We start from the raw sequence: 54237 nt of genomic DNA on the forward strand, positions 1-54237 counted from the left end.
GAATCTTTCCACGGAGGGACTCTGGATTGCTTCGCTGCGCTCGCAATGACGAGGTTGGGGCTGCGCGCGCGCCACATCCTCGCTGTCATCGTCCGGCTTGACCGGGCGATCCAGTACTCCGAGACGTCCGTGATTCACCGAGAAGCCGCGGCGTACTGGATTCCCCGCCTTCGCGGGGAATGACGGCGGGGGCGAAGCGCCGGCATCGCACTTCTAAAACAAACTGCCCTGATCCACCGGCTTGCCCACGCGCTTCGGCGCGGGCTTTGTCTCCTGCGCCGCGGGCTTCGGCTGCGCTGGCGCGCGCTTGACCGCAGGCGCCGGGACATCGGCATCCGCCGTCGCGTTCACGCGTCCATCCGCAAACTCGATCTCGACGCGTGCGCCGGGTCCGACGCTATCCGCCGAGTGCAGCGGATGCCCTGCGTCATCCCGCACCAGCGCAAAGCCGCGGGCGAGCACGCCGCGATAGGACAGCGCGGAGAGCAGCTTGCCGCTGTTCTCGACGCGGGCATCTAGCCGCTGCAGCAAGGTGACAAGCGCGCGGTTGGCGCGCTCAGCGAGGCGATGCGTGCGCTCGCGCTGGCGGACAATCGCGTTGCGCTGGGCCTGCGCGTTGGAGAGCTTTGAGGCGCGCAGGCGTACCTCAAGCCCGGCGAAGCGGTCGCGCCGTTGCCGCAGCAGCGAGCGCGCGGACAGGCCGAGCCGTTCGCCGCACACGGTGAGGCGGTGGCTGGCTTGCGCGATCTGGCCGTGCAGCACCCGCAGCGTCAGTTTTGAGCTTGCCGCGGTAAACCTGCGGAAATGCGCATGCGTGTTGGCCTTGAGCCCGCGGGGCAGGGAGGCACCCGCTGAATCCAGCCGCTGCCGCGGGATCGCGAGCAGATCGGACGCCGCGGGAAGCGCGCGTGCGGCGGCGCGCAATTCGCTGCGGCGGCTCTCATGGGCACGCTGCCAATAGGCGCGGGTGCGCCGCGCGAGATCGGCGACCTCGACGAACAATTCGCTGCGCACCGGCACCGCCATTTCGGCCGCCGCCGTCGGCGTCGGCGCACGCTTGTCGGCGACGAAATCGATCAGCGTGATGTCGGTCTCGTGGCCGACCGCCGAGATCAGCGGGATCATGCTTTCGGCGGCGGCGCGGACCACGATCTCCTCGTTGAACGACCAGAGATCCTCCAGCGAGCCGCCGCCGCGCGCGACGATGAGAACGTCGGGCCGCGGAATCTTGCCGCCCTCCGGCAGCGCATTGAAGCCGCGGATCGCGGCTGCGACCTGCTCGGCCGAACCGTCGCCCTGAACTTTCACCGGCCACACCAGCACGTGACGCGGGAAGCGGTCCTCGAGCCGGTGCAGGATGTCGCGGATCACGGCGCCGGTCGGCGAGGTCACGACGCCGATCACCTCCGGCAGCCACGGCAGCAACTGCTTGCGCGCCTCGTCGAACAGGCCCTCGGCGGCGAGCTTCTTCTTGCGCTCCTCCATCAGCGCCATCAGCGCGCCGATGCCGGCCGGCTCCAGCGCCTCGATCACGATCTGGTATTTCGAGGAGCCCGGATAGGTCGTGAGCTTGCCGGTGGCGATGACCTCGAGCCCCTCCTGGGGCTTGAAGCGCATCCGGCCGTGCACGCCCTTCCAGATCACCGCCTCGATCTTGGCGCTCTCGTCCTTGAGCGCGAAATAGCAATGGCCGGAGGAATGGGCGCCCCGGAACCCGGAGATCTCGCCGCGGACCCGGACATGGCCATAGGTGTCCTCCACCGTCCGCTTCAGGGACTGCGAGAGCTCGGAGACGGTGAATTCGGGCGTATTGGGCAGAGGTTCCGCAGGCATCGGCAAACGATTCGGCATGTTGGGATCTAGCCCGACGTTAAGGATTTTCGCTGCGCGGCGCCAATCCGGCTGTTGATGTGGAGAGTACTCTGTAATACAGAGTTCTCTATTTTTGGTCTGGTGAGGGAGTTTGGTTCATGGCGATGCGGTTGCTGCGAGGTGCTCTGGGCTTGCTGAAATGGGGTCTGTGGGCGGTCGGCGCAGTGGCGCTGATCTTCATCGCCTTGATCGCCACTCCGTTGCAGCGGCCCGCCGAGATGCGCTCCGTCTCGGATTCCGCCAAGGGCATCGACTGGTCCACTCTCCCGCCGCTCGAACGCTTCCAGGCCCGCGACGGCAGCTGGCTCGGCTTCCGGCACTACGCGCCGAAGGGGGTGGACACCGGCCGCGGTGCGATCTTCATCCATGGCTCGTCCGGCTCCTCCGGCACGGTCAATCACGCGCTGACCGCGGCATTCGCCGCGCACGGCGTCGAGACCTGGGCGCTCGACACGCGTGGCCACGGTGCCTCAGGCACGCGCGGCGACATCGGCTATGTCGGCCAGCTCGAGGACGACCTCGTCGACTTCGTCGCCCATGTCCGCAAGAGCGCGCCGGACCTGCCGCTCACTTTGGTCGGCCATTCCGCCGGAGGCGGCTTCTCGCTGCGCGTCGCCGCAACGCCGATCGTGCAGGACCTGTTCGTGCGCACCGTGCTGGTCGCGCCCTATCTCGGCTATGACGCGCCGACCAACAAGCCGCACTCCGGCGGCTGGGCCAATGCCGACATTCCGCGCTTCCTCGGCCTCGCCGCGCTCCGCAAGCTCGGCATCGACTGCTGCGCGCAGCTTCCGGTGCTGGCCTTCGCCGTGCCGCCGAATTCGGAACGGATTCTGACGGCGACCTATTCCGACCGCCTGATGCGCAACTTCGCCACGCATGGCTATCGTCTCGATCTGCCGGCGGTGACGCATCCGATGACGATCTTCGGCGGCGCCGAAGACGAGATGATGATCTCCGACAAATATGCCGAGACCGTGCAGGCGATTAAGCCGTCCGTCGACGTCAAGCTGATCGAGGGCGTCAACCACATGGGCATGGTCACCAACCCGAAGGCGGTCAATGTGATCGCCGAGGACGTGGCAACGCGCGGGAGCGGGCAGTCATGATGCGACCCGCTGGTGGCAGGGCAATCGCATATGGGTTTCACGAGGATGGTCCGTGGGCTTGCTCCGCCTCTCCCGCTTGCGGGAGAGGCCGACGCGCTCGCAGAGCGCGGCGGGTGAGGGCTCTCGCCACGCAGGGACGTCCTCCACAATCCCTGGCAATCCCGACGCGGAGACACCCCCACCCCAGCCCTCCCCCGCAAGCGGGAGAGGGAGCCCAGGGCCGATGCCGCTGCGTTGTGCACATCATATGCGATTGCCCTGCCGTTGCCGGCAAGCCGACGAGGACCCGATGAAAAACCTGTTTGAAGCCGGAAAACTGCTGTTGCTCGACATGGCGGCGACGCTGTTTTTTCTCGCGCTTTATCTGCTGACCCACAACGTGCCCCTGTCGGTCGTGCTCGGCATGGTGCTGGGCACGGCCCAGATCGGCTGGCAAGTCGCGCGCCGCAAGCCGATCGACACCATGCAATGGATGAGCCTGTTTCTGGTGCTCGGCGCCGGCACCGTCACGCTGATCACCAACGATCCGCGCTTCATGATGATCAAGCCGAGCGTGATTTACATCATCGTCGGCGTTGTAATGCTGAAGCGCGGGTGGATGAATCGCTATCTGCCGCCGATTGCGATCGAGCTGGTGCCGGATATCGCCGTCATGGTCGGCTACGCCTGGTCGGGCCTGATGTTCTTCTCCGCCGCGCTGAACGTGATCATGGCCCTCAACTTCGACGTCGGGACCTGGTCGGCGACCATGTCTATCTATGGCATCGTCAGCAAGGCCTTGATGTTCGTGATCGGCTACACGCTGATGCGTACCATTGGCGTTGCGCGCAAACGACGTCTTGCCGGTGACAGCCCGCGCGATGCTGCGCCGATGCCAAGTTGATGGTGGCGACATGATCGACAGCAAGCAAGCCACGGAAGCGCTGGCTGACATCGACGATACCGTTCGCCGTCTGCGGCAGTCGCTAATCTACCGGTTCACTAGCACCATCATGTTGATGTGGGGTGTTCTCGTCCTTGCAGGCAACATCGCGGGCTGGCTCTGGCCCCGCTATGGGCTTTATTTCTGGATCGCAGTCTACGTCCTTGCCACTGCGGGCCTCTTCGCCATCAGTGCCCGCAATTATGCGCAATCCCGCATTCGCACCTTCGACCGCCGCTACATGCTGACGTTCCTGTTCATTATCAGCTTTGGCATTTTTTGCTGCGTCTTCGGCCAATTCTCACCGCGCCAGCAGAGCACGTTCTGGCCGGTCTACATCATGCTGTTCTACATGATCGCCGGCGCGTGGTTCGGTTACGCCTTCATTGTGATAGGTGCCTCGATCATCGCGCTGACGCTGTTCGGCTATGTCTACATTCCGGGGCCTACTTTCCTGCTGTGGATGGCGGTGGTGAACGGCGGCGGGTTGTTTGTCGGCGGTCTGTGGATGCGGCGGGTTTAGCGATGGCCGAGCTCGACGACATCATCCACCAGCCGTTGCGCCTCAAGATCATGGCGGCCCTGAACGCGCTGCCGCAGTCGGCTGGCTTGGAGTTTTCGCGGCTGAAAAAGCTCACCGGCGCCACCGACGGCAATCTCGGCGCGCATATCGAGACCTTGGCCAAGGCCGGCTACGTCTCGGTCGACAAGGCCTTCGTCGGCAAGAAGCCGCAGACTACGGTGACCGCCACTGCGGCGGGCCGCGGCGCGTTTGCGCGGCATGTGGCGACGTTGCAGGAGATCATTGCGGGGAAGCAGGGCTGATCCTCTGCAGTGCCGATGACTGTGCCCTCGCCCCTTGTGGGAGAGGGCATGATCGCTGAGCCATGCAAAACGCAGGACGGAAGAGATCAGGCCGATGCTGTCGCCACGACATGAAGACGGCGTCAGCGCCGTAGCGAACCGGCGTGCAAGGTTGATCTTGCGCGCGTGTCCGGCAGTTCGCGGGAAGCGCGTTGGGTCCTCTCACGCGGATCCAAGGCCCGCTGTGCCGGAGGTCCATTCGCCGCGACATCGTCAGGGCAGAAGCAGGTCCGCTGCTGGGTCTAGATCGGACTGGGATCGTGAGGGTTTGGACTAGCGCTTTTGACCCAGAGCGGCCCTCACGGTTGACCACCTCTCTCGCTGCGACCTTGTTTCGCGGGTCACGGACGGGGACAAGTGTGTATAGTGCCTTTGCACAGGCGCAACGCACCTTCAGGAGGAGCGTCGCATGATCGATAGACGAGGCCTCGTTGCAAGCGGGATTATTATCACTGTGCTTGCGCCGCGATCGGTTAAGGCGCAGAGACCAGGAAAAGTATGGCGAGTGGTTTTCTTTTCGGTTGCGGCTGGTCCGAACCATCTTGCTGATTCCTTCAGGCGAGAATTGAAGGAGTTAGGTTTTAGTGAGGGGCGCGACATCTCGATCCAGTACCGTTGGATGGCTGGTCATGAGAACCAGTATGACGATGTAGCGCGGGAGTTGGTCCAGAGTGAGCCGGACGTGATTGTCACGGCCGGCCATCCGCCAGCTGTTGCTATCAAGAAGGCTACAGCACAGATACCAATCGTCGCGCTTGCCGTCGTTAATCCCGTAGGAGGTGGCCTAGCTGCCAGCATCTCCCATCCCGGTGGCAACTTGACTGGATTTTCTTTGGAGGTCACGCCGGAAACAAACGCCAAAATGCTCGAGTTTCTGCACGAAGCAGCCCCTAAACTCACTCGAATTGGCGCACTTTGGAATTCTGCGAATCCTGGCAGCCGTTTCTACCTTGATGCGGTGAAGCAGGCAGCACAATCACAAAAGCTTACTCTCAACGCGTACGATGTGCGCCGAGCCGAGGACATCGACACTGTTTTCCGTTCACTTCGCGGAAACGTCGAGGGGCTCGTTGTTTTTCCAGAGGGGCTCCTATGGACGTATAGGCGTAATATCGTTGATGCCGCGCGGGAGGCGCAACTAGCGACGATTTTTGGTTATCGCGATGCGACCGAAATGGGAGCACTGATGAGCTACGGTCCCGATCTCGTCGATCTCTTCAGGAGAGGCGCAGCATACGTCGACAAGATCATCAAAGGCGTCAAACCTGCCGAGCTTCCTATTCAACAGCCGGCAAAGTTCGAGTTGGTGATTAATGTCAAGACGGCCACTGCCTTGAACATCGCTATACCGCCAACGTTGCTTGCCCGTGCGGATCAGGTGATTGAATAAACGGAATTACGGTGCTGGACTGCACCCCTCAAGTGAGACACGATAATCTCGGTGACAGGGTCGGTCTAGGCGGTCTAGATCAGCGCGAACAGATCGCGCAGGCACTGCTTGTATGTTGTTCTTCCACGCCAACGCAGCCGGCCGCGGCGCCTTCGCGCGGCATGTCGCGACCTTGCAGGAGATCATTGCGGGGAAGCAGGTTTAGCTCGTGGTCATTCCGGGGCGTCGCGACAGCGACGAGCCCGGAATCCATGCCACCACCATCGCTGCGGCCCGATGGATTCCGGGCTCGCGCTACGCGCGCCCCGGAATGACGGGGAGTTTGGGGCAACACCCCTTGAGACCCGCCCCGATTCGTGCGACCCCCGCGTCCAGCAAACCCCTCATTTCGAGCCTTCGATGCACATTCTCCTGCTTGGTTCCGGCGGCCGCGAACATGCCCTGGCGTGGAAAATCGCAGCCTCTCCCCTGGTGACCAAATTCTGGTGCGCGCCCGGCAATGCCGGCATCGCGCGGGAGGCGGAATGCGTGGCGCTCGATGTTGCCGACCATGCCGCCGTGATCGAGTTCTGCAAGACGAATGCGGTCGAGCTCGTGGTGGTCGGCCCGGAGACGCCGCTGGCGGCCGGCATCGTCGATGATCTCACCGCCGCCGGCATCAAGGCGTTCGGGCCGAACAAGATCCCGGCCCAGCTCGAAAGCTCCAAGGGCTTTACCAAGGCGCTCTGCACCGAATTCGGCATTCCGACCGGCGCCTACAAGCGTTTCACCAACGCCAACGATGCGCGGGCCTATGTCCAGAGCCAGGGCGCGCCGATTGTCGTCAAGGCCGACGGGCTTGCCGCCGGCAAGGGCGTCGTCGTCGCCAAGACCGTGCGCGAGGCCGAGGACGCCATCGCCATGATGTTCGAGGGTGCGTTTGGCGAGGCCGGCACTGAAGTCGTGATCGAGGAGTTTCTGCCGGGCCGCGAGATCAGCTTCTTCGCGCTGTGCGACGGCGAGACCGCCATTCCGCTGGCCTCCGCCCAGGACCACAAGCGCGTGTTCGACCACGACGTCGGCCCGAACACCGGCGGCATGGGCGCCTATTCGCCGACGCCGCTGGTGACGCCGGCGATCCACGATGCGATCATGGCCAAGATCATCCTGCCGACGGTTGCCGGCATGAAGCAGCGCGGCACGCCGTTCCGCGGCATTCTCTACGCGGGCATCATGCTGACGACGCAGGGCCCGAAGCTGTTCGAGTTCAATGTCCGCTTCGGCGACCCCGAGTGCCAGGTGCTGATGCTGCGCATGATGTCGGACATCGTGCCGGCGTTCCTCGCTGCCTGCGACGGGCAGCTGAAGAATTTCGATCTGCGCTGGTATCCGGAATCCGCGCTGACCGTGGTGATGGCCGCGAAGGGCTATCCCGGCGACTATCAGAAGGGCACGCGGATCGAGGGGCTCGATGACGCCGCCAACGTCGAGACCGTCGAGATCTTCCACGCCGGCACGGTCGAGAAGGACCGCGCCATCTTCGCCAATGGCGGCCGCGTGCTCAATGTCTGCGCGCTGGGGGCGACCGTGACGCAAGCGCAGGCGCGCGCCTATCAGGCCGTCGACCGCATCAACTGGCCCGAAGGTTTCTGTCGCCGCGATATCGGCTGGCAGGCGGTGGAAGCCGAGAAGGCCAAAGGCTGACAGCTTTTTTTCGGCTCGGCGCGCAAGGACTGGCCGCGCTCGTCGGCGCTCCGAAAATGTGCAGGCAGGTCTTGAACTTAGCTACTGTGCATGGGGTTGTTTTCGACGTTTTTGTTCTGAGGTGATGGAACCGATGTCCGATCTCGCCGACCTCTATCCCGGCTTCGCCTCCGAATGGATCAACACCTCGTTCGGCCGCATCTTCGCCCGCGTCGGCGGCAAGGGGCCGCCGCTGCTGCTGCTGCACGGCTTCTCCGAGACGCATGTGATGTGGCACCGCGTGGCGCCGCAGCTGGCTGACCGGTTCACGCTGATCATCGCCGACCTGCCGGGCTATGGCTGGTCCGACATGCCCGAGAGCGACGCGCTGCACATGCCCTACAGCAAGCGCGCGATGGCCAAGGCCATGGTCGAGGCGATGGAGCAGCTCGGTCACGTGCACTTCGCGCTCGCCGGCCACGATCGCGGCGGCCGGGTGTCGTATCGGCTGGCGCTCGATCATCCCGGCCGGCTGTCGAAGCTCGCCGTGCTCGATATCCTGCCGACCTATAATTACTGGGAGCGGATCAACCGCGCCTATGCGCTGAAGATCTATCACTGGACCTTTCTCGCCCAGCCCGCGCCGCTGCCGGAGACGCTGATCGCGGGCCAGGGCGAATTCTTCCTCCGCTTCAAGATGGCGAGCCAGACCAAGTCGAAGACGCTGGACGCGATCGACACGCGCGCGCTCGCGCACTACATCGCCCCGTTCCGCGATCCCGCCCGCGTGCATGCGATGTGCGAGGATTATCGCGCCGGCGCCTATATCGACTACGACCTCGACAAGGCCGATTTCGAGGCCGGCAAGAAGATCACCGTTCCCATGCTGGCGCTGTGGGGCGGCGTCGGCATCGCTCAGGCCGCCGCGACCCCGCTCGACATCTGGAAGCAATGGGCGACCAACGTCGAAGGCCAGCCGGTGGACTCCGGCCACTTCCTCACCGAGGAGAACCCCGACGTCACCGCGAAGGCGCTGCGGGAGTTTTTCACGGGCGGTTAACGCCGCTCGCGAAAGAACTCCTTGAGCAGCCGCGCCGCCTCGCTCTCGCCGACCCCGGAATAGACGTCCGGGGCGTGGTGGCAGGTCGGCGACGCGAAGAACCGCACGCCGGACTCGACCGCGCCGCCCTTGCGGTCGGCCGCCCCGTAATAGAGCCGGCGGACCCTTGCAAAGGAGATTGCGCCCGCACACATGGTGCAGGGCTCCAGCGTCACGTAGAGGTCGCAGTCGACCAGGCGCTCGCTGCCGATTTTGCTGGCTGCCTCGCGCAGCGCAATGATCTCGGCATGGCCGGTGGGGTCGTAATCGGTCAGCGTCCGGTTTGCGGCGGTGGCGATCACCTCGTAATTGCGGACCACCACGCACCCGATCGGAACTTCGCCCGCCTTTCCGGCATTTTCGGCCGTTTTGAGCGCCAAATCCATGAAGGAGGGGGCTTTCAAGCCTCGTATCATCCGAAGAAACCTGCTAGTAGCTGCGCCTTCAGCAGAAGTGCTTACCGAATTTGCCTGAGCATGCGGCTCGAAGCGAGCGCGCACAATGCTTTTTGGCCACCCCCTGAGTGAGATTATTCATGCCTCGCGACAGCGACAAAGACAACGATTCCCGCGGCCGGCGAGGCCCGGCCAAAGGCGGCCGCAGCGGCAAGCCGCGCGGTCCCGACAAGAAATTCGCCAAGCGCGGCTTTGAGGCCAAGGGCGACGGCGACAAGCGTCCACCCCGTGGCGACCGCGAGGGTCGTCCGCCTCGTGGCGACCGCGAGGCCCGTCCGTTCCGCCGCCGTGAGGAGGGCGACGCCCCGCGCCGCGACTTCAGCGACCGGCCGAAATTCAAGCGCGACGACCGCGGCGGTGAGGGCCGCGGCGAGCGCAGCTTCAAGCCGCGCGGCGACCGCCCGTTTTCCGATCGCCCCTCGCGTGATGGCGAGAAGCGCTCGTTCAAGCCGCGCGGTGACCGTCCGTCCCACGGCCGCGACGACCGTCCGCCGCGCAGCCGCGATCGCGACGACGCGCGTCCCGCCGGTCGCTTCGGTGACAAGAAGTTCGGCGACAAGCGGCCGTATGCGCCGCGTGGCGATCGTCCGGAGCGCAAGTTCGACGGCGAACGGAAGTTTTCTCGGGGGGCCCCGGATCGCAGCGACCGCCCACGTGATCGCGGCGAGCGCAGCGATTCAAAGCCTTGGCAGAAACGCGATGCAGGCCCGCGCGGCGACCGGCCGGCGCGCAAGGACTTCAGCAAGGGTCCGCGCAAGGATTTCGGCGGACGTGACCGCAGCGCGGACAAGCCCTGGCAGAAGCGCGAAGGCGGAGGTGAGGACCGTCCGCGCTTCTCGCGCTCACGCGACGATCGCGCATCAGGTGATCGTCCGTTCCGGGAGCGACCCAAGTTCGATCGACCCAAGTTCGATCGACCAAAGTTCGATCGCCCGCGTGAGGACCGTCCGAAATTCGATCGGCCCCGCCGCGATGGCGATGGCGATGGCGACCGCGGTGCGCGCGGCGGCGACCGCCCGAAATTCGATCGCCCGCGCGAGCGTTCCGAAGGCCGTTCCGACTGGCACGAGCATTCCCGCAACGAAGGCCGCTTCGGCGACCGTCCGCGTCGTGAAAACGAGGACGAGAGCAGGATCTTCGAGAAGCGTCCGGCCTTCGGTGGCCGCGGTGCCTATCGCCAGCGCGATCGCGATTTCGAGGGCCGGCCGCGCCGGGAAGAAGCGCCGAAGCCGAAGAAGGCCGGCGAACGCATCGCCAAGGCGCTGGCGCGCGCGGGGCTCGCTTCGCGCCGCGATGCCGAGGAGATGGTCACGCAGGGCCGCGTCACCGTCAACGGCCGCGTGATCAACTCGCCGGCGCTCGACATCACGAAGAACGACGTCGTTTTGGTCGATGGCAAGCCGTTGCCGGAGCGCGAGCGCACGCGGCTGTTCCTCTATCACAAGCCGCGCGGGCTGATGACGACGCATGACGACCCCGAGGGCCGTCCGACCGTGTTCGACAATCTGCCGGAAGGGCTGCCGCGGCTGATCTCGATCGGCCGGCTCGACTTCAATACCGAAGGCCTCTTGCTGCTCACCAATGACGGCGGCCTCGCACGCACGCTTGAGCTGCCGGACACCGGCTGGCTGCGGCGTTACCGCGTTCGCGCCCATGGCGACGTCACGCAGGCCCAGCTCGATCAGTTGAAGGAAGGCATCGAGGTCGAGGGCGTCAAATACGGTCCGATCGAGGCGACGCTGGAGCGCGACCAGGGCGCCAATGTCTGGCTGGTGTTTGCGATCCGCGAAGGCAAGAACCGCGAGGTGCGCAACGTCTGCGCTCATCTCGGCCTCGAGGTGAACCGGCTGATCCGCGTCTCCTACGGTCCGTTCCAGCTCGGCGAGGTGCCCGAGGGCCAGGTCGAGGAAATCCGCGCGCGCGTGCTGCGCGATCAGCTCGGCGAAAAGATCATCGAGAAGTCGGGCGCGCAGTTCGACGTGCCGCAGAAGTCATCGTCGAGCGACGACGCCGAAGCGCCGCGCGAGAAGAAGCCTGCCGCCAAGCGCGATGTGATCGCTGACCGCAAGGGCCGCCGGGTGCTGGTGCAGCGCACCGGCAGCGACGAAGCGCGCGAGCGCAACGAGGCCGAGGCGAGCGGCTACGGCCCGCCGCGTCGTCCCAAGCGCGGCTATCACGGCAAGCGCGATCTGACGCCGCGGGAGGACTAGCTTGCGCGTCGTCGGCGGTCGTTTGAAGGGGCGCAATCTCGCCTCACCGTCTTCGCGTGACATCCGTCCCACGGCGGATCGCCTGCGTGAGTCGGTGTTCAACATTCTTGTGCACGCCTATGACGATCCGATCGAGGACGCACGCGTGCTCGACCTCTTTGCCGGCACCGGCGCGCTCGGCATTGAGGCGTCCTCGCGCGGCGCGAAGTTCACGCTGTTCGTCGACAACGGCGCGGAGGCGCGCGCGCTTCTCCGCAACAATGTCGAGTCACTCGGCCTCGGCGGCGTCACAAAAGTCTATCGCCGCGACGCGACCGATCTCGGTCCCGCACATCCCGTCGAGCCGTTCTCGCTGGTGTTTCTCGATCCGCCCTACGGCAAGGGCTTTGCGGAGAAGGCCCTCGCGTCCTTGCGCGATGGTGGCTGGCTGACGCCAGGGGCACTGCTGGTGGTCGAAGAGGCGAAAGCCGCGCAATTCGTGACGCCGGAGGGGTACGAGGAATTGGAGCGGCGGGCTTACGATGACACGGAGTTCGTGTTTTTGAAGCGCAACCCGTAACTCACCTTCGCCCGAACAGCTTCTCCACATCTGCGAGCTTTAGCTCGACATAGGTCGGCCGGCCGTGATTGCACTGGCCCGAGTTCGGCGTCTCCTCCATCTCGCGGAGCAGCGCATTCATCTCCTCCGGCCGCAGCCTTCGGCCGGCGCGCACCGAGCCGTGGCAGGCCATGGTGGCGGCGACGTGCATCAGGCGGCGCTCCAGCGGCAGCGCCTCGTCCCATTCGGCCATGTGCTCGGAGAGATCGCGCAAGAGCGCGCCCGCATTGGTCTTGCCGAGCAGCGATGGCGTCTCCCGCACCGCCACCGCGCCGGGACCGAAGGATTCGATCGCAAGACCAAATGATCCGAGCTCTTCGCTGCGTTCAAGCAGCCGCTCCACCGTGGCCTCGTCCATCTCGACGATCTCGGGGATCAGCAGGATCTGCCGCTGCACTCCGTTCTCGGCAAGCGATGCCTTCAGCCGTTCATAGACGATGCGTTCATGCGCGGCGTGCTGGTCGACGATGATGAGACCGTCGCGGGTCTGCGACACGATATAGGTCTCGTGGAGCTGCGTACGTGCAGCGCCGAGCGGACGGTCGACGAGATCGGCCACGGGCTGCGCCTCGAACCGAACGTCGGCGCTGGGCGCGCCAACGTCGAACGCGGCCTGCGTGCGCTCGGCGAAGGCGGGCGCGGCGGAGCGTTCGAACGACGGCATTGATGCGACCGGTGCGGATGGCGAAGCTCGCCAGTCCCAGCTTGCGGGTCGTGGCGGCGTGAAGGCCGGGCGGAACGACGACAGCGCGCTCTCGCCGCTGTTGGCGGCGGTGCGGCGGCCCTCGCGTGCGAGACCTTCCTTCAGCCCGTGCACGATCAGCGCACGCACGAGGCCGGCGTTGCGGAAGCGCACCTCGGTCTTGGCCGGATGCACGTTGGCGTCGACTTCGCGTGGATCCAGCGTGACGAACAGCGCCAGCACCGGATGCCGGTCGCGCGGAAGGTAATCGGCATAGGCCCCGCGCACGGCGCCCAAGATCAGCTTGTCACGCACCGGACGGCCGTTGACAAAGAGATATTGTCCGAGTGCGTTGGCCTTCGTCAGCGCAGGTGCTGCAGCATAGCCGGCGACGACGACGCCCTCGCGCTCGGCATGGACCTCGAAGGCATGGCTGCGGAACTCCGTGCCGAGGATATCGCCGAGCCGCGTCAGCCGCCCGGCGGCACCGGGCAGCGCGGCGGCCCAGGTCACCGGTGCACGCTCTTCACCCGCAAGTGTGAAGGCGACATCGGGCCGTGCCATGGCGAGCCGCCGCACCACCTCGCGGATCGCTTCCGCCTCGGTGCGGTCGGTTTTCAAGAATTTCAGCCGGGCCGGGGTCGCATAGAAGAGATCGTTGACCTCGACGCGGGTGCCGTGCGCGAGCGCGGCCGGCATGATCTCGGATTTCTCGCCGCCCTCGACAGTGAGCGCCCAGGCATGCGGCTCGCTGGCATGCCGCGTCGTGATCGACAGCCGTGCGACCGAGCCGATCGAGGGCAGCGCCTCGCCGCGGAACCCGAGCGTGCGGATCTGGAGCAAGTCCTCATCGTCGAGCTTGGACGTGGCATGGCGCTCGACCGCGAGCGCGATATCCTTCGCCGTCATCCCGCTGCCATCGTCGGTGATGCCGATCCGCCGCCGCCCGCCGCCATCGGTGAAGACGTCGATCCGGCTCGCGCCGGCATCGATCGCGTTCTCGACCAGTTCCTTGACCACGCTCGCCGGACGCTCGACCACCTCGCCAGCGGCGATGCGGTTGACGACCTGCTCTGGCAATTGGCGGACGGGCATGGGGCTCGGTCTGGGGATTCGCTGGACGCGCTATTCTATGCCGTGTTGCGTCAAAAGCATGTGCCAAGCAACAGGATCGTGATCCAGTGGGGAAGGTTGTGGACCATTGTGTTGAAGCCATTGGACATTCGAGCAAATCGCGCGCCGGCCGTCCTCCTCCCTCAGTCCTGATTGTGAGACCCGGAGAGCAGGTGCTGCGGCGTGCGCAGATTCTAGGCGGCGTCAAAGATGCGGCGGTAGTAGCGGGCTGTTTTGCAGGAAGAGAAGGTGCTCGGTCTACGGACTGTTCCGCGTTGCCTTATATGCGGAGCACAATTCCGCGAAACCGCCGCCAAATCCCTAAACGATGACCACATGATCCGGATTGCATGACGATCGCGTCGCTTGATTTCTTTGCGAGATGCAATGGCCCGGTGCAGACGAGCGGCGCAGGGAACGGCCGTGCCATTCATCGCGAAAGAATCCAGGAGAGATGGATGAAGTTGGTGAAGACCTCGATGATCGCATGCGCTCTATCGGCTCTTGTTGCCGCGCCCGTACTCGCGCAAGGCGCACCACCCGCCAAGACAGGCGGCGCCGTGCAAAGCAAGCCCATGCAAGGCAGCACGATGGGCAGCGGCGACGAGGAGATGAGTGGTCAGCCTGGCGCAGCGGGTGAGAAGACCGGAATGAAGTCGACCAAGAGCACCAAAGGTACGGGCGGCACGACGGGCAACGCTGTGCACAAGGGGACCGCCGACGATGCCGCGACGGGCGGCGCAGCCACGGGCAAGCGTTACTAGACTAGGACGGTAGAACTCCGGTCGCGCCCCTGCGACCGGAGTTTCTTCAGGCTGCGTCCGTCTTGCTAATCGTCGAAACCGCGGCCGCCTCCGCGTCCGGCCTTGATGTCGCTGCGGCGCTTCTTGCCCTCGAGGCGGCGCTGCTTGGAGCCAAACGTCGGCTTTGTCGCACGCCGCGGCGTCGGCCGTATCATCGCCTCACTCAGGATATCGACAAGCCGGTCAATGGCGTCCTGGCGATTGCGCTCCTGGGTGCGGAAGCGCTGGGCGTGGATCACGATCACGCCGTCCTTGGTCATGCGCTGGCCGGCGATGCGGGCGAGCCGGATCGTCGCATCCTCCGGGATGGTCAGCTTGCGCGTGTCGAAGCGCAGCTGGGCCGAGGTCGCGACCTTGTTGACGTTCTGCCCGCCCGGGCCGGAGGCGCGGACAAAGCCGATCTCGATGTCGTCCTCGTCGATGACGAGATCGCGGGATATCCGCAGCATGATGGCACCATTCGTGATGCCCGGACATATCTCGGACGTCCATTTTCGGCAATGGTGCAGCTGGAAATGCAAATGGCCGGGCGAGCCCGGCCATTTCAGGAGACGTCAGTCCGACTTGTCAGTCCGACTTAGTCGCCGGTGCTGCAGCCGGCTGTGCGGCAGCCTGCGGGGCGCGGCCGACGATGACGGTCAAAAGCCCCTGGCCCCACAGCCGCTTGGCGGCGGCCTTGGCGTCGTCCAGCGTCACCGCGTCGACGATACCGTTGCGCTTCTCGATATAGTCGATCGGCAGCTTGTCCTGCTGATACTGCAGCAACGCCTGCGCGAGCTTGGAGGAGGTGTCGAGCGCCAGCATCTGCGAGCCCTTGAGATAGGACTTGGCCTCGTCGAGCTCCTTCTGCGTCGGGCCCTCGTCGGCGATGCGGCGCACCTCCTTCTCGATCGCATCCATGGTGTCGCCGGCACGGTCGGCGCGGGTGCCGGTGTTACCGATGAAGATCGCCGAATGTTCCATCCAGAGCAGGGATTCGAATACCGAATAAGCCAGACCGCGTTTCTCGCGGACCTCACGATAGAGCCGCGAGGACAGGCCGCCGCCGCCGAGGATATGGTTGACGACATAGGCCGCCATGAAGTTCGGATCGCTGCGCATCACGCCGGGACCGCCGAAGGTGATCACGGTCTGCGGCACGTCCAGCGGCACGAAGGCGCGCTGCGGCGGCTTGGCGGCTTCGACGTCGGGGACCGGCGTCAGGGTGGCCTTGGCAGGCAAGCTCCCAAACGTGTGGTCGAGCAGCTTGCCGAGGGTGGCCGGATCGACATCGCCGACGACGGCGATCTTCAGCGTGTCCTTGGCGAGGATACGGCCGACATAATCCTTCATGTCGGCGACCGTGATGGTCGGCACGCTCTCCAGCGCGCCGGCGGTCTGCTGCCCGTAAGGGTGGTCGCCGAACGCCATCTCCAGGAATTTGCGGCTCGCGAGCGAGCTCGGGTTGGTGGTGTCGCGTCGCAGGCCTGAGATGACCTGCGAGCGGATGCGCTCGACGTCGGCGGTGTCGAAATGCGGCGAGGTCAGGGCCGAGCGCAACAGGTCGAAGGCCTCGTCCTTGTTGTCACGCAGCATGCGCAGGCTGCCGCGGAAGGTATCGCGGGTCGCGCTGAAGGAGAGCTCGATGGCGCGGCGGTCGAGCCGCTCATGGAACGTCTTGGAATCGAGATCGCCGGAGCCTTCGTCGAGGAGGTCGCCGACCAGATTGGCGACGCCGGACTTGTCCTTGGGATCCTGCGCCGAGCCGCCGGCAAAGGAATATTCCATGGCGATCAGCGGCACGGTTGCGTCCTGGACGAACCAGGCCTCGATACCGCCCGGCGAGACCAGGTGCTGGATTTTTGCCGCCGCCTGCGAGGGCGAGACCGAGGCAAGCGCGAGTGCCGCGCCGGTGGCGACGGACAATACGAAGTGACGTCTGCGCAGGAAGTGTCTTGCGCGAAGGAAGGAATGGGTCACGAACGCTTCTCCTCGCGCTTGGCGGTAACGGTATCCTTGATCAGATAGCCGGTCACCGAGCGCTTCTTCTCGAGCCAATTCTGTGCAGCTTGACGGACCTGTTCGGCGGTGACGGCGCGGATGCGGTCGGGCCAGCTTCGGATGTCCTCGATCGACAGGCCCGTGGTCAGCGCGCCGCCATACCAGCGCGCCAGCACCGCCTGATTGTCCTGGGCGTAGATCGCCTCCGCGATGAGCTGGGTCTTGACCCGCTCGAGATCCTCGGCGCGGATCGGGTTGGCAACGATGTCCGCGATGACGCCGTCGATGACCTGCTCGACGTCTGCGAAGGTGACACCGGATTTCGGCGAAGCCGAGATCGTGAACTGGGTCGGGTCGAGCGAGATGCTCGAGTAGCTGGCGCTGGCGGAGACCGCGAGCGGCTTGTCGACGACGAGCGCGCGGTAGAGATAGGAGTTGCTGCCGCTGCCCATCAACTGCGCCAGCACGTCGAGCGCGGCGCTCTCGCCGGCCGCAGCTGTCGTCGCCGAGGGCACCAGGTAAAAGCGGCGAAGGCTTGGCTGTTCGACGCGCGGGTCGGACAGCGTGACGGTGCGCGGTGCCGCCGGCTCCGGCTCCTGCGGGCGGATGCGCCGCGCGGGGATCGCCGGCTGGGCCGGGATCGGGCCGAAATTGCGTTCGACCAGCGGGCGCACATCGGCGGCCTCGACGTCGCCGGCGATCACCAGGATCGCGTTGTTCGGCGCGTAGAAGCGGCGGTAGAAGGCGAGTGCGTCCTCGCGATTGAGCTTCTCGATCTCCTGGTGCCAGCCGATCACCGGCCGGCCATAGGGATGGTTGAGATAGAGCGCGGCCATGACCTGCTCGTTGAGCCGTGCGTCCGGGCTGTTGGCGACGCGCATGTTGTACTCTTCGAGCACGACGTCGCGCTCAGGCAGCACATTCTCGTCCTTGAGGATCAGGCCGGTCATGCGATCGGCCTCGAACTCCATCATGCTCGGCAGTTGCTCCCGCGGCACGCGCTGGTAGTAGTTGGTGTAGTCGACCGAGGTCGAGGCATTCTCGTTGCCGCCGACGCGGAGCACGGTCTGCGAGAATTCACCGACCGGGTGCTTCTCGGTGCCCTTGAACATCAGGTGCTCGAGGAAGTGGGCGAGGCCGGATTTGCCCGGCGTCTCGTCGGCCGAGCCGACCTTGTACCAGATCATCTCCGTGACCACGGGCGTGCGGTGGTCCGGGATCACCACGACCTGGAGGCCGTTGCTGAGCGTGAAGCTGGCGGGCGGCGCCGACGTGACCGTCGTCTGGGCGGTTGCGCTGCCGACGTCGAGGGCAGATGTCGAGAGCAGCGCGGCGAAGAGGCAGGCAACCGATCGGTGTGAGGACATCACGATCCTTGTGAAAGCCCGGACCCTGAGGTCCGGGCGTGAAAGCACGGCATGCTACACCGCGCGGCTTTGAGCTTCGGGTCACGAAGCAGAGAATGCGGTCAAGTTGTACTTAAAAATAGGTCATCTGCCGTGCCGGCCTACACCGGACGATTGCGGCGGGTCCACGCCTGCGTGCGACGGGCAAGGAGCTTATTGCTCCTTTTCCTTACCCGACCTGACGTCGAAATAGGTCCGCCGCGACTTATCCTCGCCGGTACCATAGGCATAGCTCGACGAAGGCGTCTGATATCCCGGCGGCGGCTCGGTCAGAGACTGGCGCGGCGGCTCGGACGTGAATTGCTTGCTCTCGTCCTTGTTGTTCGAAAACATCTTGAACAGGCCGCCGGTGTAACCGAGCTCGGCCGGGCTCATCGTCGGGTGGTTGGTGTTGCTGCCTGGCTGGATCGGATCATTGGTGGTTTTGTCCGGGGCGGCCGTCTTATGGGCGTCCAATTCGGCCGGCGACAGCGGGCGGGCGTTTTGCAAGTACTCCGCTGCTTTGTTGCCCGCCTTCTTCCGCTGAGCGATGGCCTCCTTGCGGCGCTTCTCGTCGGGATCCTTGGGCCAGTTTGGCGCATCCTTGGCGTCAGCGCTGGCGGGCGGCGGCAGGTCGAGCTTGGGCGGCACCACCAGCGGCGACCGCTCGCGGTACTCGATGCCCTTCTTTTCCATGCTCTTGGCGCCGATGCCGGACATCAGATTGTCGATGAGCTTCTCTTCGAAGGTCATGTCGTCATCGTCGTCGCCGTCGTCACCGGCGCGGACCGGGCCTGCCGACATCACGAGACCGATGCCGAGGGCGACGGCTGACAATTTCAGCGCCAGCCAAAGTCCCCGCCGGGCGTCTCGGCCGATCGAACCGCTGGTCTCGGAGCTACCCATGCCTATACCTGTTCCATACTGTGGCAGTCTTGATCGTGCCGGTCTCGCCGCGTCTCGCGCGACCACCCCTCGCCAAGCAAGGTTCCGCCTCCGGTCCGTATCAGCCGGGATCAGGGCGCTTTTGCGGCGGGTACCCCGAGGAAGGAATCATACAATAAGGCCGCCACCCCAGCAACGATCGCCACGTCCGCCAGGTTGAAGACGTACCAATTATAGGTATTTCCGGCGATTTCGATGTGGAACAGGGCGAAATCGACCACCGCGCCATAGGCCAGGCGGTCGATGCCGTTGCCGATGGCACCGCCGATGATCAGCCCCAGGGCTACCGTGGCGAGCCGGGTCTGTGACCGCGCCATCCAGATCGCGAGTGCAATCACTGCGACGACCTTCACCGCCATCAGCGCGAGTTGCGCGGCCCGATCGTCATTCTGGAGCCAGCCGAAGCTGATCCCGATGTTCCAGGCCAGCACCAGGTCGAAGAACGGCATCACCTTCACCACGCCGCGACGGGCAAGGTCGAACCCATTCAGCAGCCAGAGCTTTGAGGCCTGATCGGCCACGAGCGTGGCCACGGCTGCGAGAATGCCGGCGCGGAGCGGGGTCATGGCCGGGGATCAGACGCTCACGCCCAACGCCTTCCATTCGCGCAGCGCCTTGGCGTCGCGCGGGGTGACGTCGGGATATTCAGGGTCTTCACCCACGGTCGGCGAGATCTTCCAGGAACGGGCGCATTTGGTGCCGACGGCCTTCTCCACGACCACCGCGACGCCGGGCACGGCATCGAGACGGAATGCAGAGGCTGGTGCCGCGCCCTCACGCACCTCGTAGTTCGAGGTGATGCAGATCTCGGCAAGATCGGTGTCGAACAATTTCGCCAGCATCTCGCGGTCGGCGACATAGATCACCGGCGAGGCTTCGAGCGAGGAGCCGATGTTCTTGGCGGCACGTTCGAGCTCCAGCGCGCCGGTGACGACGCGGCGGACGTTGCGGATGGTCTCCCACTTCGCGGCGAGCTTGTCGTCGCGGAATTGTTCGAGACCTTCCGGGAACAGCGTCAGATGCACCGATGCTTCGGCTTCCGGCCCGTACATCCGCCAGCCTTCTTCGGCGGTGAAGCTCAGGACCGGGGCCAGCCATTTCAGGATTGAATTGCACAGCAGGTCGATCGTGGTCAGGGCCGCCTTGCGCGTCAGCGAGGACGGCGGGTCGCAATAGAGCGTGTCCTTGCGGATGTCGAAATAGAATGCCGAGAGCTCGCTGTTCAGGAAGGCGGACAGCGTTGCGACCACGTTCTTGAAGTCGAACGTCTCATAGGCCTTGCGGACCAATTCGGCGCGGAGCGCAAGCTCGTGCAGCATCAGCCGCTCGAGCTCCGGCATCTCGGCAGGCGTGACCGCGTCGGCCGGCTTGTAGTGATGCAGCGTGCCGAGCATCCAGCGCACGGTGTTGCGCAGCTTGCGGTAGGTCTCGACCGTGTTCTTCAGGATCTCGGGGCCGATGCGCTGGTCGTCGGTGTAGTCGCAGGACGCGACCCAGAGTCTCAGGATGTCGGCGCCGGATTCCTTGATGACGGACTGCGGCTCGATGGTGTTGCCGAGCGACTTCGACATCTTGCGGCCGTCCTCGGCCTGGGTGAAGCCGTGGGTCAGCACGATGTCGTAGGGCGCACGACCGCGCGTGCCGCAGCTCTCCAGCAGCGAAGAATGAAACCAGCCGCGATGCTGGTCCGAGCCTTCGAGATACATCACGGTGTCGGTGCCACCGTCGACCTTGCGCTTGATGCCGGCGAGACCGGGGAATTGCTCGGGGTCCTCGAGCACGAAGGCGTGTGTCGAGCCGGAATCGAACCAGACATCGAGAATATCGTCGACCTTCTGCCAATCCTCGTTGGCCCGCGGCCCCAGGAAGCGCTCGCGCGCCCCTGTCGCGTACCAGGCATCCGCACCTTCCTTTTCGAAGGCGTCGCCGATGCGGGTGTTGACGGCCTCGTCCTGCAGGATCTCGGCGGAGCCGTCGCCCTTCTCGCGGACGAACACGGCGATCGGCACGCCCCAGGCACGCTGGCGCGAGATCACCCAGTCGGGGCGGGCCTCGATCATGCCGGTGATGCGGTTCTCGCCTGACGGCGGCACCCATTGCGTCACCGAGATTGCGTGCAGCGCGCGGGCGCGCAGCGTATCGCCGGATTTGGTCTTGCCATCAGTGGCAATGTCCTTGTCCATCGCGATGAACCATTGCGGCGTGTTGCGGAAGATCACCGGCTTCTTGGAGCGCCAGGAATGCGGATATTGATGCTTGAGCCGGCCACGCGCGAGCAGCATGCCCTTGTCGACGAGCGCCTTGATCACGGCCTCGTTAGCATCGCCTTTCTCACCCTTGTCGGTGATGACGCGCTTGCCCGCAAAACCCGGCGCGTGGTCGGTATAGGCGCCGTTCTCGTCGACGGTGTAGGGGATCGCGCTGTTGATACCGCGGGCATCGAGCTCGCGGGTGCTCGCCGTCCAGACGTCGAAATCCTCGCGGCCGTGGCTGGGCGCGGTGTGCACGAAGCCGGTGCCTGTGTCGTCGGTGACGTGGTCGCCGGACAACAGCGGTACGATGAATTCGTAGCCGCCGGCGAGCCCCTTGAGCGGATGGGCGCATTCGATCGCGTCCATGGTGTCGCCGGGGATGTCGCGCACCTTCTCGTAAGCCGTGACGCGTGCCTGCTTGAAAACCTCTGCGGCGAGCGCGTCGGCGAGGATCAGCAGATCGCCGGTCTTGGCCCAATTGTCAGCCGGGGCGTCCGTCACCTTGTAGAGGCCATAGGCGATCTTCGGCGAGAACGAGATCGCGCGGTTGCCCGGCAGCGTCCAGGGCGTGGTGGTCCAGATCACGACGCTGGCCGAGGCCAGCGCGCCATGCGCGGGCGAGGTGATCGGGAATTTCACCCAGACCATGTCGGACGTGTAGTCCTCGTACTCGACCTCGGCTTCGGCCAGCGCGGTCTTCTCGACCACGCTCCACATCACCGGCTTGGAGCCGCGATAGAGCGTGCCGTTGGCGGCGAACTTCATCAGCTCGCGCGCGATCTGGGCTTCGGCCGGATAGTTCATGGTGGCGTAGGGGTGATCCCAGTCGCCGATCACGCCGAGGCGCTTGAACTCCTCGCGCTGCACGTTGAGCCAGTGCGTGGCGTAGGCGCGGCACTCTTTGCGGAAATCGATCATCGCGGCTGAGTCGCGGAAGTCGGGCTTCTGCTTGCCCTTCTTGCGGTAATGCTCTTCCTCAACCTTCCACTCGATCGGCAGGCCGTGGCAGTCCCAGCCGGGCACGTAGTTGGAATCGAAGCCGAGCATCTGCTGGCTCTTGGTGACGAGATCCTTCAGGATCTTGTTCAGCGCCGTCCCGATATGGATGTTGCCGTTGGCATAGGGCGGGCCGTCATGCAGCACGAACTTGTCGCGACCCTTTGCGCTCTCGCGCAGCTTCTCGTAGAGGCCGATCTCGTACCAGCGCTTGAGGATTTCCGGCTCGCGCTGCGGCAGGCCGGCGCGCATCGGGAATTCGGTCTGCGGCAGGAACAGGGTTTTCGAATAGTCTTTGACTTCGGATTTTTGGGACTTTTGCGGCTTTTCGGACATGAGGCTGACTGGCTCGGAATGGCGCGGGAACAGATGGCGATGCGGAATCGCGGGGTGAAACGACAAAATCCCGGTCTTGCGCCGAGCCGAAGGCTCAGGCGGAAGCCGGGCTGCTAATCCCTATGATGCGCCGCGCAAACATGGGCTCTCCATAGCAGGGGGCTAAGGGAAGCGCAAAGGTCCGGCGGGCCGGCTTTGGGCCCTCAATCGACGGTCCCGAGCCGCGGAAACGCGTCCGGGGCGGCGGCCAGCATGGCGCGAGCGCGGGCGGAATCGTCGTCCATCTGATGGATCAGGGCCTCCAGGCTGTCGAATTTCAGCTCCTCGCGGATGAAGCCGATAAAGGCGCAGTCCAGCACCTGCCCGTAAAGGTCACCCTTGAAGTCGAACAGGAAGATTTCGAGCAGCGGCGCGCCATTATCAAAGGTCGGCCGACGGCCGAAGCTCGCCACCCCGCTCAGACGCTCAGGCCCGCGGCCGACCCGCACGGCGTAGATTCCGTGCTTCAGGCCGCAATTGGCGTCGAGCCGGATGTTGGCGGTGGGATAGCCGAGGTCGCGGCCGCGCTTCTCGCCATGGATGACCTCGCCAGTGATGAACCAGGGCGCGCCCAGCATGGTGGTGGCCTCGTCGATCTGGCCCTCGGCGAGCGCGATCCGGATCGCGCTGGAGGAGACCGGGCGTTCGTCGATATCGACATGCGGCTGCACGTCGACCTCGATGCCGAGCCGGGGTGCCTCGTTCACCAAAAGGCCGGGCGAGCCGACGCGGCCTTTGCCGAAATGGAAGTCGTAGCCGACCGCGATGCCACCGATGCCGAGGCGCCCGATCAGGTCATGGTGGATGAAGTCTTGCGCACTGGTGCCGGCGCGGGCCTTGTCGAAGGTCATGACCACGGCACCGGCAAGCCCGGTCCCGGCCAGGAGCCGCAGCTTGGCGCGTTCGTCCGTCAGGCGGAATTGCGGGGTGTTGGGGCTGAAGAATCGGCGCGGATGCGGCTCGAAGGTCAGCGCCAGCGCAGGGCGGCCATGCGCCCGGCCCATCTCCAGGGCTGCGGCAATGACGGCCCGGTGGCCGAGATGAACCCCGTCGAAATTGCCCATGGCGACCACGGCCCCCTTCAGGATCGCAGAATCCGGCGTGGTATCGCGGATAACGGTAAATTGCGGGGCCATCAGAGGAATTCTCGAGCCGGCGGGACCGGCCGGGACCGTGGCTTGACCCGACCGGCGAAGTCAAGCCGGAGGGGCGGACGCACGGAACGCGATTTCAATCCAGCGGGTGCGGCCCCAGTTAACGCGCTGTTTAACGCCTTGGTGCTAGTGCTTGAAACGTGGAACCGCGGGCTACGGCCGGCAGGTCCGATCGTAATATTTCCTGGGTTTGCGTTGGGGGAGTCGAGATGGCGGTTGATTTGTCGATGTCGGTTCTGGTGGTGGACGATTACAGCACCATGATCCGTATCATCAGGAATCTCCTGAAGCAGCTTGGCTTCGAGAACATCGATGATGCCAGCGACGGCTCGGCGGCTCTGAACAAGATGCGCGGCAAGAAGTACGGGCTCGTGATCTCCGACTGGAACATGGAGCCGATGACGGGTTACGACCTGCTCCGCGAAGTGCGGGCAGATCCCAATCTCGCCACCACGCCTTTCATCATGATCACGGCGGAATCGAAGACCGAGAACGTGATCGCGGCCAAGAAGGCCGGCGTGAACAACTACATCGTCAAGCCGTTCAATGCGGCGACGCTGAAGACCAAGATCGAGGCGGTCTTCCCGGACATGGCGAGCGCGTAAGCGCGCTTTGGTGTCCCGGACAAGGCGCGTTACATTAGTAACGCGACGCTGAGCCGGGACCCAGTCCATCCACGGCATCACTTGCGGCTTCTGGGCCCCGGCTCTGCAACGCTTCGCGCTGCGTCTGGGGCACGATAGTTCCTACCACTTCAATTCGCGCATCAGCGCCTTCGGCGGGTGGCCGAACAATTCCGTCACTGACTTGGGGTCGAGCTGGTCGAGGCCCTCGAACTCCTCGGCATGGATGCCGCGGGTGACGAACAGGCAGTCGACGCCGAATTCACGTGCGCCGGTCAGGTCGGTGCGGACGGAATCGCCGATCGCCAGCACCTTTTTCCGATCGATTGGATGCCCCTGGCGTTCGCCGGCGAGCGCCATCGCGCGCTCGTAGATCGGTCGGTGCGGCTTGCCGTAGAAGATCACCTCGCCGCCAAGCTCGCGATACAGCTCGGCAATCGCGCCGGCACAATAGATCAGCCGGTCGCCGCGCTCGACCACGATGTCGGGGTTGGCGCAGATCAGCGTCAGCTTGCGCTCGCGCGCCTTGAGCATCATGCCGCGATAATCTTCCGCGGTCTCGGTCTCGTCGTCATAGAGACCGGTGCAGACGATGTAGTCGGCCTCTTCCAGCGGCGCGGTTTTCGCATCGAGGCCGCGATAGATCGAGTTGTCGCGCTCGGGGCCGAGCCAGAACATCTTGCGGCCGGGATGCTCGGCGACATAGTGCCGGGTCAGATCGCCCGAGGAGACGATTGCGTCATAGGTCTCGTCGGCGACACCGAGCTTGCGCAGTTGCCGCTGCACGGAGGCGGCCGGGCGCGGCGCGTTGGTGATCAGGATCACCGTACCGCCACGGCTGCGATAGGTGTGCAGCGCCTCGCAGGCCTCGGGGAAGGATTCCAGCCCGTTATGGACCACGCCCCAGATGTCGCTGAGCACGACGTCGACCCCGCCCACGAGCTCGCGCAGGCTTTGGGCGAAATGCAGCGTGGTCATGATGCGTGCGGCCGATCAGATGCGGCGCGCCAGCGCCGCGTTGCCGGTGATGCGCGATGACGGGGCGGCAGGCGCCGCAGCTGATGTTGCGCCTGGGCTGGGTGTTCCGGAGCCATTGGATCCCTGAATGTCCTGCGCCGGGTTCGACGCGGCCCCGCCGGTAGCAGATGCCCCCTCGGGCCGCAATGGCCGGGGCGGTGCGAACAGAAAGCCCTGGCCGAACCGCACGTCATAGTCGAGCAAGTCGATCACCGCGCGCTCGCCCTCGATCCGCTCCGCGATCAAATCGATGCCGAAGCGGCCGAGCAGGTCGGACAGGTCGGAGGGATGAATATCCGAGGTCGACGCCTGCTTGGGGTCGAGCAGGAGCGAGGCCGGGACCTTGATGAAGCGCACGCCGCGGTCGGCGAGCTCGCGCGGCTCGATCCGCAAGTCGGTGACATGGTCGATCGAGAAGCGGAAGCCGCGCTGCGCGAGTGCCGCGAGATTCTCGGTCTCTGCAGGGCCGAGGCCGCGGAAGGTCGACTGCTTGAACTCCAGCACCAGCGATGGCGCGAGCGCCCGGTTGGCTTCGAGGAAGTCGAGGCATTGCGCGAAGGTGGTGGAATTGCCGAGCGTCGAAGCCGCGACGTTACAGAACACGCCGACATCCTTGTTGCGCACCATCAGCCGCCGCAACACCTGGACACAGCGCAACAACACCATGTTGTCGATGCGTCCGATCAGCCCCGAGACCTCGGCGATGCTGATGAACTCTTCCGCAGCAATCAGCTGGTCGCGCTCGTCGCGCACCCGAGTCACGGCCTCGTAGAAGCGGACCTTGCGCTGCGGCAGCGTCACCATCGGCTGGAGGAAGATGTCGATGCGGTTCTCGTCGATGGCGTTGCGCAACGTCACCAGCATCTGGGTCTGGTTGCGGCCATTGACCGTCGAAACGGCATTGGCGGTGTGGGTCTGGACGGCCGGCGGCGGCGGCCGCGGCGGTGCGGGAAGCGGCGGAGGAGCGGCCGCACGTTCCTCGAAGGGCGCCATCAGGTCGATCGGTGCTTCCGGCTCCAGCCTGGCGACCGGAGCGGGGGCCGGCGGCGGCGCGTGACCGGCCAGCAGGTCCTCATGGGTCGACACGGTGGCGGCAAGCTGCCTGACCAGCCCGCCGAGCTCGTTGATCTCGCCGACCACCGACTGGACACGATCGGAATTGGTCGAATTGGACGAGGCGATACGGCCCTCGATCGCGGCGAGCCGGCGGCCGTACTCGGCCACCTGGCGGGCGAGATCGGCGGTGCCGCGCGACAGGTCGGCGATCTGCCCGCCGACGTCACTGCGGTCGCGCAGCCGCATCGAGACCGCGTTGTAGAGGATCAGGAAGGTCAGCGCGGTCAGGGCCACGATCGCGGATTCGGTTCCGCTGATGCCGGCGACCGCGTAGAGCACGAGCCCGAGCGAGGCCGCGACCAGAACCATGCAGATGGCGATAAAGATCGTCGAAATGCGAATCATGCCGCGCGTTATGCCTCAAGATCTGACTGCCCCACCCGGGAAAACACGGGCCGCAATTCGCACCCGTCACGCCTCATGCTTCCCAAGCATGCATGACCCTAACATCATTGTTGATTCGAGGGGATAGCGGCCGCACGCGGCGAGTGCTGGGTCAGGACGGCGCGGCGGCGCCGACCGTGTCGGCCGAAACGGCGTCGCGGCTGCCGAGCGGCTTGGGCCGTCCGGTGGTCGTATCGCGCAGGGTCTGCCGCTCGACCTCCGAGTTCAGCTCGGCCCCGAACATGATGACGATGGCCGACATCCACATCCACATCATCAGGCCGATCGCCGCGCCAAGCGAGCCGTACGTCGCGCTGTAGTTGGCGAATTCGGACAGGTACCAGGACAACAGTGCCGAGCCGGCGATCCAGAGGATGGCGGCCGTCACTGCGCCGAGGCTCAGCCATTGCCAGCGCGGCGCATCCCGGCTGGGCGCGAAGCGGTAGAGGATGGCAAGCGCTACCAGCAGGAGGACGAACAGCAGCGGCCATCGTGCGAGAGCGATGACCAGCTTGCTTTCGGGCGCAAGCCCGAGATGGTTCAGCGCGAGCGGGAAGGCGACCACGGCGCCCACCATCAACAGCAGCGCTGCGATGCCGCCGACCGTGAAGGCCAGCGACACCAGGTTCAGGCGGATGAAGCTGCGCTTTTCACGCTCCTCGTAGGCGACGTTGAGCGCGTCGAAGACGGATTTGACGCCGGCGTTGGCGCTCCAGAGCGCAAGCACAAGGCCGAACAGGAACGTGGCCCCAAGTGCTGTATTGCCTTTGGACACCACGCGGGCGACCTGGTCCTGGATGATCTGGAACGTACCCTCGGGCAGCATCATCGCGAGGGTCTGCAGGTTGCCGGCGATCGTCGAGGGATTGGCGAACAGGCCGTAGAACGAGACGAGCGCGGTTATCGCCGGAAAGATCGCCAGCAACCCGAAGAAGACGACGCCGCCCGCGGTCGCGAGCAAGCGATCTTCATCGATGCGCTGATAGATGCGCCAGAAAATATCCTTCCAGCCGGCCCAAGGAATTGCGAACGGATCGTTGGAGCGACGGCCGCGTCCGGGCTGCGCGGCCGCACGCCCGGCGCTCGTCTCCGGCGAATTCGCCTCGTTATGGCGGTGGTCCTGCGGCGGCCCCGACCGGATCAGGCCAGACTCCTTGAAATACCGTTCCGCGCTCAGCACGAACACGGCACTGGCTGCCATCAGCAGCCACTTATCGAACTGCTCGGAGCGCCGCGCGGGCATCACGCGTCCGATCCATGCCTGTGCCGCCTTCGCCGCGCGGCAGTGAACCCCAAGACACCTATCGCCGCGAGCATCAGGCCAAGCTGCACCGGTCGGTTGGTGTGGATGGAGCTGGGTTTGCTGCCATTGCCGCGTTCGCCCGGCGCGAGCGGCACTAGGGGAATCGTCGTCGCGACCTCCTTTACCGCCTCCTTGACGGTTCCGCGCGGAATGCGCGGGGTGGCAATCGCCACTCGAAGCCGGCTGGCGAGTGGCACGATCGGCTTGGGCTTGCGCTTCATCTGCACCATGGCGACGCCGGCGCAGGCGACGGCCAGTACCAAGAGCACCGCCCCGACGGCCCCAAACCCCCAGAATTGTCCATAGGTGATCGCAACCCACCGGTAGAGAGCGATCAGGCCGACAAAGAAGGCCGCAATCAGGAACAGCCCGGCCACTACGAACAGTCCCACCGCGACCGCGTAGGACGTCACGCGTCCGGTGGTCTGGCTGGTGCGGTCACGCAGATACGACCGCGCCGCGCGCTTGAGATGATTGAGTTTCAGCGCCATGCCGGCGCGCAGCAATTCGCCCGATGGCGCGAGCATGCGGATATCCTCCGAGAGCGCGTAAATTCGTTGGGGGATGAACGTGGCGGAATTTGACTTGTTCCGCCGCGTGCTCGATCAACCGAGATCGGCGGCCGCGATCCAGAACACCTCGCCCTCGGAGTCCTCCGTGTCGAGCCAGAGCAGGGGCAGTTCCGGAAAAGCCTCGTCGACCAGCTCGCGACCGCGGCCGATCTCGCAGAGCAGGCCGCCGTCCGGTGTGAGATGGTCTGGCGCATCGCGCAGGATGCGACGGACGACGTCGAGGCCGTCGGCGCCACCGTCGAAGGCGAGCTTCGGCTCGGCCCGGCATTCCGGCGGCAGCGCCGCCATGCCTTCCGCGTCGACGTAGGGCGGGTTGGTGATGATAAGGTCGTATTTGTTGGCGCCCAGCGGCGCGAACAGGTCGCCCCGATGGAGCGTGATCCGCTCATCCAGCCGATGTTCCCCAACATTGCGCGCCGCGACTTCGAGTGCGCCCTTGGAGATGTCGACGGCGTCAACCATGGCATTCGGAAAGTGATATGCGGTGAGGATCGCAAGACATCCCGATCCCGTGCAGAGATCGAGCACGCGCTCGACGGCCGTGGGATCGTCGATCAGCGAACCCGCTTCGCCGTCGCCGCCGAAATGCGAATCCAGGAGCTCGCCAATGAAGGAGCGCGGAACGATGACGCGCTCGTCGACATAGAACGGCAGGCCGCGCATGTAGATCTTGTTGACGAGGTAGGCCGCCGGTTTGCGTGTGGTCACGCGCTTATGGATGAGATCGAGCAGGGTCTTGCCTTCAGCGGCGGTGACGCGCGCATGGCCAAAAATCTCGAACTGGTCGGGATGCAGGTGCAGGGCTTCGCAGACCAGGAAGACGGCTTCCGCCACCGGATCGGTCGTGCCATGGGCAAAGGCAAGTTTCGCCTCGACGAAGCGGCTGACCGCATAGCGGACGAAATCGATCAGCGTGAGCAGCTCGCCGCGGCCGATCTTCGTGAGTTTTGGCGCAGCGCGGCCGCGCGTGGTCTTTCTCACGGCTCTTGCCATCAGGATCGGGTCCAGCGGGCGGCGGCCTCGTCGTCACGGGCGTGGGCCTCTACCCAGCCGGTGCCGGTGTCGCGCTCTTCCTTCTTCCAGAACGGTGCGCTGGTCTTGAGATAATCCATCAGGAACTCGGCCGCCTCAAACGCCGCTCGGCGGTGTTGCGAGGCGGTGAGCACCAGCACGATGTTCTGGCCGGGCATGAACCGCCCGACGCGATGGACGACCGTGACGCCGTTGAGCGGCCAGCGCGAGATCGCCTCGTCGACATGGCGCTTGATCTCTTCTTCCGCCATATCAGGATAATGCTCGAGCGTGAGCGCCGCGATCTTCGAACTGTCCTCGTCGGCGCGACAGATGCCGGAGAAGCTGACGACCGCGCCGATATCGGTGCGGCTCTCGGTCAGGACCGCGATCTCGCGCGCGATGTCGAAATCGTCTTGCTGGATGCGGATCGTGACGGGGCAGCTGGTCATAGGGGGAGTCATGGGCTAGCCGCCGGTCATAGGCGGGAAGAACGCGATCTCGCGGGCGCCAGCGATCGCGGCGTCGGCCTTGACGTGGGCGTGGTCGATCGCGGTGCGGATCACCTTCGGCTTCTCGAACGCATAGGCATAAGCCTCGCTTTGACCGGACAGCCAGGCGATCAGCTCCTCGACGGTGCGTACCGTCGCGGGCGGCTCGATCGTCTCCTCGGCCTTGCCGACGCGCTCGCGCACCCAGGCGAAGTACTTCACCCTCATCCCTCGTCCTCCTTGATGAGGTGGTGGATGCCGGCGCGGAAATAATCGTAGCCCGTGTACATGGTCAGGATCGCCGAGGCCCATAGCAGGACGAGGCCGATCAGCGAGACCATAGGAACGACCTCGTCGCCGGCCGGACCGGCGAGCAGAAAGCCGATCGCGACGAGCTGAACCGTGGTCTTCCATTTGGCGAGCTTGGTCACGGGCACGCTGACACGGAGCGCGGCGAGGTATTCGCGCAGGCCCGAGACCAGGATCTCGCGGCACAGGATCACGATGGCGGCCCACAGCGACCAGCCATGGATGATACCATCGGCGGCCAGCATCAGGAGGCAGGAGGCGACCAGCAGCTTGTCGGCAATCGGGTCGAGCATCCGGCCGAACGCCGATTGCTGATTCCAGATCCGCGCGTAATAGCCGTCGAGATAGTCCGTCACCGCGGCGCCGATGAAGATCGCGACTGCGACCCAGCGCAGCCACAACGGGTAGTCCATGATCGACTGCGCATAGATGCATCCGACCACGACCGGGATCGCGGCGATCCGGCCATAGGTCAGGATGTTCGGGAGGGACATCGCGCGGCTGGTCGTCCCTCGTGTCGTGGCGATGTTCATCGGTCCTACCAATACCGCTCCAGCCTGAAGGTCAACCGTCCGCCCCCAATTGGGGCGCGGGATGCGACGACCATATGACTATAGCTTCGGCCCCTTTAGTTCACCCCGGCTGGGGATGGAAATAGTCGAAAATCCTGCGGGCGCTCTCGGCACTCACCCCAGGAACCTTGCCGAGATCGGCGATCGAGGCGCGTTCGATCTCCTTCAGGGTTCCGAAATGGTGCAGCAGGGCACGTTTGCGTGACGGGCCGATGCCCGGAATCTCCTGCAAACCGGCCTCGCGAATGTCCTTCTTGCGCAGCTTGCGGTGCGAGCCGATGACGAAGCGGTGGGCCTCGTCGCGCAGGCGCTGGATGAAATAGAGCACGGGGTCGCGCGGCTCCAGCTTGATCGCCTCGCGCTCCGGCATGAACAGGGTCTCGCGGCCGGCATCCCGGTCCGGCCCCTTCGCGACCGACATCAGCGACACCTGGGTCAGGCCGAGATTGGTGAAGATCTCCCGGACGGCGTTGAGCTGGCCGCGGCCGCCGTCGATGATCACGAGATCGGGCCATTGCGGGAAATCGTCGTCCTTGACCTTGGCAGCGCTCTCCTCGGGCGGGCTGATCAGGCGCTTGAAGCGGCGCTCCAGCACCTCGCGCATCATGCCGTAATCGTCGCCGGGCGTGAGCCCTTCGGACTTGATGTTGAACTTGCGGTACTGGTTTTTCACAAAACCGTCCGGGCCGGCGACGATCATGGCGCCGACAGCGTTGGTGCCCTGGATGTGGCTGTTGTCGTAAACCTCGATGCGCTTGGGCGCATGCGGCAGGCTCAGCGTCGTGGCCATGGCGTCGAGCAGGCGGCTTTGGGTCGCAGTATCCGCGAGCTTGCGGCCGAGCGCTTCGCGCGCATTGGTCAGCGCGTGGGTGACGAGCTCCTTCTTCTCGCCGCGCTTGGGCGTGGTGACCTCGATCTTGTGGCCGGCCTTGATCGACAGCGCGTTGGCGAGCAGGTCGCTCTCCTCGATGTCATGCGAGAGCAGGATGGTCTTCGGCGGCGGCTTGTCGTCGTAGAACTGGGCGAGGAAGGACCCCAGCACTTCCTCCGGCGTAAAGGTCTTCTCTGCGCGCGGGAAATAGGCGCGGTTGCCCCAGTTCTGGCCGGTGCGGAAGAAGAACACTTCGACGCAGGAGAAGCCGCCTTCCTGGTGGATGGCGAACACGTCGGCTTCCTCCACCGTGCGCGGATTGATGCCCTGCTGCGACTGGATCGCCGACAGCGCGGCGAGGCGGTCACGATAGAGCGCCGCGCTCTCGAATTCGAGCTCGCCGGAAGCCTTCTCCATCTCGCCTGCGAGCTCCTGCTTCACCGCCTGGCTCTTGCCGGACAGGAAGTCGGTCGCCTCGCGCACCAGCGTCGTATAGCCTCCGAAGTCGATCTCGCGGGTGCAGGGGCCGGCGCAACGGCGGATCTGGTAGAGCAGGCAGGGCCGCGAGCGGCTCTCGAAGAAGGAATCCGTGCAGGAGCGGATCAGGAATGCGCGCTGCAAGGCCGTGATGGTGCGGTTGACGGCGCCGGCGGAGGCGAACGGGCCGAAATAGCGCCCGGGCCGGGTCTGTGCCCCGCGGTGCTTCAGGATCTGCGGCGCCCAATGGTCGCCGGTGATCAGAATATAGGGAAACGATTTGTCGTCGCGCAGCTGCACGTTGAAGCGCGGCCGCAGCTGCTTGATGAGGTTGGCTTCCAGCAGCAGCGCCTCGGTCTCGGTTGTGGTCGAGACGATCTCCACGGTCACCGTGGCCGCGATCATGCGCAGGATGCGCGCCGGCAGCGGGGCACCCTGGCGGGCGTAGTTGGACAGGCGCTTTTTGACGTTCTTGGCCTTGCCGACGTAGAGCACGTCGGCATTCGCGCTGAGCATGCGATAGACGCCGGGCGAGGTCGGCGCGAGCCGGACCGCGCGCTCGATCGCCTCGTGACCGGTCGCCAGCGGCTCCTCGCCGATCGCGCCGCTCTCTTCCAGAATGTCGGGCAGCCGTGCATCGTCCTCGTCGTCGCCGCCCATGGTGGCGGGATCGAGGTCGGGCGGCGCCGTCTCCTGGGGCTGTTGGAGCGGGGCGTCGGCGGTCGCAACTCGCGGCGATTTGCGCGCGCGTGCGTCGTCCGGATCGTCGGTGGAATCGTGAACCATGGTGCGAATTTAGGCGCTGGGGGAGCCGATTTGAAGTTCCGGCCGTGCCGCACGCACAGAATGGCAGGCGCAGCTCCCGGTAACGCTTCCTTAAGTCTGTTAACAGCGCGGTAACGGGTCTTAACAGCCCTTTAACTTAAAACTCTCGATAAATCTTACGCGAAAAAGTGGTGGTTCCGTAACCATGCGGTCTGGCCTTGCGCGGCGGCGCGGGCATCGCACCCGGTTGCGGCAGTTGCGTTGGAGTGTGCGATGAAGGGGCTCGTTGTGGGCGCAGCCGCGTTGGTTGCAGCCGGCTGGGCGGCTTCGGCAGGGGCCGCCGATCTCAGTTACGGGCAGCGTGCGCCCTACACGGTCAATCAGCCGCTCAATGGCTACAGCTGGGCCGGCCCGTATCTCGGCGCCAATCTCGGCTATGAATGGGGCTCGGTGAGCAACACGCCCGTGAAGCCCTCCGGCTTCGTCGGCGGCGTGCAAGCCGGCTACAATTTCCAGAACGGCCCGTGGGTGTTCGGCGTCGAGGGCGACATCCAGGCCGCAGGCGCCGACGACACTTTTGCGCCGTGGAAGTTCTCCAATCCCTGGTTCGGCACACTGCGTGGTCGCGCCGGCTATGCCTTCAGCAACATCCTGTTCTACGGCACCGCCGGCCTCGCCTTCGGCGAGCTGCGCGCGCAGACCTTCGGCTGGACGGAATCGCACACCACCGCCGGCTGGACCGCTGGCGTCGGCGCGGAAGTCGGCTTCGCGCCGAACTGGAGCGCGAAGCTCGAATATCTCTACATCGATCTGTCGTCGAGCCAGTTCGCAATTACAGGCGTGTCAAACGGCTATAGCGCCAGCGTTGTTCGCGCAGGCGTGAACTATCACTTCTGATAGCCAAATAAGAAAATACCGGACTAGAGCCTCCCGGCCGCTCGCGGCCGGGACTTTTTTGCGCCAGGCTTCTTGGGGCAGGTCCGCTACGAAAGGATCACGAGATTGACCGCCTTCGGCCCCTTCCCCTTCTTGTCCGGTTCGACTTCGAATGTGATACGCTGTCCTTCGGCAAGGTCCTTCAGTCCCGCCCGCTCAACCGCGGTGATGTGAACGAAGACATCGCGACCGCCGTCGTCCGGCTTGATGAAGCCGTAGCCGCGCTCGCCGTTGAAGAACTTAACCGTTCCCGTATTGGCCATCGGGAAACTCCCCCTCATTGCTCCTCCGTCGCAACGCAGACGCGCGTCGCGACATGACCGGGCATCACGTAGCCCGGGAGAGCTGGCCATCCTTGGGCAGACCCTTCGGTCCGACTGGATCTTTGTTAGGCCTTCACTCCGCCGCAACCATTCGCGGAAGCGGAACGTAAAGCCAGTCACGCCAACAGCATAATACGGTTCTTTGCAGATTGACTACCGCTACTGCATCTTTTTCCCAAGAATGGCGGCGCTTTAGGGGTAAGGCTTTGGTACTTCCAATCGGAATCTGGCAGCGCCGCCTTGGCCGAGCGGCATTTCCAGCTCGGGCAGGATCGTCTTGAGCTCGCCCTGCAGCGTATAGGGCGGATTGACGATCAACAGCCCGGCGGACGTGAGAGGTGCGCCGTCCATCTGCGGCGCGGCGCTGAATTCGAGCCGCAGACATTTTCCCGGAGTCTTTGCTGCAGCCGCGGTCCGCGCCACCAGTTGCGCCAGCGCGTCGGTGGCGCGCCGGCTCTTGGCGGGATACCAGATTACATAGATACCGGTTGGCCATTTCGCATAAGCGGTGGAGAAGGCCTCGCCCAGTCTCTCGAACTCGTCTTTGGTCTCAAACGGCGGGTCGATCAGCACGAGCCCGCGCCGCTCCTTCGGCGGCACGAACGCGGGCAGCGCCATCCAGCCGTCCAGATCGACCACGCGGGCCTGTTCGTCCCGCCGCAACACGCCGATCAGCGCCTTGCGTGCCTTCGGCTCGAGCTCGCAGGCCACGAGGCGATCTTGCGGCCGCATCAGGCCGCGCGCGATCAAGGGCGAGCCCGGATAGGCCTTGAGCTCGCCCTTCGGATTGAAGGCGCGGACGATGTCCATGTACGGCTTGGTCAGCGCGACGGTCTCGTTCGAAAGGCGCGCCTGCATCAGCCGCGCGATTCCCGTCAGCCACTCGCCGCTGCGGCGGGCCTCGTCGCTGTCGAGATCATAGAGGCCGGCACCCGCATGGGTGTCGATGACGCGGAAGGCGGCCGGCTTGTCCTGCAAATAGGTCAGGATGCGCGCCAGCACGATGTGCTTGATGACATCGGCGAAGTTGCCGGCGTGAAAGGCGTGACGATAGTTCATGCAAGAGCACTACGCCACGCGATGGCTTGAGCAAAGAGGCACGACAGCCTGAACTACCCACCCCTGATCGGCGGCATCGTCACCTGGTCGCGGCGGCAGGCGCGGCGGTCGAGTTCTTCGCAGGCGCGGAACTGCAAATCCTTGCTGAGGCAGATGCGGACCTCGGAGAGCCGGGTGCGGTTGCAGGTGACCGAGACGGCTGCGTTGCTCAGGCCCGGATTGGCCTTGACGAAGGCTTCTTCCACCTCGCCCGGCGCCACGGTCTTGGCCTGCGACAAATCGAGATATTCGGCCGGAATCTTGATCGCGGCGCGCGCCCTGCGGATCGTCTCGAAGTAGCTGCGGTCGGTCAGCCCCGAGCAGGTGCCGTGCTTGTCCCATTCGTTGAAGATCAGCCCCGGCGCCGGCATCAGATCGAGCATCGAGGAGACGATGTTGCGGTTCAGCCGCGGCGACGGCCGCTGGCAATATTCCGGAAAGCCGTTCTCATATTGCGGCCACAGCCCGTGCACCACGAAGGAATAAGGCCGTCCCTCGCACTGGATATTCGAGCGCCCCCCGCCGCGGCCGCGCTCGGCCGCTTCCTCACAGAAGGACGGTGACCAGGATAGCGACAGCACATAGAAATCGAACTCGCCCGGCGCGTTCTGCCGTTTGTCCTGCGCCTTCGCGCCGCCGGCCAGCGCGATCAGCCCCGCGGCAAGGGTCAATGAGATCACAAGGCGGGAGAGCGAATGCAATCTAAAATGAAACATGGCGACGTCCCTCAACTAGACTGTGCAATAAGCCTAGCAGGCAACAAGAACATTTCAAGAACAAAATTCAGGCGGCCGTCGATCGGCGGCTGGATCGGTTCGAATCAGGGATATTCGACTTAAGGCTTGGCGGCGCGGCAGGCCGGATTGTAGGCCCAGTTGCGATCGAGCCCGACCACGCACCATTCCACGCCCTGGCCGTAACCGGCAAAGCCGCCGTCCTCGACGATCGAGAAGTGCACCCTGCGCATCTTGCCGTCGTTGAGCATGGCCTCGCCGGTGCAGTAGCGGCGCGGAATGTTGTCGGACGCCCAGGGCCGGAACGCGGTCTCGTGAACGGCCGAAAAGCCCTCGATCTTCAAAGGCGAATTCCAGAACGAGCTTTCCTTCTCCCAGAACTGGTTCGCGATCGTCGGCAGTGCCTTCTCGCAATCGGCGACGTTGCCGTCATAACGGGGCCCGCTCAGCCAGAAATTCAGCTCCAGCGGATTGGCGGCCCTTGCCTCACCGAGCGACAGCGCTCCGAACATGAGGCCGAGAACGGCGGCAAGGCGAAGCGATTTCAGGGAGGTTGAGGCGCGCATGGGCAATCCAGACAGCATGATCCGCGAAGGCAGGACGGTGACGCGAAGGGCGGGAGAGGTCAAGTGCAGCGCGGCAACACTCGGCCACGAGTTGACCATAAGGTCGCAGCCAACGGCCTATCCGTTCTTTTCACCGGCGGTCCGGCACCGTAAAGTGCTGCCAGCCAATCGGAGTGACGGGAATGCGAATCATTGCGGCCGCGGGCCTTCTTGCCTTGGGGATCATGGCGAGCCAGTCGGCGCGCGCCGACATCCTTCCGGTGCCGCCCTTCAAGGGCAACGACACCGGCGGTATCATCGCCTATTCCATGGCGACGCAGACCGATGCGCGCCAGGTCGCGGTGGATCATTGTGCGCGCTACGGCAAGGTGGTGAAATTCCTCGCCGTGCAGGCCTACGAGGGCGGCTACCTCTCCTTTGCCTGCCGCTGGGTGCCTTATGGCGCCGCCGATCGTCCGATCCGCACGCTCTACTGAGGCGTTTCGGGACGCCAGAGGTTGCGCACGACATCTCAGCCGGAGTCCCTCGCATGACGCGCAAGCTTGCTTTGCTCGGATCAGTCGCTTGTCTCGGGTTGTCGGCGGTTAACGCCTCGGCCGACGATTTGCCGGTACGCAAGGCCGGTCTCTGGGAATTGAAGATGGTTAGGACCGGCTCGGCGATGCCGGAAATGACCATGCAGCACTGCACCGACGAGGCTGTCGACAAGGAGATGAACAGCAACATCTCGCCGATGGCCAAGCAGGCCTGCTCCAGGCAGGACGTCAAGAAGACCGCGACCGGCTATGTCAGCGATTCCGAGTGCAGCGTCGCCGGCATGTCCACGACTTCGCACGCCGAGATCACCGGCGATTTCAATTCGGCCTACACGGTGAAGACCTCGTCGCATGCGCAAGGTGGCGCGGTCGGCGCCGCGGGGCGTGACTCCACCATGACGCTCGAAGCGAAATGGCTCGGCGCCTGCAAGCCGGACCAGAAGCCCGGCGACATCGTGATGCCCGGCGGCTTCAAGATGAACGTCCGCGATGTCGATAAGCTGAAAGCGCTGCTACCGAAGTAGGCGGGGGGCTGCTGCAGCTACACCGGAATCCGCACGCTCGCCCTTAATCCGCCCATCGGGCTGTCGCCGAGCGTGATGTCGCCGCCATGCGAGCGGGCAATGTCGCGGGCGATGGCAAGGCCTAGGCCCGTGCCGCCTTCGTCCTGGTTGCGGGCGTTGTCGAGCCGCAGGAACGGCTTGAACACTTCCTCGCGCAGATGGACGGGAATGCCGGGGCCGTCGTCGTCGACGGTCACGGTGAGATAGCGGTGATCGCGCTGGCCGGAGATGGCGATGGCCTTGCCGTAGCGCGCGGCATTGGTGACGAGATTGGCGAGGCAGCGCTTGAATGAGGCCGGCTTCACCGTCACCACGGGCAGGCCGCTGAATGTCACGGTCGCGATGTGGCCGTGGCGTTCGGCATCGCTGCGCAGCTCCTCGAGTGCCTGGGCCATGTCGGTCGGCTGCGACTGCTCGCCGGAATCGCCGCGGGCGAACGCAAGGTAATCCTCCAGCATCATCGACATCTCGTCGACGTCCTTGCGCATGCCCTCCATCTCGGGGCTGTCGCCGATCAGCGCCAGCTCGAGCTTGAAGCGGGTGAGGATGGTGCGCAGGTCGTGGCTGACGCCGGCGAGCATCGCGGTGCGCTGCTCCATCGCACGTTCGATGCGCGACTTCATCTCGAGGAAGGCGCCCGCCGCGCGCCGCACCTCGCGCGCGCCGCGCGGCCTGAAGTTCGGCGCCTCGCGGCCCTTGCCGAAACTTTCCGCGGCGTCCGCAAGCCGCAGGATCGGCTTGATCTGGTTGCGCAGGAACAGCACCGACACGATCAGCAGGATCGACGATGTCCCGACCATCCAGAACAGGAAGATTTCCGAGTTCGAGGCATAAGCCGCACTGCGCTGCGCGAACACGCGCATCACGGCATCGTCGAGCTGAATGCGGATCTCGACGAGATTGGAGCGGCCGACCGTATCGATCCAGAACGAGCGCCCGATCTGGCGGCCGAGCTGCACCGACAGCGTCTGGTCGAGCAGCGAGAAGAACGGCTTTGGTCCCGGCGGCGGCATGTCGCCGGCCGGCAGGAAGTCGACGACGAGACCGAGGCGCTGCTGCGCGATGCGGCGGATCTGGTCGCGGTCCTTGTCCTGCGGATAGCCCTTGTAGACGTCGATCAGCCCGGCGATGTCCTGCACCACCGCGGCCGACAGCCGGCGCGTCACCGTGTTCCAGTGCCGCTCCATGAACACGAAGGCGACGACCGATTGCAGGATCACCATCGGCACGATCATGATCAGCAGTGCGCGGGCATAGAGGCCGGTCGGCATCCAGCCCTTGAACGCGTTGCCCATCCAGCCATTGGCGGCAGAGACGCGTCCGGCGGCGCTCTTGAGCAGCGTCAGGCCGGTATCGATCGTGCTCATCGGTCGTGCTTCACTGCTTTTATGGCGAGGCTACCAGCCGATAGCCGATGCCGCGCACCGCCTGGAGGAACAGCGGATTGGCGGGGTCGGTCTCGATCTTGCGCCTGAGGCGGTTGATCTGCACGTCGACGGCACGCTCGTTGACACTGCCATTGCCGGTCAGCGCACTGCGTGGCACGGTCTCGCCCGGCGTCTCCGAGAGAATCCGCAGCATCTCGCGCTCGCGGTCGGTCAGGTGGATGACCTCCTCACCCTGGCGCAACTCGCCGCGATCGAGATGGTAGACGTACGGACCGAATGCGATCTTCTCGACCGTCACGGCCTGCGCCGGCGGCGCGGCGCGCTTGAGGATGTTGTTGATGCGCAGTGCCAGCTCACGCGGCTCGAACGGCTTTGCCACGTAATCGTCGGCGCCGATCTGAAGACCCTCGATGCGGGCCTCGGCTTCATGGCGCGCCGTCAGCATCACGATCGGGACCGAAGAGGACGTGCGGATGAAGCGGGCGAGATCGAAGCCGGTCTCGCCGGGCATCATGACGTCGAGGATGAGCAAGTCGAAATGCAGGCCCAAAAGCTTTGAACGCGCATCACCCGCGCTTGAAGCGGTGGTGACGCGATAGCCTTCGGCCGCGAGGAAGCGCGACAAGAGATCGCGGATGCGGCGATCGTCGTCGACCAGCAGAAGATGCGGGGCGTCGTCAGCCGGTTCTACCGGCGGACGGGCGAGCGTGGCAGCGAGCGGCACGGTCACTCCTTTTCGTCTTGATGGCTGGTGGCGAAGATCGTCTCGAGCACCTTGTCCGGATCGTCGCGGTCGATCATCGCGCGCAGGAAACGCTTGACGGTCTCGGCATCCTGCGGCGCCAGCTCGGCGAGCGCCTTGGTGATGCGCGTGGTCTGCAGGCCGGCGAGCTTCTGCACCAGTGCCTCGCCCTTCGGCGTCGCATAGAGCAGCCGCTGGCGGCGGTCATTGTCGCCGGTCTTCTGCAAGATGTAGCCCTCGTCCAGGAGCTGCTTGAGCACGCGGCCGAGCGATTGTTTTGTGATGCGCAGGACGTCGAGCAGGTCGGCGACCTTCAGGCCGGGATAGCGATAAACGAAGTGCATGACCCGGTGATGGGCCCGGCCGAAGCCAAAAGCCTCCAGCTCCTGGTCGGGGTCGCCGACGAAATCGCGATAGGCGAAGAACAGCAGCTCGATGATATCCCAGCGCAAATTGCCTCCTTCGCCTGCCGCCGGCCGTGGCTCGGCAGCGTCTTGAGAGGGAGTCGCGAAATTTATGTCAGGCATATTGACGTATCTTGGGTTCAATGTTACAAAACGATTGGCCCACACGAAATTTTAGATCGTCTCGTGTCGGGTGGCATTTTCAAGGGCGGCCGGAGCGAGCCGGACAGGCGGCAACGGCCGGATCAGATCTACCGTGCGATTGTCGAGCGGCATTTCGGCAAAACATACTGGACTTCCGCCTTCCGCAAAAGCATGTCCTCGACCGACATGCTGGCCACGGAAACCGGCCGTAACAAGGCTGGCGGTGGTTCGGCCAGAAACCACATCAAGTCAGCCGGGCCCGGAACGGGCAGGCGGACGGCGGAACAGCGCAGCCACCGGCAGCGGGAGCCAAGGACATGAGCATGAAATTCGACATCCAGCCCGCATCCAATCCGACGCCTGAGAAGGACCGGGTCGCCAAGCTGGTCGATCCCGGCTTCGGACGCGTTTTCACCGACCACATGGCGGTGGTCCGCTACAACCAGGCCAAGGGCGGCTGGTATGAGGCGCGCGTCGAGGCCCGCGCCAATTTCCAGATCGATCCGGCCGGCGCGGTCCTGCACTACGCCCAGGAGATCTTTGAAGGCCTCAAGGCCTACAAGCGCGATGACGGCGGGGTGAATCTGTTTCGTCCCGACGCCAATGCGCGGCGCTTCAAGGACTCCGCTGATCGCATGGCGATGGCGCAGCTCCCCGAGGACGTCTTCATCGAGGCGGTCGAGCAGGTCGTGCGCATCGACCGCGCCTGGATCCCGGGCGGCGAGGGCAGTCTTTATCTGCGCCCCTTCATGATCGCGAGCGAAACCTTCCTCGGCGTCAAGCCGTCGTCCGAATACATCTTTGCGGTGATCGCTTCGCCGGTCGGCTCCTATTTCAAGGGCGGCCCCGCGCCGGTCTCGATCTGGGTCTCCGAGAATTACACGCGTGCCGCGGTCGGCGGCACCGGCGCCGTCAAATGCGGCGGCAATTACGCGGCGAGCCTGCGTGCGCAGGCGGAAGCCATCCAGCACGGCTGCGATCAGGTGGTGTTCCTCGACGCGATCGAGCGCCGCTACATCGAGGAGCTCGGCGGCATGAACGTGTTCTTCGTGTTCGAGGACGGCTCGCTGTCGACGCCGCCGCTCGGCACCATCCTGCCCGGCATCACCCGCGACTCCATCATCACGCTCGCCCGCGATGCCGGCAAGACCGTGCGCGAGGAGCCGTATTCGATCGACCAGTGGCGCAAGGATGCGGCGAGCGGCAAGCTGAAGGAAGCCTTCGCCTGCGGCACCGCTGCCGTGATCTCGCCGATCGGCAAGGTGCGCTCGGTGAGCGGCGATTTCGAGATCAGCAGCGGCGCCGCCGGCCCCGTCGCCATGGGCCTGCGCAAGCAGCTCGTCGACATCCAGTACGGTCGCACCAACGATCCGCACAGCTGGATCAAGAAGGTGATTTGAGATCTCGTGTCCCGGACGCGGCGCAGCGCTTCTTCAGCGGTGCGCCGCAGAGCCGGGACCCATGCCGCCGCGGATGGACCCCGGATCAGCAGCGCACCACGCCGCCAAGAGGCGGCGCGCTGCGCAGCATCCGGGGAACACCATTAGCCGGCAGTTGCCGCATCGCACGTCGGCTGGTAAACGCCCGCATGGCCGAAAAACCCAAAAAACCCCAGAAACTGAAGGCGCGTCTGCCGCGCGGGCTTGAGGATCGCGATCCCGCCGCGATCCGGGCGACGCGCGAGATGGTCGAGAAGATCCGCGCCGTCTACGAGCTCTACGGGTTCGAGCCGGTGGAGACGCCGGCGATGGAATACACCGACGCGCTCGGCAAATTCCTGCCCGACCAGGACCGCCCGAACGAGGGCGTGTTCTCGTTCCAGGACGATGACGAGCAGTGGATCAGCTTGCGCTACGATCTGACCGCGCCGCTCGCGCGCTATGTCGGCGAGCGCTACGGCACCGACGGCCTGGTCCTCCCCTATCGCAGCTACCGCGTCGGCTACGTCTTCCGCAACGAGAAGCCAGGCCCCGGCCGCTTCCGCCAGTTCATGCAGTTTGACGCCGATACGGTCGGATCGGCGACGCCGGCGGCGGATGCCGAGATCTGCATGATGGCCGCGGACACGATGGAAGCGCTCGGCGTTGTGCGCGGCCAGTACGTTGTGAAGGTGAACAACCGCAAGGTGCTCGACGGCGTGCGCGACGCGCTCGGGATTACCGACGATAGCCAGTGGCTCACGATTATGCGCGCGATCGACAAGCTCGATCGGCTCGGTCTTGCCGGAGTCCAGCAACTGCTAGGTGAAGGTCGAAAGGACGAGTCTGGTGACTTTACAAAGGGCGCGGGACTAAAGCCTGCTGATATTGTCTTGGTCACGAGTGTCATCGAGCAAGTTGATGATGCCGACGAGAAAATTGCTCAGATTGACTTGCGGCTGCGTGACAGCAAAGTCGGTCAACAAGGCCGCGAAGAGTTGGAGGAAATAGAGCGGCTTGTGAAAGCTTCCGGTTATGGTCCGGACCGCATCAAGGTCGATCCCTCTGTCGTCCGCGGACTGGAATACTACACCGGTCCCGTCTACGAGGTCGAACTGCTGCTCGACACCAAGGACGAGAAGGGCCGCCCGGTGCGCTTCGGCTCCGTCGGCGGCGGCGGCCGTTACGACGGCCTCGTCTCGCGCTTCCGCGGCGAGCCGGTGCCGGCGACCGGTTTCTCGATCGGCGTGTCGCGGCTCCAGGCCGCGCTGACGCTGCTCGGCAAGCTCGACACGCGGCCCGAAGTCGGCCCCGTCGTCGTCACCGTGTTCGACCGCGACCGCGTCGCCGACTACCAGAAGATGGTCGCAAGCTTGCGCACCGCGGGCATCCGCGCCGAGCTCTATCTCGGCAATCCCAAGAACATGGGCAACCAGCTCAAATATGCCGACCGCCGCAACTCACCCTGCGTGGTCATCCAGGGCTCGGATGAAAAGGCGCGCGGCGAGCTGCAGATCAAGGATCTGATCGAGGGCGCCAAGGCCGCCGCTGCCATCGCCTCCAACCAGGAATGGCGCGAGACGCGCCCCGCGCAGTTCTCGTGCAGCGAAGCCGACCTCGTCGCAAAAGTGCGCGAGGTGCTAGCGCGCCATGACGTCAGCTGGGGCTAGCCATTCGTTTCGATCGTCGTGCCCGGGCTTGTCCCGGGCACCCACGTCTTGTTTGATAGCGATGTCCGTGGATGGCCGGGACAAGCCCGGCGATGACGGAGAGGCGAGAGGGAGAGATAATATGCCTGAGATCACCGTCAGCATGGCCGAAGGCCGCACCGACGAGCAGAAGGCCGGCATGATGCGCGACATCACGCAGGCATTGGTGAAGAATCTCGGCGTCGACGCCGATGCCGTCGTCATCCAGATCAACGAAGCCCCGCTCCGCCACAAGATGAAGGGCGGCAAGACCTTTGTGGAACGCGCCGCGGCGGCGAAGAAGTGACGCGTTAGCGTCATTCCGGGGCAGCCCCTTGGGGCTGAACCCGGAATCTCGATCGATAATTTCTGGATTCCGGGTTCGCGCTTCGCGCACCCCGGAATGACGAGCAAGCCCCATGGACGCACGCGACTTCATCACAATCGGCATGAGCGCCGAGCGCACGCTGGTAGTGCCGGCCGAGCGCACGGTTGGGCATTTCGTGCCTGATATGCCGATGGTCTATGCGACGCCGATGATGATCCTGGAGATGGAGATGACGTCGGGCGATGCGATCCGCGCCGCGCTGCAGCCTGGCTGGGTCACTGTCGGTACCGAGGTCGATATCCGCCATCTCGCCGCTGCCCTCGTCGGCGCGACGGTGCGTACCACCGCGAAAGTGACCGCGGTGGAGCGCCGCGTCATCCGCTTCGAGGTCGAGGCATTCGAGGGCACGCGCAAGCTCGGCGAAGGCCGCCATGCGCGCGGGCTCGTCAATGTCGCGATGTTCAACAAGCGGTTGGGAGCGTAGCGGCAAACGCTGCGCTACTTCGCCAATTCCTTCGACCGCTTCGTCGCCGCCGCAATCGCGCGGATCATCAGATCGCGCAAGCCTGGCTCGCCCATCAGCACGCCGAGCGCCGCGGCGGTGGTGCCGCCGGGTGAGGTGACGTTCTGGCGCAGCGTGCTGGAGGGAAGATCCGACTGATGCAGCAGCTCGCCGGAGCCCGCGACCGTTTCCCGCGCGAGCTTTGTCGCCAGCGCCTCGGGCAGGCCAGCTTCGACGCCGGCGCGTGCGAGCTCTTCGGTGAGCAGGAACACGTAAGCGGGCCCGGAGCCGGAGACGGCAGTGACGGCATCTATCAGGCTTTCATCCTCGACCCATTCGACCGAGCCGGTGGCGCGCAGCAATGCATCGGCCACCGCGCGCTGCGCGGCGCTGACGTTCTTCGCAGCAACGGCCACCGTGATGCCGCGGCCGATCGCGGCCGGCGTGTTCGGCATCGCGCGCACCACGGCGCCGCCGCAGACCTCCTCGAGCGAGGCAATCGTGGTTCCCGCCATGATCGAGACCACCGAGGTGTTTTCCGAGACGAACGATTTCAGCTTGGCGCCGGCCTCGCGGAACATCTGCGGCTTCACCGCGACCACGATCGTCTCGACGCGGCCCGCCGCCTTCGCGTCGGGATTGAGCGCAACGCCTTTGGCGGCCAGCGCGCTGATCTCGGGCGAGATGTGCGGCTCGACCACCGCGACGCGGCGCGGATCGAGCCCGCCCGCCAGCCATCCGGTCAGCATCGCGCCGCCCATCTTGCCGGCGCCGGCGAGAAGGATGGTTCCGGTGATGTTTTGGAGAGTGCTGTTGCTGGCCACTGCGGTCACCATGAACAAAGGTGTCGTCCCCGGCCTAGTGCGCAATTGCGCATGGGGGGCCGGGACCCATATCCCACGAGTGGTTCTAGTGGATCGAGGTGTTGGCAACAAGCCGCGTGCCACAAGCGAAATCACGCGGTATGGGTCCCGGATCGGCGCTCCGCTTCGCTGCGATTGTCCGGGACGACGATGAAGGAGTTGTCCGTCCCTCACCGTACTCTGCAGCCTTACGCCTCACCCGCCGTATCGAACATCGCGGCGTCCATGGCCTGCGCGGTCGTCTTGCCAGCCCACACCACGAACTGGAACGCCGGAAAATAGCGTTCGCAGGCGTGAATGGCGCCGGCGAGCATGGCTTCGCATTGCGCGGTCGAGGCGGTCAGGCCGCCCGGCAGCACCAGCGCCTGGCGATGCATGATCATGCCGGTGTTGGTCCACAGGTCGAAATGGCCGATCCACAATTGCTCGTTGACCGCGGCGACGAGCCGCTGCACCTCGCCTCTGCGTGCAACAGGAATCTTCATGTCGAAAGCGCAAGCCAGATGCAGCGCCTCGATCTCGCCCATCCAGGTGAACGAGATCTGGTAGTCGGTCCATTGCCCCTTCGAGACAATGGTCAGCTCGTCTTCGCCGGAACGTTCGAACGGCCAGTTGTTGCTGGCAGCGATATCCTCGACCACCGCGAGCGGATGGCTTTTGGAATCGATGGTGCCTTCGAGCAGGGACATGCCGTCTCGACCTCTTGCCTTCTTGTTGTCTTTGATACGCACGCGGTTGGTCCGGCGCGCTCCCTTAATGTCGTTAAGGCGATCCCTTCGGAGTCGCTCTCGCGATCTCGGGATCAGCGCGGGCTTGTCGCGGATCAGCTGATGTGATTTGCGGAATCTGCGCAACCGGCTGCCGAGTCCGTCCACAAGCCAGGACTCGTTCGTCCACAGCTCATCTCGGCCACAATTATTAACGAAAGGAACAAACCGGAATCGGACTCCCGGACCGCGTACCGTTAATTCCGCCCCGCGAGGGCCAGTCCGCCATGGGCGGCATGGGACCATGCGGTTTTCCCATGCGGAACACAGTTGCTGCGGCGCCGGACCGGCGTCATATTTCCCTCAGGTCGCTCAATCCCGAGCGGCCGATGTTCTCAGGGCGGGGTGAAAGTCCCCACCGGCGGTAAGGGTCGAAAGGCCTAAGCCCGCGAGCGCCTTCCCCAAGGTTTTTGTCCAAAGGGAAGGGTCAGCAGATTCGGTGCAATTCCGAAGCCGACGGTTAAAGTCCGGATGAAAGAGAACGGTCGGTGGCAGACGCATCGCAAGATGCGGCTGTTTGTCGTTCCGTGTGCCCTGATTCTGGTCCTTAACTGAGGAAAGCCATGAATCAGATGTTGCAAGATCCCCAAGCCGAAATCTCCCAGACACAACCGCCGTCGGTTCCACAGGACCCGGCGACCGAGCATCCGCGCTTTGCGAAACCGCAGCGGGTGGCCTTCGTGCAGGCCTGCTGGCACCGCGACGTGGTCGCGGAGGCCCGCATTGCCTTCATGAAGGAGGCGGAGGCGCGCCACCTCACTCATGTCGACGTGTTCGAGGTGCCGGGCTCGTTCGAGATCCCGCTGCATGCGCAGCTCCTCGCCAAGACGCGGCGCTACACCGCGATCGTCGCGGCCGGGCTTGTCGTTGACGGTGGCATCTATCGCCACGAGTTCGTCGCCGACACCGTGATCAAGGCGCTGATGGACGTGCAGCTCCGCACCGAGGTGCCGGTGTTCTCCGCCGTGCTGACGCCGCAGCAATTCCACGAGACCGAAGTGCATTACGATTTCTTCCGCAGGCACTTTGCGATCAAGGGCGTCGAGGTCGCGGCCGCTTGTGCGGAGACGTTGCACGGCCTTGAGCGCCTGCGCGGCCAGGTCGCGGCGGGGATTGTGTAACTGTCCCTTCACACGCCGCTGGTCGTCAATCCCGCCGCCGTTCCATCAGGTCGGCGGCGGGAGGAGGCCGTGTTGAGACGGGGCGGCCGGCAAGATCGGAAGCCGGCTGAAACTCACGGCTCGGTCCGGTCCGGCTTGAGCAGCCGGTAATGCAGCCGGGCATAACCGCCGAGCCACCGGACGGCGGCATTGAGTCCCAGCGCCAGCAGCGCAGCGAACCCTGCGCCCGTGGTTACCAGCGCGACGCCTGCGAGCCCGCGCAAGATCAGCTCGACAATCCGCCCGTCGCCGGAATGCTTGTAGACGCTGATGAGCAAGCCGATGCCGACGATTCCCAGCACGCACATCACGAAGGCGATCACGAGCAGGATCAGCAGCACGGCGAGCAGCAGCGGCAGCAGCAGGACGATGTCGACCACGGCGAGGCCACTGAGCGCGAACAGCGCGGCCGTGGAGTTGCGGAAGGAGTGATGGTTCTCCCACCGGCGCAATCCCGTCTCGGCGCGCAGCTCGCGTGCCAGCCGTCTGGGGTCGCCAAGCGCGGAGGCGACCTCCTGCTCCGTCCGCCCCGAGGCGCGGGCCTCCTCGAAATGGGCGGCGTAGTCGGCCAGGATGTCGTCGATCTCGGCCGCGGGCAGTCCCGCGAGCCCATCGCCGAGCATCTGAAGGAAGTCGGCGCGGTTCATTTGGCGTCTCCGAGCAACCGGTCCACGGCATCCGAAAAGCTTCGCCATTCGCGCTTCTGCGCGGTGAAGGCGGCGCGGCCGGCGGCCGTCAGCCGGTAATATTTGCGCGGCGGGCCGCTATTGGATTCCTCGAGGCGGGTGTCGACCAGCCCATCATCCTGCATCCGCCGCATCAGCGGATAGATCGTTCCTTCACCCATGCCGACGCCGGCCGACAGCGTGCTCGCGATCTCATAGGCATAGCTCTCGCCGCGTGCGAGCAGGGCGAGCACGCAGAGCTCCAGCGCACCCTTCTTGAGCTGAACCTGATTCGACGAGTCGGCCATTTCCTCCTTGACTACACCGCTTTCGGGGGAGCTTATATAGCAAGGTACTGTGTATTACAAGGTACCTGTGTATACCCCATTCCGGAGGAAATCGATCATGGCTTATCTCAACCGTCGTCATCTACTGACAGCCCTCGGCGCGAGCATCGTCCTTCCGCGGGCCATGCCTGCGATCGCCGCATCGTCCGACACCGCCGAGCGCCTCGCCGGGCTTATGCAGACCGGAAAGGTGCCCGGTCTGCATGTGCTCCTGGTCAGCCAGGGCGGCAAGCTTGTGTTCGAGCATTACGGCCGGGGCGCAGACGAGCGCTTGGGCGCTCCGCTCGGCGACACCGTCTTTGGCCCCAACGTGCTGCACGATCTGCGCTCTGTCTCCAAGAGCGTCGTCGGTCTCGCCTATGGCATTGCGCTCGCGGAAGGAAAGGTGCCGCCGCCGGACGCAAAGCTTTACGCGCAGTTTCCGGAATATGCCGATCTCGCCGCGCAGCCCGGCCGCGACAAGATCACGATCCACCATGTGCTCTCGATGACGCTCGGCTTGGAATGGGAGGAGCTTGCGATTGTTTACGGCGATCCACGCAACGCCGAGACGGCGATGGAAGCCGCGCCCGATCGCTACCGCTTCATCCTCGAACGTCCGATCGTCGGCGAACCAGGCGCGAAATGGACTTATTGCGGCGGCGCGACCGCGCTGCTGGGTCGGCTCATTGCCAGGGGTACCGGCGAAGCCCTGCCGGCCTATTGCCGCCGCGTGCTGTTCGATCCGCTCGGCTTTGGTCCGTCCGACTGGAACGTTGGCCGTGACGGCGAACCGCGTGCGGCATCAGGGGCGCGTCTCCTGCCGCGCGATCTCGTCAAGATGGGACAGCTCATGCTGGCGAACGGCAGCTGGAATGGAAAGTCCGTCGCTCAGTCCGACTGGGTGAAGCGCGTGACCACACCGGTCGTCCCGACCCGGGTTGGCCGCGATTACGGCTATCACTGGTACATGGGCGATTTCGCCACGGCGCAACCCCTGCATTGGTTCGGCGGTGTCGGCTGGGGCGGCCAATATCTGTTCGTGATGCCGGCGCGCGATCTCGTCGTGGTGATCCACTGCGGAAACTATCAGCGATCCGGCCAGGAGCAGACCGCCGTGATGCTCGCGCTGATGAAGGAGGTGGTGCTGCCGGGCTTTGCGGCGTGAGGGGCGGTAGGGTGGGCAAAAGCGAAGCGTGCCCACCACTTTCTATCGCAACCGCGGAGAGATGGTGGGCACGTCGCTTTGCGCCTTTGCCCACCCTACGAGACAGAGCGAACAAAAGTCAGTCGAACAGGCTCGACACCGACTCTTCCGCCGCGGTGCGCGCGATCGCGTCGGAGATCAGGCTCGCGATCGGCAACGTCCGGATGTTCGGGGCCTTGGTCACCGCTTCCGTCGGCAGGATCGAGTCGGTGATGACGAGCTCTTTCAGCTTCGAGCCGGCGATACGGGCCGCCGCGCCGCCGGAGAGCACGCCGTGGGTGATGTAGGCGGAGACGTCCTTCGCGCCCTTGGCGATCAGCGCATCGGCTGCGTTCACCAGCGTGCCACCGGAGTCGACGATGTCGTCGACCAGGATACAGCTGTAGCCGGCTACGTCGCCGATCACGTTCATGACCTCGGACTCGCCCGGACGCTCACGGCGCTTGTCGACGATGGCGAGCGGGGTATTGATGCGCTTGGCGAGGCCGCGGGCGCGGGCCACGCCGCCGACGTCGGGCGATACCACCATCACCTTGCCGAGATCGAAACGTTCGCGGATGTCGCGCACCATCAGGGGGGCAGCGAACAAATTGTCGGTCGGGATATCGAAGAAGCCCTGGATCTGGCCCGCATGCAGGTCGAGCGTCATGACGCGGTCGACACCTGCATGGGTGATCAGATTGGCGACGAGCTTGGCCGAGATCGGCGTGCGCGAGCCGGAGCGGCGGTCTTGCCTGGCGTAGCCGAAATAGGGGATCACTGCGGTGATGCGGCGCGCCGAAGAGCGGCGCAGCGCGTCGGTGATGATCAGCAACTCCATCAGATTGTCGTTCGCCGGAAACGAGGTCGACTGAATGATGAAGGCATCCGAGCCGCGGATGTTCTCCTGGACCTCGACGAAGATCTCCATGTCGGCGAAGCGCCGGACCACCGCTTTGGTCAGCGCCATGTCGAGACCCTGCGCGATGGCCTGCGCGAGAGCCGGATTGGAGTTGCCGGCGACGAGCTTGATGGAGCCGTTTTTGGCCGACATGGACGCTTCCTCCCGCGCTTTGCTGGATACGACGTTCAACATCAGAGAATACCCACTGGCAGCACGGTTACGACGGGCGAGGAAATATCAGGCCGAAGCCCGCAATGGCAACCCGGGATGCTACGTTTTCCCTCTGAAAATCCTGAGTCGGGCCAACGGCTTGGCTGGTACTTGGGCCCGTGGTTTAGCGGTGGTTATTGCTGGGTATAGCCGAGCGCCGAGGCCTGCCTCTCCGGCGCCCCAGAATCGGGTGCCACGCTTGCCACGGCGGGTCCGCGCAGGCCCGGAACCGAGCCCGGCGAGTCCGCCGGCGCTCCGTTGATCATATTGGAAAGTCCGCTGAATCCGGCCTGGGCGATCTTCCGCAGCACGAGGTCGTCGGCCGCCTGCCAGGGATCACGCGCCGCGTCCCGGCCGCCCTTGGCCGCGGTCGGTTCCTCGCCGGAGAGACGCAGCGCCCGCTGCTGGTTGGCGTCATAAACGTCCCAGACCCAGGCGATCACGGTCTTGCCGCGCACCACCTGGGCGGAGAGGTAGCTGCGCACCCGGTAGGCAGCCGTCCCCTCGCGGGAGACCACGGACAGACTGCGAAGCTTGGATTCGCTGTCGAGCACGCCGACCATGCGGTCGAACACCTGCGGCGGCGGCCCGTCGATCGACTCGAAGGCGACCGTCGCCCCGGAGCCGGCGCTCGGCGCCATCGCGTAGGAATCAGCAGCACTGCCACCCCCGGCGCAGCCGCCAAGCGCGCAAGCGATCACGATCGATGCGGCGGCGATCGCGGCGCGCATTATTATCCGGGTTTGGAGCAGGCGGGTTGACGCTTCCCTCATTGCGCCTTGCGATATCGTTAAAATCGCTTAACGTCTAGGGAAGGCAGAACACAGGGCTTAACCGATCAGGCCGATGTGGATGGGGAGCGGTCGATGAGGGGCCCGGCTTTTGGCTTGATCATCGCATGCCTTGCCGCAGGCCCGGCCGCCGCCGCAGAGAGCGCTGCCGAGGTGATTCGGTCCTTCGGTTTGGTTGGGACGTGGTCGGTCGATTGCAAGCGGGATCCAAATCAGGCTTGCACGAGCAACGGCTGCGGCGCGCGGATGACATACATTGTGCCGTCCTCGGGATCGCCGACAATCAGGAACGTGATAGGAACGTTTTCACCCGGGCAGGTGCGGACATTCATCAGCACTATCTATGCTGCGACGCGCATCGCGGACGACAAGATCAAGTTCGTGTCGGTTCAGGATCCTCCGCCGACCGTCGCGGCGGTGTGGTGGCGTCAGCCTGGCGAGCCCTGGGAGACGTCCTGCTGAAGGTTGGCGAGAAATATCGAACATTTTCCGCGCATCGCGAGGACAGGAAGAAGTTTGACGTCGAAGAAGGCTTTTACGTCCGACCTCCGCCGCCGCCCCCACCTTCCAAGCAGTACGAGGAGTTGCCGACGCAATGGGATCGCACCCAGCAGCAAACACCGCTATTCGAGAAGTGTAACGACTGACACTTACCCCTCCAGCGCGATCGCGTGAATGTGGCGGCCGTAGTCCGGCTCCTTGCGATGAACTGAACGGCGATAGCTGAAGAAGCGCTCGTCCGCATACGTGTCCAGGCCAAGATCGTCGATCATCAAAATGCCGGCGGCTTCCAGCCGCTTGCGGATGAAGCCGGCGAGGTCGAACATCGCATGGCCCTCGCGCACCGACGGGATGAAGAGCACAGCGTTGTCCGCATCCGCATCGAGGAAGCGCGCGACGAACTCGTTGCCGACCTCGTAACTGTCCTGCCGGATCAAGGGCCCGATCGCGGCGATGATGCCGTTGCGGGTGGCGCCGAGCTTTTCCATCGCCAGAATCGTGGATTCCAGCACACCCGTCAGCGCGCCCTTCCAGCCCGCATGGGCGCCGCCGATCACACCCGCGTTGGGATCGACGAACAGCACCGGGCCGCAATCGGCGGTGGAGACGCCGAGCGCGATGCCGGGCATTTTGGTTACCAGTGCGTCCCCCTTCGGCCGCGGGCCGCCCGGCCAGGGCGCGTCGGCGATGAGGACGTCGGGCGAATGGATCTGATGCAGGCTGAGGAAGCGCTCCGGCGCGACGCCGACATGCTCGGCCATGCGGCGGCGGTTCTCTGCAACAAGGGCCGGATCGTCGTTGGAGCCGAGCCCGCCGTTCAGCGCGGCATAGATGCCGTTGGAGACGCCGCCTTCACGCGTGAAAAAGCAATGGCGCAGACCCGGCACCGCCGACAGCAGCGACGAAGTGAGAGTCATGAACGGCCTCCGGCCCGATCGAGATCGCTGAGGCCCGCAAGGCCCGTCAGTCGCGGCTCGGAGATGCCGAGCACCTTGAACATCGCACCCATGCCGCTGCGCCCGGTGTCGGTCAGCCGCTTCAGTGCCACGGAAATGTCGGTGGCCACCTCCGGCGTCGCCTTCTGCATCAGCGCGGCTGCGCGGGTGTCGATGCCGACACGCTTGAGGAAATCCCCTTGCGTCACCGGCCCGTGCACACGAGCGCCGACGTCCTCGGCTGCGCGCGCGAGCGCCTGGAAGTCGACATGGGCAGTGAGGTCGGCCTGGCCCGGCGCCTTCAGGGGATCGGTGAAGGAGTGACGTGCGATGGCCTGAAAAGTGTCACCGGCATCGCTGCGCAGATGGCCGTAATCGATGATCAGCGCCGCGCCATCCTGGTCGCGCACGCGCGTGGCGAGCTTCATGATCTCGGTATCGGGCCGCCATTCGAACACCGCGCCGACCGGCGCCGCACGCACCAGGGGCGGCAGCAGCACGTCGAATCGTGGCGTCGGCTCTGCGGCCGCGTCGAACTGAAGCTTGCCGTTGGGGTCGATCTCGACCACACGCTCGTGCCAGCCATTCTCGCGCTTCACCATCTGGTGGATCGGCAGCACGTCGAAATATTCGTTGGCGAGGATGATGCTCGGTCCCTCAGGCACGTCATCGATGCTGTCGTGCCAGGCGATATTGTTGCGCACGCCCGATAATGTCGCACTCTGCCGCTCGCGCAGAACCGGATTGACCTCGACCAGATGAATGCTCAGCCCTTGATAGAGCGGCGGCAGCACGCGCAGTGCGCGCAGCGCGTCCGCCATCATGGTGCCGCGGCCGGGGCCGATCTCGATCAGCCGCAGGAGTTGCGGCGAGCCCATCTGCTTCCAGACCGAGGCGGTCCACAATCCCAGCAATTCGCCGAACATCTGGCTGACTTCGGGCGCGGTGGTGAAGTCGCCCTCTCGTCCCAATGGATCGCGCGAGACGTAATATCCGTAGCGCGGGTGCATCAGGCACGTTTCCATGTATCGCCAGACCGGCATGGGGCCTGAGGATTTGATCAGCGCCTTGATCTCGTTGAGCAATGGCTGTTCGGTCACGATCTGTCTTCTCGAAATGGATTAACGAACGGGATCGAGCGCCTTGGGCGCGCCGCGCCTGACAGCCCATACAATAAGTATA

At 64.9% G+C, this 54237-nt stretch carries 57 protein-coding genes, 1 pseudogene and 1 riboswitch (1 of these 59 only partly in view); of the genes and pseudogenes, 23 read left to right on the forward strand and 35 right to left on the reverse strand.

The window, feature by feature from the left end; translation table 11 throughout:
• Window positions 1–183, forward strand: a 183-nt coding sequence (locus tag FXB38_RS43460) for a hypothetical protein (protein ID WP_210250904.1), incomplete at its 5' end; no start/stop codon positions are given.
• A gap of 30 nt (window positions 184–213) precedes the next feature.
• Here the strand turns inward: FXB38_RS43460 and xseA are convergent.
• The gene (xseA, locus tag FXB38_RS12050) at window positions 214–1851 is read right to left on the reverse strand and encodes an exodeoxyribonuclease VII large subunit (RefSeq protein WP_148751081.1); all 1638 of its coding nucleotides are present in this window, start codon (window positions 1849–1851) and stop codon (window positions 214–216) included.
• A gap of 119 nt (window positions 1852–1970) precedes the next feature.
• Between xseA and FXB38_RS12055 the strand changes: the two genes are divergently transcribed.
• From FXB38_RS12055 to FXB38_RS12090, 8 genes and pseudogenes are all read left to right on the forward strand, one after another.
• Window positions 1971–2981: an alpha/beta hydrolase gene (locus tag FXB38_RS12055; protein ID WP_187434822.1), complete on the forward strand. Its 1011-nt coding sequence runs from the start codon at window positions 1971–1973 to the stop codon at window positions 2979–2981.
• A 289-nt stretch (window positions 2982–3270) separates the two neighbouring features.
• The gene (locus FXB38_RS12060) at window positions 3271–3864 is read left to right on the forward strand and encodes an inner membrane-spanning protein YciB (RefSeq protein WP_148751082.1); all 594 of its coding nucleotides are present in this window, start codon (window positions 3271–3273) and stop codon (window positions 3862–3864) included.
• Between the two features lie 10 nt (window positions 3865–3874).
• The gene (locus tag FXB38_RS12065) at window positions 3875–4426 is read left to right on the forward strand and encodes a hypothetical protein (protein WP_148751083.1); all 552 of its coding nucleotides are present in this window, start codon (window positions 3875–3877) and stop codon (window positions 4424–4426) included.
• Between the two features lie 2 nt (window positions 4427–4428).
• A complete protein-coding gene (locus tag FXB38_RS12070; RefSeq protein ID WP_007614928.1) occupies window positions 4429–4728 on the forward strand; it encodes a winged helix-turn-helix domain-containing protein in 300 nt (99 codons plus the stop codon).
• A gap of 448 nt (window positions 4729–5176) precedes the next feature.
• Window positions 5177–6157, forward strand: coding sequence for an ABC transporter substrate-binding protein (locus FXB38_RS12075; protein WP_148751084.1), 981 nt, complete (start codon window positions 5177–5179; stop codon window positions 6155–6157).
• A 127-nt stretch (window positions 6158–6284) separates the two neighbouring features.
• Window positions 6285–6362 (forward strand): annotated as a pseudogene (locus tag FXB38_RS44830) (transcriptional regulator); the annotation flags it as partial.
• 194 nt (window positions 6363–6556) lie between these two features.
• Complete coding sequence (purD, locus tag FXB38_RS12085) at window positions 6557–7840, forward strand: phosphoribosylamine--glycine ligase (protein ID WP_148751085.1); 1284 nt, start codon at window positions 6557–6559, stop codon at window positions 7838–7840.
• 133 nt (window positions 7841–7973) lie between these two features.
• The gene (locus FXB38_RS12090) at window positions 7974–8879 is read left to right on the forward strand and encodes an alpha/beta fold hydrolase (protein WP_148751086.1); all 906 of its coding nucleotides are present in this window, start codon (window positions 7974–7976) and stop codon (window positions 8877–8879) included.
• On the opposite strand, the gene FXB38_RS12095 is transcribed toward FXB38_RS12090, so the two are convergent.
• On the reverse strand, window positions 8876–9334 hold the full coding sequence (locus FXB38_RS12095; RefSeq protein WP_148751087.1) for a nucleoside deaminase: 459 nt from the start codon (window positions 9332–9334) through the stop codon (window positions 8876–8878). The two genes, FXB38_RS12090 and FXB38_RS12095, sit on opposite strands and share 4 nt — an antisense overlap.
• A gap of 119 nt (window positions 9335–9453) precedes the next feature.
• On the opposite strand from FXB38_RS12095, the gene FXB38_RS12100 reads away from it, so the two are divergent.
• The gene (locus FXB38_RS12100) at window positions 9454–11583 is read left to right on the forward strand and encodes a pseudouridine synthase (RefSeq protein ID WP_187434823.1); all 2130 of its coding nucleotides are present in this window, start codon (window positions 9454–9456) and stop codon (window positions 11581–11583) included.
• A gap of 1 nt (window position 11584) precedes the next feature.
• Window positions 11585–12142 carry a 16S rRNA (guanine(966)-N(2))-methyltransferase RsmD gene (gene rsmD / locus FXB38_RS12105; RefSeq protein WP_148751089.1) on the forward strand — a complete coding sequence of 186 codons (558 nt, stop codon included), beginning with the start codon at window positions 11585–11587 and terminating at the stop codon, window positions 12140–12142.
• A gap of 1 nt (window position 12143) precedes the next feature.
• On the opposite strand, the gene mutL is transcribed toward rsmD, so the two are convergent.
• A complete protein-coding gene (mutL, locus tag FXB38_RS12110) occupies window positions 12144–13958 on the reverse strand; it encodes a DNA mismatch repair endonuclease MutL (protein ID WP_148751090.1) in 1815 nt (604 codons plus the stop codon).
• A gap of 368 nt (window positions 13959–14326) precedes the next feature.
• Here mutL and FXB38_RS12115 point away from each other — a divergent pair, with 368 nt between their 5' ends.
• Window positions 14327–14740, forward strand: coding sequence for a hypothetical protein (locus FXB38_RS12115; RefSeq protein WP_246229836.1), 414 nt, complete (start codon window positions 14327–14329; stop codon window positions 14738–14740).
• Window positions 14741–14805: 65 nt separating this feature from the next.
• Here the strand turns inward: FXB38_RS12115 and arfB are convergent, their stop codons facing one another.
• The 7 genes from arfB to FXB38_RS12150 form a co-directional block, all read right to left on the reverse strand.
• Window positions 14806–15228 carry an alternative ribosome rescue aminoacyl-tRNA hydrolase ArfB gene (gene arfB / locus FXB38_RS12120; protein ID WP_148751092.1) on the reverse strand — a complete coding sequence of 141 codons (423 nt, stop codon included), beginning with the start codon at window positions 15226–15228 and terminating at the stop codon, window positions 14806–14808.
• 118 nt (window positions 15229–15346) lie between these two features.
• Window positions 15347–16738, reverse strand: coding sequence for a M16 family metallopeptidase (locus FXB38_RS12125; RefSeq protein ID WP_246229838.1), 1392 nt, complete (start codon window positions 16736–16738; stop codon window positions 15347–15349).
• Entirely contained in the window at window positions 16735–18126 is a 1392-nt protein-coding gene (locus FXB38_RS12130; protein ID WP_148751094.1) for a M16 family metallopeptidase, read from the reverse strand. The genes FXB38_RS12125 and FXB38_RS12130 overlap by 4 nt, the downstream gene beginning before the upstream one ends.
• A 192-nt stretch (window positions 18127–18318) precedes the next feature.
• Complete coding sequence (locus tag FXB38_RS12135) at window positions 18319–19050, reverse strand: hypothetical protein (protein WP_148751095.1); 732 nt, start codon at window positions 19048–19050, stop codon at window positions 18319–18321.
• Window positions 19051–19160: 110 nt separating this feature from the next.
• Entirely contained in the window at window positions 19161–19655 is a 495-nt protein-coding gene (lspA, locus tag FXB38_RS12140) for a signal peptidase II (protein ID WP_148751096.1), read from the reverse strand.
• A 9-nt stretch (window positions 19656–19664) separates the two neighbouring features.
• Entirely contained in the window at window positions 19665–22673 is a 3009-nt protein-coding gene (gene ileS, locus FXB38_RS12145; RefSeq protein WP_148751097.1) for an isoleucine--tRNA ligase, read from the reverse strand.
• A 203-nt stretch (window positions 22674–22876) separates the two neighbouring features.
• Complete coding sequence (locus FXB38_RS12150; RefSeq protein WP_148751098.1) at window positions 22877–23848, reverse strand: bifunctional riboflavin kinase/FAD synthetase; 972 nt, start codon at window positions 23846–23848, stop codon at window positions 22877–22879.
• A gap of 227 nt (window positions 23849–24075) precedes the next feature.
• Here FXB38_RS12150 and FXB38_RS12155 point away from each other — a divergent pair, with 227 nt between their 5' ends.
• Window positions 24076–24471 carry a response regulator gene (locus tag FXB38_RS12155; RefSeq protein WP_007596883.1) on the forward strand — a complete coding sequence of 132 codons (396 nt, stop codon included), beginning with the start codon at window positions 24076–24078 and terminating at the stop codon, window positions 24469–24471.
• 141 nt (window positions 24472–24612) lie between these two features.
• Here FXB38_RS12155 and FXB38_RS12160 read toward each other — a convergent pair whose 3' ends face one another.
• The 9 genes from FXB38_RS12160 to uvrC form a co-directional block, all read right to left on the reverse strand.
• On the reverse strand, window positions 24613–25467 hold the full coding sequence (locus tag FXB38_RS12160; RefSeq protein WP_148751099.1) for a TIGR01459 family HAD-type hydrolase: 855 nt from the start codon (window positions 25465–25467) through the stop codon (window positions 24613–24615).
• A 15-nt stretch (window positions 25468–25482) separates the two neighbouring features.
• Window positions 25483–26967 (reverse strand): EAL domain-containing protein, encoded by a 1485-nt coding sequence (locus FXB38_RS12165; RefSeq protein WP_148751100.1) that lies wholly within the window; start codon window positions 26965–26967, stop codon window positions 25483–25485.
• 151 nt (window positions 26968–27118) lie between these two features.
• On the reverse strand, window positions 27119–28249 hold the full coding sequence (locus FXB38_RS12170) for a YihY/virulence factor BrkB family protein (protein WP_148751101.1): 1131 nt from the start codon (window positions 28247–28249) through the stop codon (window positions 27119–27121).
• Window positions 28249–28836 (reverse strand): phage holin family protein, encoded by a 588-nt coding sequence (locus tag FXB38_RS12175; protein WP_148751102.1) that lies wholly within the window; start codon window positions 28834–28836, stop codon window positions 28249–28251. Before FXB38_RS12175 ends, FXB38_RS12170 begins: the two co-directional genes overlap by 1 nt.
• Before the next feature lie 78 nt (window positions 28837–28914).
• A complete protein-coding gene (gene prmB / locus FXB38_RS12180; RefSeq protein ID WP_148751103.1) occupies window positions 28915–29874 on the reverse strand; it encodes a 50S ribosomal protein L3 N(5)-glutamine methyltransferase in 960 nt (319 codons plus the stop codon).
• On the reverse strand, window positions 29874–30356 hold the full coding sequence (locus FXB38_RS12185; RefSeq protein ID WP_148751104.1) for a molybdenum cofactor biosynthesis protein MoaE: 483 nt from the start codon (window positions 30354–30356) through the stop codon (window positions 29874–29876). Before FXB38_RS12185 ends, prmB begins: the two co-directional genes overlap by 1 nt.
• A gap of 3 nt (window positions 30357–30359) precedes the next feature.
• The gene (gene moaD / locus FXB38_RS12190; protein WP_148751105.1) at window positions 30360–30611 is read right to left on the reverse strand and encodes a molybdopterin converting factor subunit 1; all 252 of its coding nucleotides are present in this window, start codon (window positions 30609–30611) and stop codon (window positions 30360–30362) included.
• Window positions 30608–31225 (reverse strand): CDP-diacylglycerol--glycerol-3-phosphate 3-phosphatidyltransferase, encoded by a 618-nt coding sequence (pgsA, locus tag FXB38_RS12195; protein WP_148751106.1) that lies wholly within the window; start codon window positions 31223–31225, stop codon window positions 30608–30610. The genes moaD and pgsA overlap by 4 nt, the downstream gene beginning before the upstream one ends.
• Before the next feature lie 100 nt (window positions 31226–31325).
• Complete coding sequence (gene uvrC / locus FXB38_RS12200; RefSeq protein WP_148751107.1) at window positions 31326–33398, reverse strand: excinuclease ABC subunit UvrC; 2073 nt, start codon at window positions 33396–33398, stop codon at window positions 31326–31328.
• Between the two features lie 252 nt (window positions 33399–33650).
• On the opposite strand from uvrC, the gene FXB38_RS12205 reads away from it, so the two are divergent.
• A complete protein-coding gene (locus FXB38_RS12205) occupies window positions 33651–34274 on the forward strand; it encodes an outer membrane protein (RefSeq protein WP_148751108.1) in 624 nt (207 codons plus the stop codon).
• Between the two features lie 86 nt (window positions 34275–34360).
• On the opposite strand, the gene FXB38_RS12210 is transcribed toward FXB38_RS12205, so the two are convergent.
• The 4 genes from FXB38_RS12210 to FXB38_RS12225 all read right to left on the reverse strand — a co-directional run bounded on the left by FXB38_RS12210 (window position 34361) and on the right by FXB38_RS12225 (window position 37034).
• On the reverse strand, window positions 34361–34576 hold the full coding sequence (locus FXB38_RS12210; RefSeq protein ID WP_027534220.1) for a cold-shock protein: 216 nt from the start codon (window positions 34574–34576) through the stop codon (window positions 34361–34363).
• Window positions 34577–34828: 252 nt separating this feature from the next.
• Window positions 34829–35695 carry a 23S rRNA (adenine(2030)-N(6))-methyltransferase RlmJ gene (locus FXB38_RS12215; protein ID WP_148751109.1) on the reverse strand — a complete coding sequence of 289 codons (867 nt, stop codon included), beginning with the start codon at window positions 35693–35695 and terminating at the stop codon, window positions 34829–34831.
• Window positions 35696–35748: 53 nt separating this feature from the next.
• On the reverse strand, window positions 35749–36450 hold the full coding sequence (locus FXB38_RS12220) for a ribonuclease T2 family protein (protein WP_148751110.1): 702 nt from the start codon (window positions 36448–36450) through the stop codon (window positions 35749–35751).
• 119 nt (window positions 36451–36569) lie between these two features.
• Window positions 36570–37034, reverse strand: a complete 465-nt coding sequence (locus tag FXB38_RS12225; protein ID WP_148751111.1) for a hypothetical protein — start codon at window positions 37032–37034, stop codon at window positions 36570–36572.
• 182 nt (window positions 37035–37216) lie between these two features.
• On the opposite strand from FXB38_RS12225, the gene FXB38_RS12230 reads away from it, so the two are divergent.
• Window positions 37217–37510 (forward strand): hypothetical protein, encoded by a 294-nt coding sequence (locus FXB38_RS12230; RefSeq protein ID WP_148751112.1) that lies wholly within the window; start codon window positions 37217–37219, stop codon window positions 37508–37510.
• A gap of 53 nt (window positions 37511–37563) precedes the next feature.
• Window positions 37564–38094: a DUF3617 domain-containing protein gene (locus tag FXB38_RS12235; RefSeq protein ID WP_148751113.1), complete on the forward strand. Its 531-nt coding sequence runs from the start codon at window positions 37564–37566 to the stop codon at window positions 38092–38094.
• Between the two features lie 17 nt (window positions 38095–38111).
• Here the strand turns inward: FXB38_RS12235 and FXB38_RS12240 are convergent, their stop codons facing one another.
• Genes FXB38_RS12240 through FXB38_RS12250 form a run of 3 tightly spaced genes read right to left on the reverse strand, consistent with a single transcriptional unit; the run spans window position 38112 to window position 40790 of the window.
• On the reverse strand, window positions 38112–39500 hold the full coding sequence (locus FXB38_RS12240) for an ATP-binding protein (RefSeq protein WP_148751114.1): 1389 nt from the start codon (window positions 39498–39500) through the stop codon (window positions 38112–38114).
• A 19-nt stretch (window positions 39501–39519) separates the two neighbouring features.
• Window positions 39520–40251, reverse strand: coding sequence for a response regulator (locus FXB38_RS12245; RefSeq protein ID WP_148751115.1), 732 nt, complete (start codon window positions 40249–40251; stop codon window positions 39520–39522).
• The gene (locus FXB38_RS12250) at window positions 40248–40790 is read right to left on the reverse strand and encodes a MarR family winged helix-turn-helix transcriptional regulator (protein WP_187434824.1); all 543 of its coding nucleotides are present in this window, start codon (window positions 40788–40790) and stop codon (window positions 40248–40250) included. The genes FXB38_RS12245 and FXB38_RS12250 overlap by 4 nt, the downstream gene beginning before the upstream one ends.
• A 338-nt stretch (window positions 40791–41128) precedes the next feature.
• On the opposite strand from FXB38_RS12250, the gene FXB38_RS12255 reads away from it, so the two are divergent.
• From FXB38_RS12255 to FXB38_RS12270, 4 genes are all read left to right on the forward strand, one after another.
• Window positions 41129–42211: a branched-chain amino acid aminotransferase gene (locus tag FXB38_RS12255; protein ID WP_148751117.1), complete on the forward strand. Its 1083-nt coding sequence runs from the start codon at window positions 41129–41131 to the stop codon at window positions 42209–42211.
• A gap of 188 nt (window positions 42212–42399) precedes the next feature.
• On the forward strand, window positions 42400–43899 hold the full coding sequence (gene hisS, locus FXB38_RS12260) for a histidine--tRNA ligase (protein ID WP_148751118.1): 1500 nt from the start codon (window positions 42400–42402) through the stop codon (window positions 43897–43899).
• A 121-nt stretch (window positions 43900–44020) separates the two neighbouring features.
• The gene (locus tag FXB38_RS12265) at window positions 44021–44224 is read left to right on the forward strand and encodes a tautomerase family protein (RefSeq protein WP_008144861.1); all 204 of its coding nucleotides are present in this window, start codon (window positions 44021–44023) and stop codon (window positions 44222–44224) included.
• Window positions 44225–44336: 112 nt separating this feature from the next.
• The gene (locus FXB38_RS12270; protein ID WP_148751119.1) at window positions 44337–44729 is read left to right on the forward strand and encodes a thioesterase family protein; all 393 of its coding nucleotides are present in this window, start codon (window positions 44337–44339) and stop codon (window positions 44727–44729) included.
• A 14-nt stretch (window positions 44730–44743) separates the two neighbouring features.
• On the opposite strand, the gene proC is transcribed toward FXB38_RS12270, so the two are convergent.
• Together proC and FXB38_RS12280 are read right to left on the reverse strand one after the other, a co-directional pair.
• Entirely contained in the window at window positions 44744–45583 is an 840-nt protein-coding gene (gene proC, locus FXB38_RS12275) for a pyrroline-5-carboxylate reductase (RefSeq protein WP_148751120.1), read from the reverse strand.
• Window positions 45584–45798: 215 nt separating this feature from the next.
• Window positions 45799–46299 (reverse strand): type III secretion system chaperone family protein, encoded by a 501-nt coding sequence (locus tag FXB38_RS12280; RefSeq protein WP_148751121.1) that lies wholly within the window; start codon window positions 46297–46299, stop codon window positions 45799–45801.
• Window positions 46300–46704: 405 nt separating this feature from the next.
• Window positions 46705–46864: riboswitch (FMN riboswitch) on the forward strand.
• A 76-nt stretch (window positions 46865–46940) separates the two neighbouring features.
• Between FXB38_RS12280 and FXB38_RS12285 the strand changes: the two genes are divergently transcribed.
• Window positions 46941–47498: a 6,7-dimethyl-8-ribityllumazine synthase gene (locus FXB38_RS12285; RefSeq protein ID WP_148751122.1), complete on the forward strand. Its 558-nt coding sequence runs from the start codon at window positions 46941–46943 to the stop codon at window positions 47496–47498.
• Between the two features lie 113 nt (window positions 47499–47611).
• Here FXB38_RS12285 and FXB38_RS12290 read toward each other — a convergent pair whose 3' ends face one another.
• Together FXB38_RS12290 and FXB38_RS12295 are read right to left on the reverse strand one after the other, a co-directional pair.
• Complete coding sequence (locus FXB38_RS12290) at window positions 47612–48184, reverse strand: DUF1700 domain-containing protein (protein ID WP_148751123.1); 573 nt, start codon at window positions 48182–48184, stop codon at window positions 47612–47614.
• Window positions 48181–48510: a PadR family transcriptional regulator gene (locus tag FXB38_RS12295; RefSeq protein ID WP_148751124.1), complete on the reverse strand. Its 330-nt coding sequence runs from the start codon at window positions 48508–48510 to the stop codon at window positions 48181–48183. Before FXB38_RS12295 ends, FXB38_RS12290 begins: the two co-directional genes overlap by 4 nt.
• Before the next feature lie 97 nt (window positions 48511–48607).
• On the opposite strand from FXB38_RS12295, the gene FXB38_RS12300 reads away from it, so the two are divergent.
• Window positions 48608–49696 (forward strand): serine hydrolase domain-containing protein, encoded by a 1089-nt coding sequence (locus tag FXB38_RS12300; protein ID WP_210250906.1) that lies wholly within the window; start codon window positions 48608–48610, stop codon window positions 49694–49696.
• Window positions 49697–49814: 118 nt separating this feature from the next.
• Here the strand turns inward: FXB38_RS12300 and FXB38_RS12305 are convergent, their stop codons facing one another.
• Both FXB38_RS12305 and FXB38_RS12310 read right to left on the reverse strand, forming a co-directional pair.
• Complete coding sequence (locus FXB38_RS12305) at window positions 49815–50768, reverse strand: ribose-phosphate pyrophosphokinase (protein ID WP_187434825.1); 954 nt, start codon at window positions 50766–50768, stop codon at window positions 49815–49817.
• A gap of 194 nt (window positions 50769–50962) precedes the next feature.
• On the reverse strand, window positions 50963–51601 hold the full coding sequence (locus FXB38_RS12310; protein ID WP_148751126.1) for a hypothetical protein: 639 nt from the start codon (window positions 51599–51601) through the stop codon (window positions 50963–50965).
• Between the two features lie 236 nt (window positions 51602–51837).
• Between FXB38_RS12310 and FXB38_RS12315 the strand changes: the two genes are divergently transcribed.
• Window positions 51838–52266, forward strand: a complete 429-nt coding sequence (locus FXB38_RS12315) for a hypothetical protein (RefSeq protein ID WP_148751127.1) — start codon at window positions 51838–51840, stop codon at window positions 52264–52266.
• 3 nt (window positions 52267–52269) lie between these two features.
• On the opposite strand, the gene pgeF is transcribed toward FXB38_RS12315, so the two are convergent.
• The 3 genes in view from pgeF to lgt are tightly spaced (at most 21 nt apart) and all read right to left on the reverse strand, a layout consistent with a single transcriptional unit that may run on beyond the window.
• Complete coding sequence (pgeF, locus tag FXB38_RS12320; protein WP_148751128.1) at window positions 52270–53037, reverse strand: peptidoglycan editing factor PgeF; 768 nt, start codon at window positions 53035–53037, stop codon at window positions 52270–52272.
• Window positions 53034–54155: a class I SAM-dependent methyltransferase gene (locus FXB38_RS12325; protein WP_148751129.1), complete on the reverse strand. Its 1122-nt coding sequence runs from the start codon at window positions 54153–54155 to the stop codon at window positions 53034–53036. The genes pgeF and FXB38_RS12325 overlap by 4 nt, the downstream gene beginning before the upstream one ends.
• 21 nt (window positions 54156–54176) lie before the next feature.
• Window positions 54177–54237, reverse strand: partial view of a prolipoprotein diacylglyceryl transferase gene (lgt, locus tag FXB38_RS12330; RefSeq protein WP_148751130.1) — the 3' end only. The gene runs 785 nt beyond the window's last position; only the last 61 of its 846 coding nucleotides appear in the window; the start codon falls outside the window, past its right edge; the stop codon is at window positions 54177–54179.

The sequence above is a fragment of the Bradyrhizobium cytisi genome (assembly GCF_008123515.1).
Taxonomy (GTDB): Bacteria; Pseudomonadota; Alphaproteobacteria; order Rhizobiales; family Xanthobacteraceae; genus Bradyrhizobium; species Bradyrhizobium cytisi.

What these genes read in the sequence shown, in the direction of transcription:
- FXB38_RS12310 (WP_148751126.1), bottom strand. Translation starts at nt 51,601, where the DNA reads ATGAGGGAAGCGTCAACCCGCCTGCTCCAAACCCGGATAATAATGCGC.
- FXB38_RS12285 (WP_148751122.1), top strand. Translation starts at nt 46,941, where the DNA reads ATGAATCAGATGTTGCAAGATCCCCAAGCCGAAATCTCCCAGACACAA.
- FXB38_RS12210 (WP_027534220.1), bottom strand. Translation starts at nt 34,576, where the DNA reads ATGGCCAATACGGGAACGGTTAAGTTCTTCAACGGCGAGCGCGGCTAC.
- FXB38_RS12170 (WP_148751101.1), bottom strand. Translation starts at nt 28,249, where the DNA reads ATGCCCGCGCGGCGCTCCGAGCAGTTCGATAAGTGGCTGCTGATGGCA.
- FXB38_RS12220 (WP_148751110.1), bottom strand. Translation starts at nt 36,450, where the DNA reads ATGTTTCATTTTAGATTGCATTCGCTCTCCCGCCTTGTGATCTCATTG.
- FXB38_RS12130 (WP_148751094.1), bottom strand. Translation starts at nt 18,126, where the DNA reads ATGTCCTCACACCGATCGGTTGCCTGCCTCTTCGCCGCGCTGCTCTCG.
- FXB38_RS12215 (WP_148751109.1), bottom strand. Translation starts at nt 35,695, where the DNA reads ATGAACTATCGTCACGCCTTTCACGCCGGCAACTTCGCCGATGTCATC.
- FXB38_RS12060 (WP_148751082.1), top strand. Translation starts at nt 3,271, where the DNA reads ATGAAAAACCTGTTTGAAGCCGGAAAACTGCTGTTGCTCGACATGGCG.
- FXB38_RS12280 (WP_148751121.1), bottom strand. Translation starts at nt 46,299, where the DNA reads ATGTCCCTGCTCGAAGGCACCATCGATTCCAAAAGCCATCCGCTCGCG.
- uvrC (WP_148751107.1), bottom strand. Translation starts at nt 33,398, where the DNA reads ATGGTTCACGATTCCACCGACGATCCGGACGACGCACGCGCGCGCAAA.
- moaD (WP_148751105.1), bottom strand. Translation starts at nt 30,611, where the DNA reads ATGAGGGTGAAGTACTTCGCCTGGGTGCGCGAGCGCGTCGGCAAGGCC.
- FXB38_RS12155 (WP_007596883.1), top strand. Translation starts at nt 24,076, where the DNA reads ATGGCGGTTGATTTGTCGATGTCGGTTCTGGTGGTGGACGATTACAGC.
- FXB38_RS12185 (WP_148751104.1), bottom strand. Translation starts at nt 30,356, where the DNA reads ATGACTCCCCCTATGACCAGCTGCCCCGTCACGATCCGCATCCAGCAA.
- FXB38_RS12270 (WP_148751119.1), top strand. Translation starts at nt 44,337, where the DNA reads ATGGACGCACGCGACTTCATCACAATCGGCATGAGCGCCGAGCGCACG.
- xseA (WP_148751081.1), bottom strand. Translation starts at nt 1,851, where the DNA reads ATGCCGAATCGTTTGCCGATGCCTGCGGAACCTCTGCCCAATACGCCC.
- FXB38_RS12230 (WP_148751112.1), top strand. Translation starts at nt 37,217, where the DNA reads ATGCGAATCATTGCGGCCGCGGGCCTTCTTGCCTTGGGGATCATGGCG.
- purD (WP_148751085.1), top strand. Translation starts at nt 6,557, where the DNA reads ATGCACATTCTCCTGCTTGGTTCCGGCGGCCGCGAACATGCCCTGGCG.
- mutL (WP_148751090.1), bottom strand. Translation starts at nt 13,958, where the DNA reads ATGCCCGTCCGCCAATTGCCAGAGCAGGTCGTCAACCGCATCGCCGCT.
- FXB38_RS12305 (WP_187434825.1), bottom strand. Translation starts at nt 50,768, where the DNA reads ATGTCGGCCAAAAACGGCTCCATCAAGCTCGTCGCCGGCAACTCCAAT.
- FXB38_RS12090 (WP_148751086.1), top strand. Translation starts at nt 7,974, where the DNA reads ATGTCCGATCTCGCCGACCTCTATCCCGGCTTCGCCTCCGAATGGATC.
- FXB38_RS12255 (WP_148751117.1), top strand. Translation starts at nt 41,129, where the DNA reads ATGAGCATGAAATTCGACATCCAGCCCGCATCCAATCCGACGCCTGAG.
- prmB (WP_148751103.1), bottom strand. Translation starts at nt 29,874, where the DNA reads ATGGCAAGAGCCGTGAGAAAGACCACGCGCGGCCGCGCTGCGCCAAAA.
- FXB38_RS12175 (WP_148751102.1), bottom strand. Translation starts at nt 28,836, where the DNA reads ATGCTCGCGCCATCGGGCGAATTGCTGCGCGCCGGCATGGCGCTGAAA.
- lspA (WP_148751096.1), bottom strand. Translation starts at nt 19,655, where the DNA reads ATGACCCCGCTCCGCGCCGGCATTCTCGCAGCCGTGGCCACGCTCGTG.
- FXB38_RS12150 (WP_148751098.1), bottom strand. Translation starts at nt 23,848, where the DNA reads ATGGCCCCGCAATTTACCGTTATCCGCGATACCACGCCGGATTCTGCG.
- hisS (WP_148751118.1), top strand. Translation starts at nt 42,400, where the DNA reads ATGGCCGAAAAACCCAAAAAACCCCAGAAACTGAAGGCGCGTCTGCCG.
- FXB38_RS12075 (WP_148751084.1), top strand. Translation starts at nt 5,177, where the DNA reads ATGATCGATAGACGAGGCCTCGTTGCAAGCGGGATTATTATCACTGTG.
- FXB38_RS12225 (WP_148751111.1), bottom strand. Translation starts at nt 37,034, where the DNA reads ATGCGCGCCTCAACCTCCCTGAAATCGCTTCGCCTTGCCGCCGTTCTC.
- FXB38_RS12070 (WP_007614928.1), top strand. Translation starts at nt 4,429, where the DNA reads ATGGCCGAGCTCGACGACATCATCCACCAGCCGTTGCGCCTCAAGATC.
- FXB38_RS12235 (WP_148751113.1), top strand. Translation starts at nt 37,564, where the DNA reads ATGACGCGCAAGCTTGCTTTGCTCGGATCAGTCGCTTGTCTCGGGTTG.
- FXB38_RS12135 (WP_148751095.1), bottom strand. Translation starts at nt 19,050, where the DNA reads ATGGGTAGCTCCGAGACCAGCGGTTCGATCGGCCGAGACGCCCGGCGG.
- ileS (WP_148751097.1), bottom strand. Translation starts at nt 22,673, where the DNA reads ATGTCCGAAAAGCCGCAAAAGTCCCAAAAATCCGAAGTCAAAGACTAT.
- FXB38_RS12250 (WP_187434824.1), bottom strand. Translation starts at nt 40,790, where the DNA reads ATGCCTGACATAAATTTCGCGACTCCCTCTCAAGACGCTGCCGAGCCA.
- FXB38_RS12100 (WP_187434823.1), top strand. Translation starts at nt 9,454, where the DNA reads ATGCCTCGCGACAGCGACAAAGACAACGATTCCCGCGGCCGGCGAGGC.
- FXB38_RS12205 (WP_148751108.1), top strand. Translation starts at nt 33,651, where the DNA reads ATGAAGGGGCTCGTTGTGGGCGCAGCCGCGTTGGTTGCAGCCGGCTGG.
- FXB38_RS12240 (WP_148751114.1), bottom strand. Translation starts at nt 39,500, where the DNA reads ATGAGCACGATCGATACCGGCCTGACGCTGCTCAAGAGCGCCGCCGGA.
- FXB38_RS12115 (WP_246229836.1), top strand. Translation starts at nt 14,327, where the DNA reads ATGACGATCGCGTCGCTTGATTTCTTTGCGAGATGCAATGGCCCGGTG.
- FXB38_RS12295 (WP_148751124.1), bottom strand. Translation starts at nt 48,510, where the DNA reads ATGGCCGACTCGTCGAATCAGGTTCAGCTCAAGAAGGGTGCGCTGGAG.
- FXB38_RS12290 (WP_148751123.1), bottom strand. Translation starts at nt 48,184, where the DNA reads ATGAACCGCGCCGACTTCCTTCAGATGCTCGGCGATGGGCTCGCGGGA.
- proC (WP_148751120.1), bottom strand. Translation starts at nt 45,583, where the DNA reads ATGGTGACCGCAGTGGCCAGCAACAGCACTCTCCAAAACATCACCGGA.
- FXB38_RS12055 (WP_187434822.1), top strand. Translation starts at nt 1,971, where the DNA reads ATGGCGATGCGGTTGCTGCGAGGTGCTCTGGGCTTGCTGAAATGGGGT.
- FXB38_RS12160 (WP_148751099.1), bottom strand. Translation starts at nt 25,467, where the DNA reads ATGACCACGCTGCATTTCGCCCAAAGCCTGCGCGAGCTCGTGGGCGGG.
- arfB (WP_148751092.1), bottom strand. Translation starts at nt 15,228, where the DNA reads ATGCTGCGGATATCCCGCGATCTCGTCATCGACGAGGACGACATCGAG.
- pgsA (WP_148751106.1), bottom strand. Translation starts at nt 31,225, where the DNA reads ATGAACATCGCCACGACACGAGGGACGACCAGCCGCGCGATGTCCCTC.
- FXB38_RS12165 (WP_148751100.1), bottom strand. Translation starts at nt 26,967, where the DNA reads ATGATTCGCATTTCGACGATCTTTATCGCCATCTGCATGGTTCTGGTC.
- FXB38_RS12265 (WP_008144861.1), top strand. Translation starts at nt 44,021, where the DNA reads ATGCCTGAGATCACCGTCAGCATGGCCGAAGGCCGCACCGACGAGCAG.
- pgeF (WP_148751128.1), bottom strand. Translation starts at nt 53,037, where the DNA reads ATGACTCTCACTTCGTCGCTGCTGTCGGCGGTGCCGGGTCTGCGCCAT.
- FXB38_RS12065 (WP_148751083.1), top strand. Translation starts at nt 3,875, where the DNA reads ATGATCGACAGCAAGCAAGCCACGGAAGCGCTGGCTGACATCGACGAT.
- FXB38_RS12095 (WP_148751087.1), bottom strand. Translation starts at nt 9,334, where the DNA reads ATGATACGAGGCTTGAAAGCCCCCTCCTTCATGGATTTGGCGCTCAAA.
- FXB38_RS12300 (WP_210250906.1), top strand. Translation starts at nt 48,608, where the DNA reads ATGGCTTATCTCAACCGTCGTCATCTACTGACAGCCCTCGGCGCGAGC.